General features: G+C 31.6%; 77 protein-coding genes (1 of these 77 cut by a window edge). 2 read left to right on the plus strand and 75 right to left on the minus strand.

Going from position 1 to position 56,647, the window contains the following annotated elements:
- Positions 1-293: 293 nt before the first annotated feature.
- From GOQ27_RS02340 to GOQ27_RS02430, 20 genes are all read right to left on the minus strand, one after another.
- Positions 294-1,058 carry a dienelactone hydrolase family protein gene (locus GOQ27_RS02340; RefSeq protein WP_203365212.1) on the minus strand — a complete coding sequence of 255 codons (765 nt, stop codon included), beginning with the start codon at positions 1,056-1,058 and terminating at the stop codon, positions 294-296.
- Positions 1,059-1,159: 101 nt separating this feature from the next.
- Positions 1,160-1,714, minus strand: coding sequence for a GNAT family N-acetyltransferase (locus GOQ27_RS02345; RefSeq protein ID WP_203365213.1), 555 nt, complete (start codon positions 1,712-1,714; stop codon positions 1,160-1,162).
- Positions 1,715-1,977: 263 nt separating this feature from the next.
- Positions 1,978-2,808: a multinuclear nonheme iron-dependent oxidase gene (locus GOQ27_RS02350; RefSeq protein WP_203365214.1), complete on the minus strand. Its 831-nt coding sequence runs from the start codon at positions 2,806-2,808 to the stop codon at positions 1,978-1,980.
- Positions 2,809-2,945: 137 nt separating this feature from the next.
- The gene (locus tag GOQ27_RS02355; RefSeq protein WP_203365215.1) at positions 2,946-3,767 is read right to left on the minus strand and encodes a HEAT repeat domain-containing protein; all 822 of its coding nucleotides are present in this window, start codon (positions 3,765-3,767) and stop codon (positions 2,946-2,948) included.
- A 200-nt stretch (positions 3,768-3,967) separates the two neighbouring features.
- Positions 3,968-4,750, minus strand: coding sequence for an APH(3') family aminoglycoside O-phosphotransferase (locus GOQ27_RS02360; RefSeq protein ID WP_203365216.1), 783 nt, complete (start codon positions 4,748-4,750; stop codon positions 3,968-3,970).
- A gap of 61 nt (positions 4,751-4,811) precedes the next feature.
- Positions 4,812-4,940 (minus strand): hypothetical protein, encoded by a 129-nt coding sequence (locus tag GOQ27_RS17255; RefSeq protein WP_286673006.1) that lies wholly within the window; start codon positions 4,938-4,940, stop codon positions 4,812-4,814.
- 57 nt (positions 4,941-4,997) lie between these two features.
- The gene (locus GOQ27_RS02365; protein ID WP_203365217.1) at positions 4,998-5,819 is read right to left on the minus strand and encodes an EFR1 family ferrodoxin; all 822 of its coding nucleotides are present in this window, start codon (positions 5,817-5,819) and stop codon (positions 4,998-5,000) included.
- Complete coding sequence (locus GOQ27_RS02370) at positions 5,820-6,377, minus strand: HXXEE domain-containing protein (protein WP_203365218.1); 558 nt, start codon at positions 6,375-6,377, stop codon at positions 5,820-5,822.
- A gap of 271 nt (positions 6,378-6,648) precedes the next feature.
- A complete protein-coding gene (locus tag GOQ27_RS02375; protein WP_203365219.1) occupies positions 6,649-7,953 on the minus strand; it encodes an effector binding domain-containing protein in 1,305 nt (434 codons plus the stop codon).
- 252 nt (positions 7,954-8,205) lie between these two features.
- Entirely contained in the window at positions 8,206-9,405 is a 1,200-nt protein-coding gene (locus GOQ27_RS02380) for a TrmH family RNA methyltransferase (protein ID WP_203365220.1), read from the minus strand.
- Between the two features lie 209 nt (positions 9,406-9,614).
- A complete protein-coding gene (locus GOQ27_RS02385) occupies positions 9,615-10,352 on the minus strand; it encodes a peptidase E (protein ID WP_203365221.1) in 738 nt (245 codons plus the stop codon).
- Positions 10,353-10,803: 451 nt separating this feature from the next.
- Positions 10,804-11,157 carry a hypothetical protein gene (locus GOQ27_RS02390; RefSeq protein ID WP_203365222.1) on the minus strand — a complete coding sequence of 118 codons (354 nt, stop codon included), beginning with the start codon at positions 11,155-11,157 and terminating at the stop codon, positions 10,804-10,806.
- A gap of 173 nt (positions 11,158-11,330) precedes the next feature.
- A complete protein-coding gene (locus GOQ27_RS02395; RefSeq protein ID WP_203365223.1) occupies positions 11,331-11,801 on the minus strand; it encodes a pyridoxamine 5'-phosphate oxidase family protein in 471 nt (156 codons plus the stop codon).
- Positions 11,802-12,088: 287 nt separating this feature from the next.
- Positions 12,089-12,859 carry a nucleotidyltransferase domain-containing protein gene (locus GOQ27_RS02400; protein WP_203365224.1) on the minus strand — a complete coding sequence of 257 codons (771 nt, stop codon included), beginning with the start codon at positions 12,857-12,859 and terminating at the stop codon, positions 12,089-12,091.
- Between the two features lie 501 nt (positions 12,860-13,360).
- Positions 13,361-13,915 carry a GNAT family N-acetyltransferase gene (locus GOQ27_RS02405; RefSeq protein ID WP_203365225.1) on the minus strand — a complete coding sequence of 185 codons (555 nt, stop codon included), beginning with the start codon at positions 13,913-13,915 and terminating at the stop codon, positions 13,361-13,363.
- Between the two features lie 128 nt (positions 13,916-14,043).
- The gene (locus tag GOQ27_RS02410; protein WP_203365226.1) at positions 14,044-14,532 is read right to left on the minus strand and encodes an NUDIX hydrolase; all 489 of its coding nucleotides are present in this window, start codon (positions 14,530-14,532) and stop codon (positions 14,044-14,046) included.
- A 612-nt stretch (positions 14,533-15,144) separates the two neighbouring features.
- A complete protein-coding gene (locus tag GOQ27_RS02415) occupies positions 15,145-15,600 on the minus strand; it encodes a hypothetical protein (protein WP_203365227.1) in 456 nt (151 codons plus the stop codon).
- 18 nt (positions 15,601-15,618) lie between these two features.
- A complete protein-coding gene (locus GOQ27_RS02420; RefSeq protein ID WP_350445869.1) occupies positions 15,619-16,509 on the minus strand; it encodes an SPL family radical SAM protein in 891 nt (296 codons plus the stop codon).
- Between the two features lie 304 nt (positions 16,510-16,813).
- Complete coding sequence (locus tag GOQ27_RS02425) at positions 16,814-17,338, minus strand: GyrI-like domain-containing protein (RefSeq protein ID WP_203365228.1); 525 nt, start codon at positions 17,336-17,338, stop codon at positions 16,814-16,816.
- A gap of 26 nt (positions 17,339-17,364) precedes the next feature.
- Positions 17,365-17,910: a hypothetical protein gene (locus GOQ27_RS02430; RefSeq protein WP_203365229.1), complete on the minus strand. Its 546-nt coding sequence runs from the start codon at positions 17,908-17,910 to the stop codon at positions 17,365-17,367.
- Between the two features lie 399 nt (positions 17,911-18,309).
- On the opposite strand from GOQ27_RS02430, the gene GOQ27_RS02435 reads away from it, so the two are divergent.
- Entirely contained in the window at positions 18,310-19,023 is a 714-nt protein-coding gene (locus GOQ27_RS02435; RefSeq protein ID WP_203365230.1) for a MerR family transcriptional regulator, read from the plus strand.
- A 71-nt stretch (positions 19,024-19,094) separates the two neighbouring features.
- Here GOQ27_RS02435 and GOQ27_RS02440 read toward each other — a convergent pair whose 3' ends face one another.
- The 17 genes from GOQ27_RS02440 to cwlD all read right to left on the minus strand — a co-directional run bounded on the left by GOQ27_RS02440 (position 19,095) and on the right by cwlD (position 34,795).
- Positions 19,095-19,694, minus strand: coding sequence for a YdcF family protein (locus tag GOQ27_RS02440; protein WP_203365231.1), 600 nt, complete (start codon positions 19,692-19,694; stop codon positions 19,095-19,097).
- Positions 19,695-19,822: 128 nt separating this feature from the next.
- Positions 19,823-20,365 carry a non-canonical purine NTP pyrophosphatase gene (locus GOQ27_RS02445; RefSeq protein WP_203365232.1) on the minus strand — a complete coding sequence of 181 codons (543 nt, stop codon included), beginning with the start codon at positions 20,363-20,365 and terminating at the stop codon, positions 19,823-19,825.
- Positions 20,349-20,633 carry a hypothetical protein gene (locus GOQ27_RS02450; protein WP_203365233.1) on the minus strand — a complete coding sequence of 95 codons (285 nt, stop codon included), beginning with the start codon at positions 20,631-20,633 and terminating at the stop codon, positions 20,349-20,351. Before GOQ27_RS02450 ends, GOQ27_RS02445 begins: the two co-directional genes overlap by 17 nt.
- 253 nt (positions 20,634-20,886) lie before the next feature.
- Positions 20,887-21,387: an ATP-binding protein gene (locus GOQ27_RS02455; protein WP_203365234.1), complete on the minus strand. Its 501-nt coding sequence runs from the start codon at positions 21,385-21,387 to the stop codon at positions 20,887-20,889.
- A gap of 279 nt (positions 21,388-21,666) precedes the next feature.
- Complete coding sequence (locus GOQ27_RS02460) at positions 21,667-22,119, minus strand: IolE/MocC family protein (RefSeq protein ID WP_203365235.1); 453 nt, start codon at positions 22,117-22,119, stop codon at positions 21,667-21,669.
- 33 nt (positions 22,120-22,152) lie between these two features.
- Positions 22,153-23,013, minus strand: coding sequence for an AraC family transcriptional regulator (locus GOQ27_RS02465; protein ID WP_203365236.1), 861 nt, complete (start codon positions 23,011-23,013; stop codon positions 22,153-22,155).
- A gap of 299 nt (positions 23,014-23,312) precedes the next feature.
- Positions 23,313-23,747 carry a Fe-S cluster assembly sulfur transfer protein SufU gene (gene sufU / locus GOQ27_RS02470; RefSeq protein ID WP_203365237.1) on the minus strand — a complete coding sequence of 145 codons (435 nt, stop codon included), beginning with the start codon at positions 23,745-23,747 and terminating at the stop codon, positions 23,313-23,315.
- A complete protein-coding gene (locus GOQ27_RS02475) occupies positions 23,737-24,975 on the minus strand; it encodes a cysteine desulfurase (RefSeq protein WP_203365238.1) in 1,239 nt (412 codons plus the stop codon). Before GOQ27_RS02475 ends, sufU begins: the two co-directional genes overlap by 11 nt.
- The gene (sufD, locus tag GOQ27_RS02480) at positions 24,962-26,104 is read right to left on the minus strand and encodes a Fe-S cluster assembly protein SufD (protein ID WP_203365239.1); all 1,143 of its coding nucleotides are present in this window, start codon (positions 26,102-26,104) and stop codon (positions 24,962-24,964) included. The genes GOQ27_RS02475 and sufD overlap by 14 nt, the downstream gene beginning before the upstream one ends.
- Positions 26,105-26,115: 11 nt before the next feature.
- On the minus strand, positions 26,116-27,525 hold the full coding sequence (gene sufB, locus GOQ27_RS02485) for a Fe-S cluster assembly protein SufB (RefSeq protein ID WP_203365240.1): 1,410 nt from the start codon (positions 27,523-27,525) through the stop codon (positions 26,116-26,118).
- A gap of 16 nt (positions 27,526-27,541) precedes the next feature.
- Positions 27,542-28,300, minus strand: a complete 759-nt coding sequence (sufC, locus tag GOQ27_RS02490; protein ID WP_484477098.1) for a Fe-S cluster assembly ATPase SufC — start codon at positions 28,298-28,300, stop codon at positions 27,542-27,544.
- A 231-nt stretch (positions 28,301-28,531) separates the two neighbouring features.
- Positions 28,532-29,311, minus strand: coding sequence for an ABC transporter permease (locus GOQ27_RS02495; protein ID WP_203365242.1), 780 nt, complete (start codon positions 29,309-29,311; stop codon positions 28,532-28,534).
- A complete protein-coding gene (locus GOQ27_RS02500) occupies positions 29,304-29,942 on the minus strand; it encodes an ABC transporter ATP-binding protein (RefSeq protein ID WP_207751251.1) in 639 nt (212 codons plus the stop codon). Before GOQ27_RS02500 ends, GOQ27_RS02495 begins: the two co-directional genes overlap by 8 nt.
- 11 nt (positions 29,943-29,953) lie before the next feature.
- Entirely contained in the window at positions 29,954-31,564 is a 1,611-nt protein-coding gene (cls, locus tag GOQ27_RS02505; RefSeq protein ID WP_252187720.1) for a cardiolipin synthase, read from the minus strand.
- Between the two features lie 152 nt (positions 31,565-31,716).
- A complete protein-coding gene (locus tag GOQ27_RS02510; protein ID WP_203365243.1) occupies positions 31,717-32,814 on the minus strand; it encodes an amidase domain-containing protein in 1,098 nt (365 codons plus the stop codon).
- A 78-nt stretch (positions 32,815-32,892) separates the two neighbouring features.
- Positions 32,893-33,843, minus strand: coding sequence for a DMT family transporter (locus GOQ27_RS02515; protein WP_203365244.1), 951 nt, complete (start codon positions 33,841-33,843; stop codon positions 32,893-32,895).
- A 232-nt stretch (positions 33,844-34,075) separates the two neighbouring features.
- Positions 34,076-34,795: an N-acetylmuramoyl-L-alanine amidase CwlD gene (gene cwlD / locus GOQ27_RS02520; protein WP_203365245.1), complete on the minus strand. Its 720-nt coding sequence runs from the start codon at positions 34,793-34,795 to the stop codon at positions 34,076-34,078.
- 192 nt (positions 34,796-34,987) lie between these two features.
- On the opposite strand from cwlD, the gene GOQ27_RS02525 reads away from it, so the two are divergent.
- On the plus strand, positions 34,988-36,097 hold the full coding sequence (locus GOQ27_RS02525) for an aminopeptidase (protein ID WP_207751252.1): 1,110 nt from the start codon (positions 34,988-34,990) through the stop codon (positions 36,095-36,097).
- 199 nt (positions 36,098-36,296) lie between these two features.
- On the opposite strand, the gene GOQ27_RS17020 is transcribed toward GOQ27_RS02525, so the two are convergent.
- The 38 genes from GOQ27_RS17020 to rplC all read right to left on the minus strand — a co-directional run.
- Complete coding sequence (locus tag GOQ27_RS17020) at positions 36,297-36,986, minus strand: peroxiredoxin (RefSeq protein WP_252187721.1); 690 nt, start codon at positions 36,984-36,986, stop codon at positions 36,297-36,299.
- A 113-nt stretch (positions 36,987-37,099) separates the two neighbouring features.
- Positions 37,100-37,492, minus strand: a complete 393-nt coding sequence (gene rpsI, locus GOQ27_RS02540; RefSeq protein WP_203365247.1) for a 30S ribosomal protein S9 — start codon at positions 37,490-37,492, stop codon at positions 37,100-37,102.
- A gap of 22 nt (positions 37,493-37,514) precedes the next feature.
- Positions 37,515-37,943 carry a 50S ribosomal protein L13 gene (rplM, locus tag GOQ27_RS02545; protein WP_203365248.1) on the minus strand — a complete coding sequence of 143 codons (429 nt, stop codon included), beginning with the start codon at positions 37,941-37,943 and terminating at the stop codon, positions 37,515-37,517.
- A gap of 143 nt (positions 37,944-38,086) precedes the next feature.
- Entirely contained in the window at positions 38,087-38,839 is a 753-nt protein-coding gene (gene truA, locus GOQ27_RS02550) for a tRNA pseudouridine(38-40) synthase TruA (RefSeq protein WP_203365249.1), read from the minus strand.
- 55 nt (positions 38,840-38,894) lie between these two features.
- Positions 38,895-39,695: an energy-coupling factor transporter transmembrane component T family protein gene (locus GOQ27_RS02555; protein WP_203365250.1), complete on the minus strand. Its 801-nt coding sequence runs from the start codon at positions 39,693-39,695 to the stop codon at positions 38,895-38,897.
- Positions 39,688-40,551: an energy-coupling factor transporter ATPase gene (locus tag GOQ27_RS02560; RefSeq protein WP_203365251.1), complete on the minus strand. Its 864-nt coding sequence runs from the start codon at positions 40,549-40,551 to the stop codon at positions 39,688-39,690. Before GOQ27_RS02560 ends, GOQ27_RS02555 begins: the two co-directional genes overlap by 8 nt.
- Positions 40,548-41,378: an energy-coupling factor transporter ATPase gene (locus GOQ27_RS02565; protein WP_203365252.1), complete on the minus strand. Its 831-nt coding sequence runs from the start codon at positions 41,376-41,378 to the stop codon at positions 40,548-40,550. Before GOQ27_RS02565 ends, GOQ27_RS02560 begins: the two co-directional genes overlap by 4 nt.
- Before the next feature lie 187 nt (positions 41,379-41,565).
- Positions 41,566-41,907 (minus strand): 50S ribosomal protein L17, encoded by a 342-nt coding sequence (rplQ, locus tag GOQ27_RS02570; RefSeq protein WP_203365253.1) that lies wholly within the window; start codon positions 41,905-41,907, stop codon positions 41,566-41,568.
- Positions 41,908-41,937: 30 nt separating this feature from the next.
- Positions 41,938-42,885 (minus strand): DNA-directed RNA polymerase subunit alpha, encoded by a 948-nt coding sequence (locus GOQ27_RS02575; RefSeq protein ID WP_203365254.1) that lies wholly within the window; start codon positions 42,883-42,885, stop codon positions 41,938-41,940.
- Between the two features lie 60 nt (positions 42,886-42,945).
- Positions 42,946-43,569, minus strand: a complete 624-nt coding sequence (rpsD, locus tag GOQ27_RS02580; protein ID WP_203365255.1) for a 30S ribosomal protein S4 — start codon at positions 43,567-43,569, stop codon at positions 42,946-42,948.
- Between the two features lie 32 nt (positions 43,570-43,601).
- A complete protein-coding gene (gene rpsK, locus GOQ27_RS02585) occupies positions 43,602-44,000 on the minus strand; it encodes a 30S ribosomal protein S11 (protein ID WP_203365256.1) in 399 nt (132 codons plus the stop codon).
- A 15-nt stretch (positions 44,001-44,015) separates the two neighbouring features.
- Positions 44,016-44,384 carry a 30S ribosomal protein S13 gene (gene rpsM / locus GOQ27_RS02590; protein WP_203365257.1) on the minus strand — a complete coding sequence of 123 codons (369 nt, stop codon included), beginning with the start codon at positions 44,382-44,384 and terminating at the stop codon, positions 44,016-44,018.
- Positions 44,385-44,504: 120 nt separating this feature from the next.
- On the minus strand, positions 44,505-44,618 hold the full coding sequence (gene rpmJ, locus GOQ27_RS02595) for a 50S ribosomal protein L36 (RefSeq protein ID WP_130807950.1): 114 nt from the start codon (positions 44,616-44,618) through the stop codon (positions 44,505-44,507).
- Between the two features lie 15 nt (positions 44,619-44,633).
- Positions 44,634-44,852: a translation initiation factor IF-1 gene (infA, locus tag GOQ27_RS02600; RefSeq protein ID WP_203365258.1), complete on the minus strand. Its 219-nt coding sequence runs from the start codon at positions 44,850-44,852 to the stop codon at positions 44,634-44,636.
- A gap of 28 nt (positions 44,853-44,880) precedes the next feature.
- Entirely contained in the window at positions 44,881-45,162 is a 282-nt protein-coding gene (locus GOQ27_RS02605) for a KOW domain-containing RNA-binding protein (RefSeq protein ID WP_203365259.1), read from the minus strand.
- An 11-nt stretch (positions 45,163-45,173) separates the two neighbouring features.
- Positions 45,174-45,920: a type I methionyl aminopeptidase gene (map, locus tag GOQ27_RS02610; RefSeq protein WP_203365260.1), complete on the minus strand. Its 747-nt coding sequence runs from the start codon at positions 45,918-45,920 to the stop codon at positions 45,174-45,176.
- Positions 45,920-46,570: an adenylate kinase gene (locus GOQ27_RS02615; protein WP_203365261.1), complete on the minus strand. Its 651-nt coding sequence runs from the start codon at positions 46,568-46,570 to the stop codon at positions 45,920-45,922. Before GOQ27_RS02615 ends, map begins: the two co-directional genes overlap by 1 nt.
- Positions 46,571-46,595: 25 nt before the next feature.
- Positions 46,596-47,870 carry a preprotein translocase subunit SecY gene (gene secY / locus GOQ27_RS02620; protein ID WP_203365262.1) on the minus strand — a complete coding sequence of 425 codons (1,275 nt, stop codon included), beginning with the start codon at positions 47,868-47,870 and terminating at the stop codon, positions 46,596-46,598.
- Between the two features lies 1 nt (position 47,871).
- Entirely contained in the window at positions 47,872-48,315 is a 444-nt protein-coding gene (gene rplO / locus GOQ27_RS02625) for a 50S ribosomal protein L15 (protein WP_203365263.1), read from the minus strand.
- A gap of 22 nt (positions 48,316-48,337) precedes the next feature.
- Complete coding sequence (rpmD, locus tag GOQ27_RS02630; RefSeq protein WP_203365264.1) at positions 48,338-48,514, minus strand: 50S ribosomal protein L30; 177 nt, start codon at positions 48,512-48,514, stop codon at positions 48,338-48,340.
- 12 nt (positions 48,515-48,526) lie between these two features.
- A complete protein-coding gene (rpsE, locus tag GOQ27_RS02635) occupies positions 48,527-49,033 on the minus strand; it encodes a 30S ribosomal protein S5 (protein WP_203365265.1) in 507 nt (168 codons plus the stop codon).
- 18 nt (positions 49,034-49,051) lie between these two features.
- The gene (gene rplR, locus GOQ27_RS02640; protein WP_203365266.1) at positions 49,052-49,420 is read right to left on the minus strand and encodes a 50S ribosomal protein L18; all 369 of its coding nucleotides are present in this window, start codon (positions 49,418-49,420) and stop codon (positions 49,052-49,054) included.
- Positions 49,421-49,440: 20 nt separating this feature from the next.
- Positions 49,441-49,980 carry a 50S ribosomal protein L6 gene (gene rplF / locus GOQ27_RS02645; protein WP_203365267.1) on the minus strand — a complete coding sequence of 180 codons (540 nt, stop codon included), beginning with the start codon at positions 49,978-49,980 and terminating at the stop codon, positions 49,441-49,443.
- A 34-nt stretch (positions 49,981-50,014) separates the two neighbouring features.
- Entirely contained in the window at positions 50,015-50,413 is a 399-nt protein-coding gene (gene rpsH, locus GOQ27_RS02650) for a 30S ribosomal protein S8 (protein ID WP_203365268.1), read from the minus strand.
- Between the two features lie 31 nt (positions 50,414-50,444).
- On the minus strand, positions 50,445-50,630 hold the full coding sequence (locus GOQ27_RS02655; protein ID WP_203365269.1) for a type Z 30S ribosomal protein S14: 186 nt from the start codon (positions 50,628-50,630) through the stop codon (positions 50,445-50,447).
- A gap of 15 nt (positions 50,631-50,645) precedes the next feature.
- Positions 50,646-51,188 carry a 50S ribosomal protein L5 gene (rplE, locus tag GOQ27_RS02660; RefSeq protein ID WP_203365270.1) on the minus strand — a complete coding sequence of 181 codons (543 nt, stop codon included), beginning with the start codon at positions 51,186-51,188 and terminating at the stop codon, positions 50,646-50,648.
- Between the two features lie 25 nt (positions 51,189-51,213).
- Positions 51,214-51,525 (minus strand): 50S ribosomal protein L24, encoded by a 312-nt coding sequence (rplX, locus tag GOQ27_RS02665; RefSeq protein WP_203365271.1) that lies wholly within the window; start codon positions 51,523-51,525, stop codon positions 51,214-51,216.
- A gap of 15 nt (positions 51,526-51,540) precedes the next feature.
- Positions 51,541-51,909, minus strand: coding sequence for a 50S ribosomal protein L14 (gene rplN / locus GOQ27_RS02670; RefSeq protein WP_203365272.1), 369 nt, complete (start codon positions 51,907-51,909; stop codon positions 51,541-51,543).
- 29 nt (positions 51,910-51,938) lie between these two features.
- The gene (gene rpsQ, locus GOQ27_RS02675; RefSeq protein WP_203365273.1) at positions 51,939-52,193 is read right to left on the minus strand and encodes a 30S ribosomal protein S17; all 255 of its coding nucleotides are present in this window, start codon (positions 52,191-52,193) and stop codon (positions 51,939-51,941) included.
- A gap of 26 nt (positions 52,194-52,219) precedes the next feature.
- A complete protein-coding gene (rpmC, locus tag GOQ27_RS02680) occupies positions 52,220-52,423 on the minus strand; it encodes a 50S ribosomal protein L29 (protein ID WP_203365274.1) in 204 nt (67 codons plus the stop codon).
- The gene (gene rplP, locus GOQ27_RS02685) at positions 52,413-52,844 is read right to left on the minus strand and encodes a 50S ribosomal protein L16 (RefSeq protein WP_203365275.1); all 432 of its coding nucleotides are present in this window, start codon (positions 52,842-52,844) and stop codon (positions 52,413-52,415) included. The genes rpmC and rplP overlap by 11 nt, the downstream gene beginning before the upstream one ends.
- A 29-nt stretch (positions 52,845-52,873) precedes the next feature.
- The gene (gene rpsC, locus GOQ27_RS02690) at positions 52,874-53,539 is read right to left on the minus strand and encodes a 30S ribosomal protein S3 (RefSeq protein ID WP_203365276.1); all 666 of its coding nucleotides are present in this window, start codon (positions 53,537-53,539) and stop codon (positions 52,874-52,876) included.
- Positions 53,540-53,556: 17 nt separating this feature from the next.
- Positions 53,557-53,892, minus strand: coding sequence for a 50S ribosomal protein L22 (gene rplV / locus GOQ27_RS02695; protein ID WP_203365277.1), 336 nt, complete (start codon positions 53,890-53,892; stop codon positions 53,557-53,559).
- A 35-nt stretch (positions 53,893-53,927) separates the two neighbouring features.
- Positions 53,928-54,209, minus strand: coding sequence for a 30S ribosomal protein S19 (gene rpsS / locus GOQ27_RS02700; RefSeq protein WP_203365278.1), 282 nt, complete (start codon positions 54,207-54,209; stop codon positions 53,928-53,930).
- Positions 54,210-54,249: 40 nt separating this feature from the next.
- The gene (gene rplB / locus GOQ27_RS02705; RefSeq protein WP_203365279.1) at positions 54,250-55,080 is read right to left on the minus strand and encodes a 50S ribosomal protein L2; all 831 of its coding nucleotides are present in this window, start codon (positions 55,078-55,080) and stop codon (positions 54,250-54,252) included.
- Between the two features lie 30 nt (positions 55,081-55,110).
- The gene (gene rplW, locus GOQ27_RS02710; protein WP_203365280.1) at positions 55,111-55,401 is read right to left on the minus strand and encodes a 50S ribosomal protein L23; all 291 of its coding nucleotides are present in this window, start codon (positions 55,399-55,401) and stop codon (positions 55,111-55,113) included.
- Positions 55,401-56,024, minus strand: a complete 624-nt coding sequence (gene rplD / locus GOQ27_RS02715; protein ID WP_203365281.1) for a 50S ribosomal protein L4 — start codon at positions 56,022-56,024, stop codon at positions 55,401-55,403. Before rplD ends, rplW begins: the two co-directional genes overlap by 1 nt.
- Positions 56,025-56,048: 24 nt before the next feature.
- Positions 56,049-56,647 carry the 3' portion of a 50S ribosomal protein L3 gene (gene rplC / locus GOQ27_RS02720; protein ID WP_213018399.1) on the minus strand. It continues 34 nt past the right edge of the window, so 599 of the gene's 633 nt are visible here — the last part of the coding sequence; its start codon lies off the right edge, out of view — the gene reads right to left on this strand; its stop codon occupies positions 56,049-56,051.

The following is a 56,647-nucleotide window of genomic DNA, read 5'->3' on the forward strand; positions in this document are numbered from 1 at the left end:
CAAAATGGAATAATTCTATTCTTCTAACCAACAATTTCACCCCTCTTAAAATAAAACTCTTTAGGACTTTACCTCTTATACTATTCTCAGTTGCCATTTCATCTAACATTTGGCACCTGGTATGCCATCTAACTTGACCCTAAAGGACTAACTTCGCCTCTAGTAAGAAGGTGTAGTGATGAACCTGCTGGAAAAAACATTCTTCCATCACCTTTATAGGAATGTGTTGTTATACGATTTAAATTGTGCTTTAGAATAATTACTTAGTTTTATCAAGTGAACTCTCCTTCACACTAAAGGTTTGCTTTTAACCATGTAATTAAATTTTCTAACATACTTGTCGTAACCCTATGGTTAATGTTACTAAACTCTATTAGTTGTAATTTCTCTTGATTATTTATATAAAGAGGTTTCATTCGATCAACAAACTTTTTCTGTATTTCAATAGGTATAGTTGTATCTTCTACTCCATGGAAGATTGAAATAGCTCTTCCTTTTATTTTTTCTTCATTTGTTATTGGATCATATAACTCAATTTCATCTATATAAGGTTCACTAGATGGTAAGATATTATTTTTTATGCATTCTTTCCAAGCAAAGGCGCCATTAAATCCAGCTAGACATTTTAAGTGGTCATGCTTAACAAAAACTCCTCCAGCTGTTATTGCCCCCATCGAATCTCCCAATACACATATACGGGTTAGATCAGCGTCATGTTTTTCTATTAATTTTTTAATAAGTACGTGGGATTCTTGAATACTCTTAAGAATTATTTCCCATACATATTTCTCTAAAAAGTCAGTATTGTTGTATTCAGTTGACCCTCTTTCACCATGGTATAATGCATCAGGTACAATAACTTGATAACCAAAGCTGGCAATTGACATTGCTTGAAATCTTATAAAATCTTTATTTGAATGGGATCCATGATAATAAATAACAGTTGGTAGTACTCCAGTATAATCTTTTGGATTAAATCTTAGGTATGGAATATCTCCTACTTTTTCTTTTGTAATCATCACGAATGTATTCTCATGTTTAAATATTGACCATTCCATCTGTAGCATCTCCCTTTATCTTTATTCTTGAAAGTATAGTTTAACCTGCTCCCATAGCCTTTTTTAATAATCATCAAACTACTAAGTAACAATTTGAGTTATCAAATTCTATTGTTTTCTTTCCACTCGTTTGCTAAAACTCCATAGACAATATGATTAACAGAATGATCATATAACCATTCTGCATCTCTAATCATCCCTTCTTCTATAAAACCTAACCTCTCTGGGATAGCTCTACTTTTTTGGTTATATTCTGCACATCTAATTTCTACTCTATTTAAGTTTAAATCTATAAGTGCATAGTCAATAAAAGCTCTACATGCTTTTGTCATAATGCCTTTCCCAACATACTTTTCACCAAGCCAATAACCTATACTTGTAGATTTATTCGACCAATCAACCTTATGGTATCCTATAACTCCAGCAATTTCCCCTTTATACCATATACCTGCTTGGAATCCTTCATTTGATGCAAATTGCTTCATAGTAATTTCTATAAACTTCTTTGTATCCTCATAGCTGGTTGAACTATCTACCCATGGAAGCCAATCTCTCAAATATTCTCTACAAGAATCAATCAATTCGAATAATTCTTCTGAATTTCTATTTTCCAACAATCTAAGTTCTATATCACTATCTATCACATATTTAAACATCTTTTTCACCCCTTAAATTTTCATTAACTCTTAAAAAGGCCGCGTAGTCTATACCCTGATATTGTACTTTCTTCTAACATGACCGTGTTTGCGACGCCTTCGAACCGGACCCCAAAGGAATACTTTCTTGGTGGAGCTTCACTCCCAGTGAGAAGGTGTGGGCCTTCTCTTGCCATAGTAGCTCCTTGTGTAAACATATTGTTAGGTGTAGTAGTCGATTGACCCAATACTACCACCATTATAAACACTTTAATTTTAAAAAATCATTTATTTATTATCTGTCTTAATCTATGTATTTGCTCTTCAACCTCTTTCTTTGCATGTGGATTGATTTTATCTATGCTTACTATAGGACAACCACTACCAATTCTGTCATAGCTCCTTCCATATTCTAAGGTTACTATCTTCACTGAAAAGTTAGAGATTATATTTTCTATGTGTTCATATAACTCATCCTGTATTTTCATATGTGACTGAATGTTACCATCTTTTTCTTCCCAACCGTTGATGTGTACCTCATAGACTCTATTAAGAGGAAGTTTTGAAACATATTCTTCAAATGATTCACCTGTTTTTACTGAACTCCAATAAGCGTGACTAACATCATATAAAAAGTCAGTGTCTGTTTTATTGATTATCTTTGATATCACCATTGGGTCAAGCTCATATTGATTAGATTTGCCCATAGCGTTTTCAAATGCAATAAACTCCATTTCCGAAAAATATTTTTTGATAAAATTAATGTTTTCAATTGAGTTTCTTATGACTTCATTTTTTGAAGCACTTAAATCAGCTCCATTTAAGTGAAATGATATGCCTGGTGTCTCAGAAACTCTACACAATTCTTTGAAAGTCTCAATATTAAAATTATCTTTAAATCTTTTATTGCAAATATTAAAATCATTTGGGTAAAATCCATGCAATAATAGGGGTTTTATATCTTTAATATATTTTAATCGGTCAATAAAAGCACTTAGAGATTGGAAACTATTATCGTTTCCAAGACTAGGATACTTAAAATAATCAAATTCTACTATCCCTTCATTTAGCAACTCTTCTGCTTCTCTTAAATAATTACAAGCCAGCTTAATCATTCTGCTCCTCCGTTCCCTAAAAAAAGTAAAAACCCTTAATTAGCACTCTGTTATCGACTATTTCATCTAACGTGTTGAAGCTTAGCGACGTCAGACTTTCCCTAAATATCTTCTGTCCAATGTCTGCTAAGCCTCTGTTAGGCGAAGTTGCCAGTCAGTACAACTAATACTTCGTGCACCTGTTTATCAAACTTTTTAGCCAATCTCGACTTGCCTAGATTAGATTTTATTATCTTCTTTATATCATGATCATTTTTCTGAGCCCACTTCTTCATAAGTTCAAAACCTTCATTAGGTGCTTTAGCAACAAATACACTTATAGCATACTCAAGCCCTTTTTTTAAAACACGAAATCCCTCAGTCTTACGAACTTCTCTATTTAGGTTAGTTAGGTCTGCCAAAATTCCTTCTGTAATTTTAAGACAGAATAGTACATTATCCTTATTATTCAAAACAGGAGGATGTGCTAGAGCCGCTATAATTGCCCTTCTTTCTAAAAGAGAACCATCATCAATCCACTTATTAAAAATTGATTCTGCTGCCCTAAAATCTTCCTCTTCAATCCATTGAAGTCCTATAGCTACGGCTTCTCTAACTCGCCATCTTGAATCATTTGCTGCAGCCTGCAATAGTTCACTGACTTTTTCTTTCTTTTTAGAGTCGACACAACTAAATATACCTCCTAAGGCTTGTACAGCACAAAAAGGGATAAATTCTTTTAGACTATCCCGCGAAGTATCTTCTGCTGTTATTTTTGCCCATCCATTTAAAGTTTTCCATAAAATATCATCAATGTACTGTGTGTCTCTTAAACAGTCAGCAAATGCATATGCTAGTTCCAAGTTAGCCCTCGGTCCTGGTAAGTTAGAATTGAGAATTAAGAAGTCTTCTAGTTCTCCAAAATCACTCTTAATTATTAACGGTTTCAATTGTATTGCATATTCATTACGTTTGCTCATTTTTACCTCCCACTACCTTGAAATTTTTATCTAGGCAATTTTGCCTAACGTTCTTGATATATTAAGACGGCCCAGATGCTCTTTGTGACTGTCCTTAAATATCATGTTATCAGAAGGACAAGTAGCCACAATACAAGTTAATTAAATAGATCTTTGCTATTGATTAAAAAACTAAAACTTACTGATATAACACACTAGCATTAGTAAAATTCATCCATAATAATATAAAATTCTATTTTATTCCAATCCGGATTAGTAATACCATATATATTAAAGAATAAGTCGAGCCATTGTTCTCCAATATCCCCTTGGATGTTTCGAACTGCCAAAGCTATATCTTTGTATTTATCTCCAATCCCTGCTCTTCCCACATCGATTATTCCGTTTAGCATGTTATTATTAATAATTATGTTATCGAAACAATAATCTCCATGAATGAATACATTGTCATTTTTTTCAGGTTTTAATGAAAGTAATTTATCATACAGCTCCAATGGAGTTAGATTTTTATATTTATCTTCCATATTATCTAAATTAATTCCAAGTTCTAAATACTCTCTAGCTTTTAAGAGCATAAATTCATCCTCTTCTTTGTTTGGACATCCACTAATTTTAATACCATGTATTAGTTTTAAGCTTTCAGCATAGATTTTTACTATCTCTTCACTGCTTTTAGATTGATGATATAATTTCTCTAAAGTATTACCTTTGATAGCTGTCATTAGTAAAAAGTGCTTATTTGATGTCTTTTTAAAAGTAATAACCTGAGGCACTTGAAATTTACCTTCTAGCCATTTTAATACCTCATATTCAACTTCAAGTTCATCTATAAACCTATTATTAACATCTACTACCTTAAGAAAATACATCTTATTTTCTTTTTCAAATCTATATATATTAGTCCCTGATAAACCACTCGGTCCATTTTTTATTGAAAAACCTTGTAATGCTTGTTTGATGTCCTCTGGTAATTCAAGATGCAATCTTCTCTACCTCCCATTGATGTTTATTAAATATTAGCTAATAAATTATCTTAACCACTATCTATCCGAATAGAATTGATAATTCTTTATCTGTCTTTCTGATAACGTCCCGCAGCTTCGCGACGTCCCCATAAAAACTCCAACTTCTAATTAAAGTTCCCATCCTAACATAAGTCATCCCCGCTTTCATTTATCCTCTCAAGTTGGGATGTCGCTAACCTGCTGTTATACGAAGGTCGAACTCTACTTAAAAATAAATCTTTGGTTCTTTTCTTACCTTTCCTTTTTTTCTTAAAATAAATTTTACTAACCATGATTTCTTAAAATTAATTTTTCGAGCTTCTTTAGGACACTTTTTTACACAAGCAAAACAACGCAAACATATATTATCGTCTATTTCAAGCTCCTTTTTATCAATTGCTCCTACTGGACATACGTTAATACATATACCACATCTATTACATTTTTTGTTATCAATTTTCGGTTTCTCAGCAAACATTTTAGCACTATTCCTCGGCAAAATTTTAGCTATTAATGGTAATTTACCTTGAATATTTAATTCAGCAAAGTTTTCAATATTATTGGATGTTTTTAACTTCTCAATTATTTTCTTTCCTAAATACTTTGCCTTTTTTAAATCATCTTTATCTGGTCTGTTTTTTGCTATTTTTAATTCATTATTTGAAAAAGAATGTTCTCCAATAAATGACCCTGCTCCAATGACATTAAATCCATTCTCTTCAACTAATTCTTTTAATTGTTTAAGTGCTATTCCCTCACCAATATTTCCATAAAGAGCTATTAAAATTATTGGCTGTCCTTGTCCACTAAGATTAGCTAATGATTTCTCAATTACTTCTGGAATTCTCTCTTCATAAACTGGAACCCCAATAATTAAAAGTTCATTATTTAAATTTATATCTAATTTGAAATTTTGGCGAACTTCTGGTTTAGTTAAATCTATTGTTTTAGTATTTTCAATTTTTAAACCTGTTGATATTGCTTCAATTATGTATTGAGTTGTGTTAGTTGGAGAAAAATATATTTTGGTTAATTTATCTATTTTCATTTAATCACCCTTAATTAATTTGATAAAATTCTTATATAAGACTTCTGAAATTTTATGAAGTAAAAGTATAATTGGAATTATTAGAACTACCCCAACTAAACTACTGATTAAAATTGTTTTAAAAGTAATTAAATCACTTGCTAATAATCTAAAAAATAAATATGGACAATAAGGAAAAATTAATAAAATTGTTGTTATTATAAAAGGAGCATACCTTTTCAATATCACTACTGTTATAATGTGCATGATACCATGAATTAATAAAAATGAATTTAAAACTATCAGAAAAATAAATTTCCCATATTCTACAGCCATAAATGTAGCAATTATAAACAATATAAACTCAAGAAAAACAGCTAAAGCAAACTGAGAAGTCGATATATTTGCAAACTTATCAATTCTTCTTTCTAAAAAATTCGGAGCTTTTTTTCGGATGTAATCAAAGTTGTTTTCTAACCAAGGAACTATTAAAATAATTTCTTCAAAATCATGTAACATAAACACTATTGGTAATAACCATATTAAAGTATTAATACTAATCTCTTTAAAAATAAACATAATCAGTTTCCCTTCATTATAAAATAAACCCTAGTTCGACTTTCGTATAACGTCTCATGTTCACGACGTTCCTCAACCTTAGAAGGAGGCGCTCATGCCCTGTCAAGAGCTAATGTGCCGACTGTCCCGACGGGCTTAGGTTGAGGAATGTGTGGAGGGCTTTTACCCTAAAATAATACCTTGCCCGTAACGGACGTGAACACATTGTTATATATAGTTTTCCCCATGCCCCTAGAGGAATACCTTACTTTTATTTTCTCCTTATACAACTCTATTTTATTGGACAATAAATAGTTATTTCAGGGTTGCTATTTGATTTAAGTTCATTATCTTTAATATGCCATTCTTCACGCCATTTAAGCTTTGGATTTACTTTCATATCACTTGTGTTAATATAATTTATTAGTTTATCCCATGCTTTTGGCAAAGTATTAAAATTGCATTTAGTACGTATGTATTTACCTCCTTCTAAAGTCTGTAAAACTAACCCTTTTTCAAGTTCAATTGGCTTAACCTTACAAGATACCATTGCAATATAATATCTACGTATATTTTTTCTTCTAATATTATAATTATTAAAAGCATAATACCTAGATTCTGTTATTGAAACATTATTTCTTGACCAATTTAAAATGTTTCTCCATGCCTCATACGGAACATTCTCTTCATCGCCATATACCTGTGACAAAATAACCGTCATAGGAGGTGAAGTTACAATCTCATAATCTGATTTTTCTACAATGGGCATCATTAGTCGAACATCATAATCAAAGGATAAATCTACCCCTTCAATGTGCTCTTCTAAGTGTTGATGTGTACCAATATCATACCTACTAAGCTTTACCCAATGTTTAAAACGTTTCCACGCAGATTCTATCTCCTTTACATTAACCGTAGTTACTGCATATAGTCCACCTTCTAAATACTTAGTCTTAATCATATCATCTTCTATTTGTAAGTTATCATCTATTGTTATACATGCTGAGTAACCATGCTTATTTGAGTAATTATTAAAAATATCATAACCAAATAGTCTATATTGCCGATTAGTCAACAAATTAGCTCTTTTTGCCCATTCTAAGAGGTATTTAAATGAATGATATTCGGGGTTTTCATTATAAGATTCAAAATAGGCAATTCTCATAGATTCTATTTTTCTCAACACTTTAATTTCAGGGTATTCTTTAATAATATTTTCATTAGCTAAATCATAATATTCATCCATAATATCAATCCTTTCAAAAACATATTTATGATGGATATGCCTATATTGCGAAGGCAAATAACCAACAATATTATAAAACGTACGAGAGAAAGTATCACTACCTGTATAATCATACTTTATAGCAAGTTCCATTACTGTAGCTTTTGTTAATTTAAGGTCTTTGCCTGCCATATCTATACGACGATATCTAATATACTCTTTAACTTTGTAGCCCGTTAGAGCAAAAAATAATCTATAGAAATTAGATAAAGACATATAGGCAGTAGTTGCTACATCATTTAAGTCTATATGATTAAATAGGTTGTTTTCAATATATTGAATTGCTCTATCGATACGTTCATAATAATCCATAATTTACCTCCGGAGTGATTTATGGTACCTTTATTATACTAAAAATAAATATATATATAGCGACTTTTTTTCCAATAGTATACGTTACAAATATATATGGCCCACAGAGCATATCCCAAATGCATGGGGAAAATTGTATATAACGTTTCCGTATTGCCGAAGTCCATCAGACTTAGATAGCTCCTATCTTAGTCTGATGGATTTGGGTGCAGCGTAGCGGAACCGGCAATATATTGTTATGCGATGTGAGATTTACGCTTTATACTTCATAATTTTTATACAATTTTGTTGTATTTTATCTAAATAAGATTTCAATTCTTTTTTCTCTTTTTCAGTAAATCCTTCTAATATCAGATTTTCTGTTTTTTCATGAACGGGCCACAACTTTGCTAATAATTCTTCTCCATCTTTAGTGATTTCTATCTCTTCATATTCTTTTTTTATTAAATTGTTTTCATATAAAGGTTTAATAAATGCTTTTAAATCATCTCCATAATATCCAAACTGTTTTTTGATCTGTTCTTCATTCATTTGTGATTCTCTTTTAAGTACCATTAAAAAAATAATATGATCTCCTGTATAATCACATATATCATTTAATTTAATGTTAAATGCTTTTCTTATAAGCTGTGATGTTACATTTACTTCTCTTCCTAAACTAGATATAATTTTTTCTGCTAACATTGTTAAGGCCTCCTTAAGTCTCAATTCATAAATACTAATTCCTGTAGCTACTCCTACATTAAGTGACTCTACTCCCGTATACATTGGTATCTGTACAATATGATCAGCTTCTTCTAAAACTTCGTCAGAGACACCTGTTGTTTCATTACCAACAACTAATGCAACAGGTTTTTTATCTAATTTTATCGTTGACTGTAATGATTTACCATGAGGACTAGTAGCAACTATTTGATATCCATTTTCTTTAAGATAAGAAATAGCTTTCTCAGGACTTGTATATCTATGAAAATTAACTTTAAAATTAGTGCCTCTTGATGCGTCAGTAGTCTTAGGCATATATGGGTCAAAATCTTCATTTGTAGCTATATAATCATTAATTCCATATGCTCGACCAGACCTAATAATAGTACCTATATTTCCATGATCCTTAACATCATCTAGTAATAACACGAAAGTATCTGATACATCTTCATAAGTAATACCTTCAGCTACTCCAACAGATGAAATCAAATAATTAGTACCGGTAATCTTCTTTAAAATACCATCAGAAGTCTGATAGATAGGTGATGAAAAGCCTTTGTAGTTTTCTGGACTTTCACTACTACTTATAATAATACTAATAATCTTCAACCCAGCTTCTTTAGCCCATTTTATCTGTTCTAAACCCCTTAATTGTATTTTGTTTTTATCGATTCTATTCTTACTTCTAGCTAATTCTCTTGCTTCTTGCACTATAGGATTTTTTAGTTTATTAATTATTTCTACCAAAGTTATTTACCTCCATTGATTAATTTAACTTTCATTAAATCTCATTTCGCATAACGTGACCGTGTTTGCGACGCCTTCGAACTGGACCTTAAAGGAATACTCCTTGGAGGAGCTTTGCTCCCAGTGAGAAGGTATGGCGCTCATCACCCTAAGATTTTATCTCCCTAGAGCGCCCTCTGCGCAAAAACAATGTTAGGTGATCGTATGATCTACTTACGAAGCAATTCTCTAACTGACCTATATTCTGTTGTATTAGTCAACTCTTCTCTAGTAATTTCTCCATTATACTGATACACTTTGTAAGCTTTCGATTTTACATCTGTTTTATGTACTATATAACTATCATCTTTAAATTCAATTGCACAATTATTTTCAATAGCTATACCTATATCACCATATTCCGATATCTTTACATCAAAATCTACCTTTCTTGTATCTTCATTGTAGTGTGGACAGTGCATAGCATTTATTAAATTTATTCCTTCTACTCTAATATACTTCCATTTTCCAGCTGTTTCAAAGCTTTCAGAATTACTATGACCACTTTTAAACCAACAGATTGAACCTGCACTTAATCCACATAGTGTTTTACCTTTCTCATATGCCTCTCTCAAAAACTTATCTACATCATAGCTTTTCCATACTTCCATCATTTTTCTGGTATCTCCACCACCTACATAGACAATATCCGAATTCATAATTTTTTCTCTAGCTTTCTGAGAACTTGTTTTTCCTTCCAATAATAAAAGGACATCTGTTTTGCATCTAAGTTTTTCACCATATATATAGTTGAATGTATCTATATATCCCTGTGGTTCACCACTAGCTGTAGGTATAAACAAAACAATTGGATTTTCTTTTCTACTAGACTCAACTATTTTTTCATCTATTCCAAATGTCTCTAAATCTCTTATTTCTCCTCCGCCAATAGCAAAAATGTTTCTCATTTTATGACCTCCTATGTTTATTCTATAAACCCATATGTCACCTAACAATATCTTCACGACCCTATAGTTCGTATTTCATTACTACATATAGGTATTCCCGAACTCTGTTTCGGTAATATTTACTTATCTTTGATATTAAGTTACTCTTTAATATTTTTATTCTATATATTTCACCATAATCCTTTTTTACAAAAAACTGATATCTAGTTAAAGAGACCAGTTTGATATATTATTTTGTTGAGTTTTTTATTATGAAAACATTATTTATTTGAATACCTTAATGGATAAATTTTTGCCTAACATCCCTATTATTAAAGCAATTCTGTATGTTTTTTGTAAAATGCTTACAAACTCGAATTTCATATTGAACTTTATTCCAAAAAACTTTATCTTAGTAAGAATCAATCCCATGGGAGTTGTATAATTAATTTGTATTTTCTCTTTCTTAGTCCTATTCAAAAATTTCAATATGGTTCAATGGAGCCCATGCTTTAATATTGGGTTCGTCCTCCTTATAGCACCAAATCCAACCATTTAATTCTTTCTCCATTACAAGAATTTCATCCACTTCAAGATCAAATTCAATTGCACAATAATCTTCTAATATAATTCCTATATCTCCTTGTCTTTCAATTATTTGATAGGGTATCCATCCTTGATTATTCTTAGTTTTACACATAATCCATCCTGCCCAATCTCCATCTTCATTAGATTCCTCTATACATTGAATTTCTTGATTTTTATAGACTGTAATAGGGTTTAAAAATTCATTTTTTCTACTATTAATAACTTTGTATCTATTCATAATTTAAAGCCTCCTCCTATTAATTAATCCCCTTTGTGATATACCTAGGATATTTAAGTTAAGTGTAGTAGTAATAGTTACTTATAAATTAAATCAATTAGCTACTTATAAAGATTGTGATTTTACTGTCTTCGGTTTATGATATAAAGTTTGCATAAAATTAAAACTAAAGTTTACTCTGAAACAACAATATCGAATTCAAATGGAAATTCATCCGCTTTCTGTGCTTTAAAATCTACTTGATAGCCTGTACCATCTTTATAGAAAAAACCTTGCATCAATTCTACTTTTACATAGCACATGTTTTCATCATTTTCATTGTTATGTTTAAAGTACCACGGTTCAAAGGCAATTATTAATTTTTCTCTGATTTCACTATTTTGAGATTTCAATGGATGTCCTATATTATAAGCAAGTCCGCTAAAGCTGTATAGATTATTACATAGAGATACATTTTCGTTAATTTCCAATTCTTTAACTTTTTTTGAATTTGCATATGTTACAATATAAAAACAACCTTTATCATAATATGTATCTATAAATCGAACAGAAGGTATATTATTATTTGTAGTTGCTAAGGCAAATTGATAATCCTTTGAAAATAATTGGTTCATAACTTTTAAACTTTTTTCGAAAACTTCCATTTTAATCTCCTCCATATAAAATAATTGTTCCAAGTTATTTATGAATAGTATTAAATTCACTGTTGTAATCTTAAAGACTTAAGAATACAAAAATCGAGATGAAAGCTTCAAAGCTCTACCCCGAAATTGCCATTGTATTTAACGTCCCGCAGGTTCGCTACGTTCCTGAATCAGACCTCTGAGATAGACCACCTGGTGGAGTTTCGCTCCCGGTGAAGGGATGTGGTGTACAATTCCCTAAGATTGCACACTAGCGCACCTTTAGGCAAATATTCTGTTATCTGAAGTTACTCCCAAGCCCCTTTCAAGGTCTCTCTGAATAATTCATTTAAAACTGATATGCTTGAACTACTTTTATTATCTAAACCTTTCACATACTTTCTATAATAATCCATTTGCTCTTCTAAGAAATCATTAATTACATCAATCCTTGGTTCTGAGTCTAATTCTTCTCCAGACTTTTTTCTTTCAAGTAAATTTTGTACTTCTGAATATAGCTTAGGATCATTAACTTGACTTTCAAGCAATTTATCAAATTCTACAGGTGGTAATGTCCCTCGTGACTCTAGCCATCTACATGCAAGTATAGGTCTTAAAACATAGAAATATTTTTTAATTTTAACTTCGCTACCTTGTAGATATTCTCTATAATTTCCAGTTGCCATATGTAGATAATGATAAATACTCGCTTTTGGAAAAAAGTATTCCTTTCTTAATTTCTTGAGTCTTTCTAAAAAGCTATATTGCTCCATATACATTATTGGAGACCTCAACCATTCCATCAAAGGCGGATTTGATTTTTTAAATAGATATAGTGCCTTTTTAATATCCCATCCACTTATATCTAGTAAGTCGTTAATAGGATATTCTAATACATCCCTTTTATTTTCAATAGATAGATACCATTCTACTGGTCGTATATATACAAATCTAACATCATAATCACTATCTTTTGAAGGAAAACCCCATGCTCTACTACCAGATTCAACTGCAAATAAAATTTTCACATTTTCCTCTTTTTCTATTTCCTTTAATTTTTCTAAAATCACTTCACGCATCTATTATTCTTCCTCTCATACTTATAATCTTGGATAACAGTATATTCCCGAACTCTACTTCGGTAATCTCTACTTATGTCTGATAATAATTTATACTTTAATGTTTTTTATTCTATATATTTCACTAAAATCCTTTTTTACAAGAAAACCTGATATCTAATCAAAAATATCAGGTTGATCTATTGTTTTATTGAGTTTTTATTCTGAATTTTTGTAAAGAATCTGTTCAATACTTCTGAAGTTGAACCTATGTATATTATGGTAATCATTAAAGCAGTATTTTTATCTACTAATACTCTACTTAAAAGAAAGTATATAGATAAAACAGCTATAAGATTATTAATGAAATATAGATAATAATATTATTGCTATGATCCTAATCATTATAATTCTAGTGATTCTTTTATTTGTTGATTTCATATATAATATTAACTCAAATGATGTAATTGATATATTAAAAGGTAACAACTACTTTTTTGTGAGATTCCATCTTACTGGTTTTTAAACCTTATCAATTGTTTTTGCCATTATATAAGAATCGAGATATTTATCATTGCCAATAAAATGATCTTTGTTCAGGGTACCTTCTATTTCAAACCCAAACCTTCTATATAATCTTAAGGCACTATCGTTTTCTGATACTACCTTTAACTCTATTCTTTTTATATTTTTCTCTTCTGCCCATTTCAACATAGTGGTAAGTAAAATACTACCTACTCCTTTTCTCCAATACTCTTTTAATACTCCAATACCAAAATTACATATATGTTTGGTTCTGAACATATCATTTACTCTTGCCCCTAATGTGCCTACTATTTTCCCTTCAACTTCTGCCACAATAAATAATTCTTTTTCACTTGTAAGTTTTCTTTTTATAAAATTAATTTCATCTTCCAGGGATAAATTAAACTCACCTTCTATTCTCATCATAAAATCTGTTTCAGTATCTAACTGTGGAACTACAGAGAGTAACTCACCAGCATCACTTATTTCTGCACTTCTTACAATAATTTTAGTATCCCTTTTCATGTATGTTTTAGGTTTAATTTTAGCCATTTCAGCCTCCTATATTTATTGTAATGTTGCATATAAAATTACTAGCATTATCTGTCGCCCTGAAACCCTTTCTTTAGCTTGGAGAAAATACTATGTTTAATCAAGTATAATTCCTAGTATTTTCAACTTTATATTTTAATTTTTAACTTCAGGTCATAACTCGGTTTTGTAATATACTCTATATATTGTATATTCCCATCAAATTTTAAATAAGCTTTAAACCTTTCAATTAAATTAGGATTAGTGATATAATCTAATACCCTTTCTTTAGAAACCCAGCGTGAATCTGAGGTCTCGTCAGAAACACTTAATTCTCCACCTATAAACGAGCATGTAAACCCCAACATTACCTTAGTAGGAACAATCCCATACCCATTATAGCCCTCATATGTACCAGTATTGGAAGAGATACAGACTAATTTATTAACAGTAACATCAATTCCACTTTCTTCTTTGATTTCACGAATCAAAGCATCCGTAAGATTTTCACCTATTTCAACCTGACCTCCAGGTATAGTCCATATTTCCTTATCTCGATGTTTTACTAATAGAATTTCATTTTTTTCATTTTCAACAATACCATCTACAGCTACTATATGTGTTGGAAATTGCTTCATAATATCCCTCCTACACTTTACCTAATTAACATTTCTTAGCATTATATAATAACTACAGTAATCTAACTAATAATTGACTCAGTATACTCAATACCTTATATAAAAACTCATAGTTTTACTCGGATATTGCCATGGAACACTTAACAATATCTTCACAATCTTATAGTTCGTATTTTATTACTATATATAGGTATTTCTAATTTTTATTTCGATAATATCTACTTATGTTTGATATAAAGTCATTCTTTATTTTCTTTTATCTCCATGACTCACTAAAATACTTTCTTACAAAAACCCGATATATTGTTAAAGATATGAAATTGCTTTATTGTTTTATAGAGTCTCTCTTTTGAGTTTTTCTAAAAAAATTATTTAAGAAAAGATCCTTCTTCGAAACTCACCTATCCAATTTAGCAGATATTCTATTTCTTGATATGCTCAAGCCCCTTCTTCCTCATCTAAACATAATGCTATTTTACGACGTTTCACAAATTTGTAATGGAATGTTTGTAAATAGCATATTATAAGAAGTAATGATACCTTTTACTCTATCATCCTTCCCAATATAAGGAGAATATCACACATAAATCCTTAAAGATTCTGTTCATAATCTCATTTGAGTTTAATATTGTTATAATTATATGGAATACTTGTGCCAACAACCACATCTTCTATTTTTTCGATTATTAGCCAATCGTCCATATTGCTTTGATGATCAAATTCTAAGGGAGAAATTACCTCTACATTATCAAACTCAACAAGGCACAAGCACTTTTTATTCCATCTTGCAATTTGCTTTTCTGATAAATTGAGTTTGTCCTGATTATCCTGAATGGTTTGAAGTGATTCCTCTGGTGAGAGCTTAGTATGATTTTGTACAGATATAATAGAAGCCTTTGCTGAAATCAGCCCTGTTCCTTTTTTCATAAAATACAGCGTTTCGCCCTCAAAAACTCTACTGTGTGGAATTTTTCTTCCTGCAGCACCTCTGATTATCATTGTTTTTGATCCATCAAAAATTTTCTCTAAAACTTTTTCTTTATCAGCACAATAAACTACATGTACCATAACATTTCCTCCTTTTTATTAAAAAAGTGTCAGTTGTTTATTTTCTAATTGATTTAATTTCTCTTTCATGGGCTTTGAATAACTGCTCGAAAGGTTGTATTTTCTTTTTAATTCATTCACCATCAAATATAGCTCGTCTTTATATTCCTTACCGACTCCACCTGTCTTGTATAGGGTTTGTAACGCCTCATATAAATGTGGAAACTCTTGGTTAATAAAATCAAAAAATACTCCTCGTGTTTTTCCTCTTAAATAAAGTGTTCCAGGAAGAACATAATCTACCCCACAATCCTTTGCATTAGCATATAGTTTATCAACATTATCTCTACTATCTGTGATATAAGGGATAATAGGCATAAAATGCAACCCTGTAGAAACATTAGTTTTTGAAAATTCTTTTAACATTACAAATCTTTTAATAGATTTCACACCATTTGGTTCTATCTTTCTTCGGATATTTTCATCCATACTGGTAATGGTTGCAGCCACATTAACATAAGTAATGTTCGCAAGCTGTGAGATTAAGTCATAATCTCTTAAAATCAAGTCCGATTTTGTAGAAATAATGCAAGGTGTTTTATATTTAATCATCAGCCGTAAAATATCAGGCATCAACTTATATTGTGCTTCTATTGGTTGATAGCTGTCGGTAACACCTCCTATATTGACGACTTCTCTTTTCCAAGAGCGACTGCTGAGTTGTTGTTCCAACTTCTCAACAATATTTGTTTTCACATATATGTCCTCAAAATACAGTTCAGAATTTAAATAATAGTGTGAATACATAGCATAACAGTATTTGCAACCATGCTCGCACCCACGATATATATTCAAGTCCCACGCAAATGGAATTTTTCTTTTTAACTTGTTGCAGGCTATAGAGCAAGTCATTTCTTTGTAATTAACCACTAGTTCACCTCCTAAATTGTAGATTATATAAATAACCTTTACTTCACAAAATTCTACTATGATGTAACGTTTGGCTATTTATCAAGTAAAACTCCAAAAAACACCTCAGATATCATAATTTCTTATTACAACATATTCTCGATTCTATAGTTCGTATTATATTCCTTAACGTCCCGCAGGTTTACGGAGTTCAAGGGCCTTACATAGCTCTTATGTTAGATCCTTGAACTTGGGCGCAACAATAGTGGGGCCATAAACCTTGCTGTTATATGAAGTTTCTGGACTCATGGAACATTTAAACGTTCTATTTTTCTTTAATTGAAACATATAAATCAATTCCTGGTTTTTTAGATATACTCCTATGATCATGATACTCGAAATCATCTATTTCAGTACCACTTTTATATTGAGAACGTGGAAGCCATTCTTTATAGATATAACTTTTCATTTTACCTAAAGTATAACCCCATAAAAATGAATATTTTGGTTTTATAGTAAAAACAGCATACTTTCCTTGTGGCACATTATGTACATCTATATTTTCGGGAAAACTATCAGGAATTTCTTTAACTACATCTCCCATAATATATTCCATATATCCAGTTTTAGGATTATAATTTCTTGTTAAAGCTATAAAAATTCTTGGTTCTTTTGCATTTGGAATACTATATATTTTTTTAATATTTTTAAATTCATTACCAAGTTTATTTACATCTTTCCCAATTCGCTTATCATCAGTTTCAGTTTTTAAACCAAGAAAATATATTGTCTTATCCAATTCTTTAATTTTGGGTTCTATTTTTTCTATCTTAAACAAATCAAATATCACTTTTTCATCGCCCCTTATATTTAAAACTATTTTATAATTTTGAGATATTTCTTTTTAAATTTTTCAGATTCCTCTATTTCAATTAATTTCAATATATCTTCTTTTAATTTTTTATCTATATTATTTTTATAAATATTATTAAAAGTTTCAATAATATCCTCACGAATAAGATTATAATGTTTTGCTTCTTTACAATTTAGATACTGTTTTTTTAAATGTTTTACGATTTGGTTTTTATAACTTTCATCTATGATAGCAATTTTCCATATATTTTGAATACATTGTCTTGAAGTAATAAATTTTTTGTCAGATGTATGTGTGAGTATTTCAGCAATTAAATCAGTAATCTTATTGTTCTTATCACTCTTAGCTAAATTACATAAAAGAAGAATACTTATAGACCTTTGGTAAGAATTATTACTTTTTAACTTCTCAACTAATTCATGATAGATATCATCAAACCAATCTACAGGACTATCTGTAATTTTAAGTAATTGATTTAAAGCATTTAACCTTATATTATTATCCTTTTTATTAATTTCTTTAAACATTTTTACAATATTTTCATTCATATTGATCTCCTCATAATTATTAAAAATGATATGCTATCTTATCCAGAAATTTCATATAACATAGATATTCCCGAACTCTGTTTCGGTAATATCTACTTAGGACTAATATTAATTTGTTCTTTAATATTTTTATTCTATATATTTCAGTAAAATCCTTTTTTTACAAAAAATTCGATATCTAGGATTGATATCAGGCTAATCTTTTATTCTATGGAACTTTTATTATAAATTTTAAGGAAAAATCTACCCTATATTTAAAACTGCTTTTAAGCTAGATAGCGTGAAGTATGTATTATTCATATTAATCTATTCTAAGATTAATATTTGACAGTTACGTTACGTAATCATTTATGATAAAGTTAAGAAATGCTTCATAAAAAAATGAAATGAGGAATACCCATGAAAATAAATGAATTAGCTCAAAAATATAAAATTTCTATACGGACAATTAGATATTACGAAGAAATTGGATTAGTATCTCCAGATAGAGACAACTCCAATATCAGAGTATTCAATGAGTTTCAGGTAGAAAGACTTGAGTTTATACTTTTCTTCAAGAAACTTGGTATAAAACTAGCTGAAATAAAAAACATACTAAAAACTATGGATAGCGATACTATTAGGTCCTTATTTCAAAAGAGAATATCTGATATAAGTAGTGATATTAACAGATTACATAATGAAAAACAAATATTAATAACTGTTCTAGATTTACTCAGCTTAAAGGATGATAGCAAACTAAATGTTAAAGAGTTTGTCAGAGAACAAATATATTTTCAAAAAAATAATGAAAGGATGTTTAACATAGAAAATTATAAGGACCATATTATTATTGAAATAGGGGAAAATTTAATACCTTTGGCAAATAAACAAGTTAATGGAATATTGATTGATTCAATCAAAGCAATGCGTATAGAACTAGAAAATCAATATAACACAAAAGTAGATTTAATAAGAGTGACAGACAATCTAGATTTACTTACTCCAAATGAATACAGAATAATAAAAGAAGGAGTACAAATAATCCGAAATTCCATTTCAGGAAATAATAGCATTAAGGATAATGATCAAATAGTAAAAGATTTAAAAGATGTTATTTTAAAGCAATTATAGTATTAATTAAATTCACACGCAATTGTAGCTAGTTCAACCTTTATTGAACTAGCTACAATTGCTGAGTTATATTAATTAATAATTCTATATATTTTATATCCTATATAATAATAAACTTCTCTTAATAAAAACTTTCCTTTGCTTTTCCAAGTTTTATATCTTGAGGTAGGCGTAGGAGATGAATAAGCTTCTAATCCATAATCTTCTGCCATCAACATTGCTCTTTTCATATGCAAAGGGTCACTAACTATTATAGAACTATCTAATCCATTATCTTGTACAATTTGTTTAGCATAGGATATATTCTGTTCAGTAATTTTGGATTTTGTTTCAATTAATATATCTTTACTTGGTATCATATTCTTCTCAGCATATTTTTTTGCTACTATTGATTCTGCAGTTTCTTGTTCTTTGCCTTGTCCTCCTGTGAAAATAATCTTGCTAACATATCCATTTTTGTATAACCATATTCCATGATCTATTCTCGCTTTGAAAACAGGGGAAGGTTCTTCACCCCAAACAGCTGCTCCTAGTACGATTACTACATCTGCCTTAGTCAAATTATCATATTCACTATAGGAATATATACTTATAGCTGTAACGATAAAATAACTTAACATAATCAAACATATTACAATTATGAATCTTTTATTTATTCTCTTTTTCTTCATTTGAACTCCTATCCATATTTATTTAATATCTACTCATATTTAATATTAAATTATCCCTTCATCCTTCTTTTCTATAATATCCAAAAAATTCCTTTTAATTATAGAAAAGATGAATTCCAAATTGGAATTCACACTAGATTTTTCTTCATAAATTCATATATATGATTTGATAAATTGTGTTGAGCATGCTTCTTTTCTTCAGCTGTTTGTTGAGCTAAATATTTATTTGTTTTCTTATCAATTTGAATAGAATTTAATGGTTCACTACAGGATATCTCTTTACACTTTTTCGATGTGAAATAAGTTTCTCTTTCAAATATTGTAGATTGTATTTCTTTTTCATTTAATACTAGTGTTAGACTTATCTTCCAACATCCTTTACTCTCTCCACCACATTTTTCAAGCTCTTTAATATAGTAATCTAACATCTCTTCATCGGAAACTTCTTCTCTATCATCATAAATCCTTCTAACATATACTCCAGGTTGTTTATCTTCACTGAATTTATCAATATATAACCCAGCGTCAATAGAAAAGGTGGGTATTTTAGCTTCTTCATAATACTGTTTTGCTTTTTTTATGGAGATTTCCAAAGGATTCTTACCATCTTCTTTAACCTTTGATTCAATTCCTAATTCTTTTAGACTAACTACATCAACAGGTATTTCCACTAGACAGGTGTATGATATCTGAATTAAATAACCACCCTTCATTTTCCTTTTGATATTCTTCTTCGATATCAAAGTAGTTGATAGAATTAATGCCTATGCTTTCATAAAAATCCTTAGCTTTTTTAAAAAACTTTCGGCACGGATCAGATTGAGATGCTATATATCCAACCTTGGGATTTGTATTTTCTAGCATACCTAATAAAGCTTCGTTCATACCTTTCATACACTCTAGGTAGAATGAATTATGTGATGTCTTATAACGTCTCATGTTTGGGACGCCTTTGATCTGAGCCCCTAAAGGAATACTTCTTGGTGGAGCTTGCTCCCAGTGAAAAGGCGCTCGCTGTCCCTAACTCCTTCTCTCCGAGCGCACTTTCACAAACATTTTGTTATAGGACGTGATGATGAATTTTACCCGCCATAACCCTTTATATAATATAAATAATATGAGATAATTGGAATTAAAATCATGTTACTCCAACTCTGTGAATTGAAATTTATTATTAGAAACTTCTTGTCTCTTATAATATTGCCTCTTTAATTATAGTTTTTGCAGCTTCTGAAACTGATAAACTAGTTATATCTAATTTAGGATAAATGACATCATCAAATGATTTTCGAGATTCATTTAAAGCCCTTTGAATACGGTCATTGCTTCTGTTATCTACATTCATCCTACTGATATTTTCTTCTTCGCTACACCAAAGTAAAAAGGGTATAAGGTTATGTTCTATTTTGGAAACCTCTGATAAGACCCTTTGAAACACCTCTCTCCTTCGTCCATGAAAACCATATGAGAAAACGACAGTATTAACAATAGGACACTTTAAATAATTGATAAGCAAGTCGCTAATATTCTTTGCAATTGTAGGTATGGTGTCATCATTTAAAACAAATGGATTCATGATCCTACATGGGTCGGAATCAACATAGGCTGAATTTGGTAGTTGATTAATAATTTCTTTGCAAATGGTAGTTTTTCCTATTCCATTTGGACCACATAAAAATAAAATATTTTTCATCAAGACACCTCTTTATTACTTATTATCCACAAATTTGCTACAAACAGCTTCTTGAATATATTCTTTTTTCTTCTCATGTATTTTTCCAAAAAAAGACTCCCAAAGAACTGCCTCGATATCATCATGACCTATAACGTCTGGTGTTGCCGATGTTCATCAGCTCTCACAAAGCTTGACCCCAAATGCTGATGAATGTTGGCAACACTCTGTTAGGCGATGTTGCGTACGGAAACTATATGTATCTATCCTTAAATTACATAAGATAAAAAATAGGTTAAACTAAAACCTAGATTTTACATAATTATATGGAATACTTGTCCCAACTACTACGTCCTCTATTTTTTCGATGATTAACCAATCATCCATATTTCTTTGATGGTCAAATACTAATGGAGTTATTTCCTCAACATTACCAAATTCAACTAAACACATACATTTCTTATGCCATCGTATCTTATGTTTTTCTGATAAATTAAGTTTGTCTTGATTTTCTTCCAATACTCTATTAATATCTTCTTCCGGTAGTTTTACATAGTTTTGTACACTTCTAACTGTAGCAGTTGCAGATATTTGTCCAGTACCTTTTTTCATAAAATATAACGTCTCACCTTCAAATACTCTGCTGTGTGGTATTTTTCTACCAGCTGCTGCTCTGATAACCATAGTTTTAGTTCCTTCAATAATTTTTTCTAATTCCTTCTCTTTATTATCACAATATACTACGTGAACCATTTCAATTCCTCCATTATTTTGAATTTCATTTTCTTAGGCTTTCTTCACAATAGGAAGCCACACTTCACACCTATAGTCTTGTGATTGTTGATTTCCATCTGAATATACTTCTATATCAGGTGCCTTTGCATACTCATATCCTGATGTTGGAAGCCATTCAGTCACAATACGTCTCTGCAAATTCTGCAGTGCTTCTGGTAAGGGTCCTACCGATTCAAAAATAGCCCAGGTACATTCGGGAACTTCATACTCATACATTCCATCAGGAGTTTCTTTGTCTGTAGCTACAGCAATATAATAATCAAAATCTTTACCACTCATACAAGAACTGACACCTAAAACACCAAACGGATCTTTACACATCAAAGAACATATTTGTGTAAGCATACCACTTTCAACTGTCTTTTTCCAAAAGCCAGGAACTACCTCAAAATTTTCCTCAATGCTTATCTTGAATTGTTCTTTCACGCCAACTACTCTAAAAGCTTGTTTCTTTTCAATTCTATAATTCACTTCCACATCTCCTTTTATAGATATTTTAACGGTGATAGGTGGAAATGCCTTTAACTTCTGACCACTAAACTTTGCTTCTGACGGTGAAATACCATGAACATTTTTAAATGCTCTAGTAAAAGCAGTTGGTGAATTATACCCATATTTCATAGCAATATCAATAATTTTAATATCTTTAGTCTGTAATTCAAAAGCCGCTCGTGTCATTTTTCTTCGCCTAATATACTCCGATAAAGGTATGTTTGCAATATACGAAAACATTCTTTGAAAATGAAATGTTGAACAGCATGCTATTTCAGCCATTTTTTCAAGTTCTATCTCTTTGTCTAAATGTTCTTCCATATAATTAATTGCTTTGTTTAATTGCTCTATCCACTCCACCTAATCGCCTCCTTACTATAAAAGTATACCTATTTAGAACATCAAAATCCTATCATATCCTGCACAAAAAAGAGAGAATAGTCTCAGAACATAAAACTAGTACGCAATGTCGCCTAATAATATCTTCCCGAACCTATAATTCGTATTTTATTACTATATATAGGTATTACCGAACTTTGTTTCGGTAACATCTACTTGTACCTAATCTCAAATCACCTTAATCACCAATATTCTCCACCATTCTGACAAATTCCTCCTTTTTACAAAAAATAAAAGGCAAATCCCTTTCGGAATTCACCTTATCTCACATCTTCTTTTATTGACTCCTGTAATGCATGCCAGGCTAGTACTGCGCATTTTACTCTTGCTGGCATGTTTGATATGTTTTGTAGGATAAATGCATCTTCTAATATTTCTAATTCTTTTTCATCTGTTACTTCTTTTTTTATCATTCCTATAAAGGTATCTACTAGATTATAGGCTTCTCTTTTAGATTTACCTTTGATTAAATCTATCATCATTGAGGTAGATGCTTGGGATATTGCACATCCATGGCCGGTGAAGGCTGCATCTTTGATGATATCTCCGTCGAATTCTAATTCTAGGGTTAAATCGTCTCCACAGCTGGGATTGTGTCCTCTTTCCTTATGATCGGGGTCATCTAGATGTCTCTTATTATGACCACTTTGATTATGCTCCATTATTAGTTCTGTATATATTGAGTTAAGATCCATAGCCTAACCACTTCCTTACATTTTTTAAACTCTCAATAAATTGGTCTACTTCTTCTATAGTGTTATATAGATAGAAACTTGCTCTACAGGTAGCGTTTATCCCTAAATGTTTCATCAAAGGTTGTGCACAATGATGTCCTGCTCTCACTGCTACACCATAGCTATCTAAAATTGTCGCCACATCATGGGGATGAACATCATCTATATTGAAGGATATGACACTACTTCTATTTTTAATATTCTCCGGACCATATATAGTCACATAGGGTATTTCCTTCATTCTCTCTAGGGCATATTGAGTAAGCTTCATTTCATGCTTCTTTATATTTTCCAGGCCTATATCTTCTAAATATTCTATAGCTGACTTTAAACCTACAGCTGCTTCTACATTTTGAGTTCCTGCCTCAAATTTATATGGCAATTCTCCATAGGTAGAGGATTGTTCTTCTACATACTCAATCATATCTCCTCCAGATAAAAATGGAGACATACTCTCTAATATTTCTTTTCTACCATATAGTATTCCTATTCCCATAGGTCCTAACATTTTGTGTCCAGAGAATACATAAAAATCAGGGTCTAGTTCTTGGATATCTACCTTCATATGGGGTACAGCTTGAGCTCCATCTATTAATACAATAGCACCTTTTTCATGTCCGTACTCTATGATTTCTTTTACTGGATTTATTGTACCTAGAGCATTAGATATATGCCCTGTAGCTATCAGCTTAGTTTTGTCGGTTACTTTTTCTTTATAGTCATTCATATCTACTAAGCCTTCTTCATTTAGATATACAAACTTAAGTATAGCTTTGTTTCTCTGGACTAACATCTGCCAAGGTAAAATATTACTATGATGCTCTGTAATCAATACTACTATCTCATCTCCCTCACCTATATTATCTAATCCATAGGAGAAGGCTACTAAATTGATAGCTTCTGTGGTGTTTTTAGTAAATATAATACTAGAGGTAGAGGGACTGTTTATAAAGTCCCTTACTTTTTCTCTAGCTTTATCATATTCTTCAGTAGCCTTTATACTTAATGTATAGGCCCCTCTATGAATATTAGCATTACTACTTCTATTGTATTTTTCCATTGCTCTAATTACACTTAAAGGCTTTTGAGTGGTAGCAGCACTATCTAGATAAGCTAAGGGGTTATTGTTTACCTCTTGATTTAGTATAGGGAAATCTTCTCTGATTTTCTCTACATTAAGCTTCTCCATCTATAAGCCTCCCGTGAATGTTTTCTTGAACTTTTTCTCTTAAGTCTTCATAGGGTATTTCATCTATTATAGGTCTAAATGAGGCTTCTACTATCATTTTCTTAGCTTCCTTTTCACTCATTCCACGACTCATAAGATAGAATAATTTTAGAGAATTTATTTGTCCTGCACTGGCTGCATGCTCTCCTTCTACATCATCTTCACCACATATTAAAGCTGGTATTGCATCAGATTTCACTGTTTTATCTAGTAGAAGTACATATTCTTCTTCTTCGCCTTTCGATCTGGTGGAGCCTTTTTTAAAATCTAAATTACCTCTAAATACTTTTTTTGATTTATCCTTTAATGCTCCCTTTGTTTCAATATTACTTAGACTTCTTCTTCCATAGTGATTCATTGTATATTGAAGATCTATACCCATTTCCTTATCACCGAAGTATATACTCTTAAGATCCGCTTCACTATTATCTTCTTTTAAGTTTGTGATAAAGCTTGATGAAGTTATTTTACTTCCTAGTTCAATAGATATCCAGTTTACTTTTGCATCTCTTCCTACAAAGGCTATATTGGAATCAAAATCATTTGATTCACTTTCCATTCTTTGAAGTTTCACAATTGTTACATTTGAATTATCTTTTGCATATACTTTTGTAACTCCACTATGAAAGGCTTTTATATCTGAAGTATAATCCATCACTATTGTTAATTCACTATTTTCTTCAGCTATGATTAGGTTATGGTCCAACACTATTGGATTCTTTTCATCCATATGAAAGTCTAGTCTTATTGGATCCTTTACTATTTTATTTCTATCTGCCTTTACTATTACGCCAGTATTATAAAAAGTCTCTGTCAATGTGACAAACTTTTTATCTACACCGAATTCTTCATCCACTCTTAAGTATTTAGTGAATTCGTTTATATCTTCCCTTATTTCCTTGATATCTCTAATATCTAATTTTTCTTCTATAGGTATTTGTAAATTGTTATATTCTTTATATTCTGGTATCTGAAAATCTTTTAGTCTTATTCTTTTCCATTCAGGTAATTGAAGTTTATTATATTCTTTTAATCTATCTAATCTGTAGTTTTTAAAACTTGAATTATTAATTAAATTTTCATTATACATCTTCTCACCCCTTAACCTATTGTTCCTTCGAGCTCTAACTTGATAAGATTGTTAAGCTCTACTGCATATTCAAGAGGTAGCTCTTTGGCTATAGGCTCAACAAATCCTCTTACTATCATAGCCTTTGCTTCTTCTTCATCTATTCCTCGACTCATTAAATAGAATATAGCTTCATCACTTATTCTACCGATCTTTGCTTCATGTCCTATATCGATATCATCATTTTTTAATTCAATAATTGGTATTGTATCTGAGTTTGACTCATTATCTAACATTAATGATTCACAAGATACCGTGGATTTACTTCCATGGGCATTTGGTGCTACTCTTAAAAGCCCTCTATAAAAAGCATATCCTCCATCTTTAGATATAGACTTGGAATTAATATTAGATGTGGTATAAGGAGCTGCATGAACTACCTTTGAACCAGTATCTAGATATTGACCACCAGCTGCAAAGGTAATACCTGTAAACTCTGCTCTGGCTCCTTCACCTCTTAATATACTCATAGGATATAGCATAGATACTTTTGATCCAAATGAGCCTGAGACCCACTCTATTGTTCCATTTTTGTCTACTGCTGCTCTTTTAGTGTTTAAATTATACATGTTTCTTGACCAGTTCTCTATTGTACTATATCTTAATCTAGCATCTTCTTTAACAAATAATTCTACACATCCTGCATGGAGATTATTTACGGAGTACTTAGGTGCAGAACATCCTTCTATAAAGTGTACCTCTGCACCCTTCTCTACTACTATCAAAGTGTGCTCAAACTGTCCTGCTCCCGGTGCATTCAGTCTAAAGTATGATTGGAGGGGTATATCTACCTTTACCCCTTCTGGAACGTATACAAAGGATCCTCCTGACCATACAGCTCCATGAAGGGCTGCGAATTTATGATCATTTGGTGGTACTAATTTCATGAAGTATTCCTTTACTATATCTTCATACTCAATAATGGCTGTGTCCATATCTGTATATACTACTCCTTGGTCCACTAGCTCCTGTTTTATATTATGGTATACTACTTCGGAGTCATATTGAGCTCCCACTCCGGCTAGAGATTTTTTCTCTGCTTCAGGAATTCCTAATGAATCAAATGTTTTTTTGATATCCTCCGGAACATCTTCCCAATTTGCACTCATATCTGCATCAGGGCGAATATAATTAACTATATTTTCTACATCTAAACCTGATAAATCTGCTCCCCAAGTAGGGATAGGTTTAGATTTATATATCTCTAATGCCTTCAATCTAAATTCTAGCATCCATTCTGGCTCATTTTTTTCTCTAGATATTTCCTTTACTATTTCAGGTGTTAAACCTTTATCAGTTTTATATTTGTATTTAAACTCATTTTTTTGATCATATATACCGCGGTCAATGTCTGCAATATATGTTTTATTTCTTTTTTCCATTAATATTCACCCCTAATTATGAAAGCTCTCTTTTAAATTCTTCGTAGCCTTTTTCTTCTATTTCATGGGCTAATTCTACTCCACCAGTTTTAACAATTTTTCCATCTACTAATATATGAACGAAATCTGGCTCTAAGTAGTCTAATATCTTATTATAGTGAGTTATAACTAATATGGCATTATCATCACTAGAATAGGTCTTAACTCCCTTAGAGACGATTCTAATAGCATCAATGTCTAGTCCTGAGTCTGTTTCATCTAGTATAGCTAATTTAGGCTCTAATACTGCCATTTGTAGAATCTCATTCTTTTTCTTTTCTCCACCTGAGAATCCTTGATTAAGATATCTTGTTGCATAGGATTCATCCATCTCAAGTAACTCCATCTTTTCTTTTAGAATCTTTCTAAAAGCGAATATCCCTTGTTTTTCTTCTGTGATAGATGACTTAGCAGTTCTTAAAAAGTTTTCCACTGTAACCCCTGGGATCTCTTCTGGATATTGGAAGGATAGAAATAGCCCTTCTTTGGCTCTTTTATTTACTTCCAAATCATTTATATTTTCATCATTAAATATGATTTCTCCATCTGTAATTTCATGTTTTGGATGACCCATTAACACATTCGCTAAGGTTGATTTTCCAGCTCCATTAGGACCCATGATAATGTGAATTTCACCTTTATTTATTTGTAAGTTTAAACCTTTTAGTATTTCAGCTTCTTCTACTCTAGAGTGTAAATTTTTAATATCTAATAATTTTTTACTCAAATCATTCATCTCCTTTAATCCGATAATTAATTCCTAGTAAATTACTCTGAATTAAATCTATAAATATATCCTACTATAATAGTAGGAATTCGTCAATGTTTATTAATAACTACCTGTCTAGTATAGTTAAAATACTTTACGCTATTAATTTACCCATAATCCTGAGTGTAAAACTATGTAATAAATTAATATTTTGTAAAAGAAAAAGTGAGACACCAAAACCGTACGGTGTCCCACTTACTATACATCTAATTGTTCTCTATCGTTAAAGAATGTTTTATATCCTAGTTGCAAAAATATTATTACTGTTAGTGATACACTTCCCATTATTCCTAGCATTATTGCTATTTGATATTTAATTGAAGTTAATGGAGATGTGCCTGATAGAATTTGTCCTGTCATCATTCCTGGCAAAAATACTATTCCCATTCCCATCATAGAATTTATCGTGGGCATTATTGCTGAATCAAAAGCATTATTTACTATTCTCTTTGCTGCTTTCTTTGAACTTGCTCCTAACATTAGAGCTGTTTCTACTTCCTCTTTCCTTGAGTGAAATCCATCTATTAATCTATCTACTCCCAAAGATATACCGGTCATTGAGTTTCCTATCAGCATTCCAGCTAAGGGTATAAAGTACTGAGGTTTGTACCAAGGTTGTATCCTTACTACTACGAATAAAAAGTATAATATGGAGGTGAATGTGCCTACTACCATTGCTATAGCTATCATACCTTTTAGTTTGGTAGATATATTTCTTCTGACCCTTTTAAATATATTGAATATAGCAAAAGTCTCCATTATACCTATAATTATAAGAGTAAGTAAAGGACTGGGATTTTCAAATATATATACTAAAACATATCCTATTAATACTAATTGTAATGTCATCCTTATACTGGCTATAACTATTTCTTTTTCTCTATTTATCCCTTTTAATCGAACTATAAATAAAAGTATAATAACAAATATATAGGCAGTAATAAGCTGTAATATCCCAATATCTACTATATCACTCATCAATAGTTCCCCCTTTGTTCATCCTTATGATTTCATCCCCATATTCCTTTGCTATTAATGATGAATGAGTTACCATTATCACAGATTTATTATTGTCTTTTGCATATTTTACTACACTCTCTATTACAAACTTTTCAGTATCTTCATCTAATGCAGATGATGGTTCATCTAATAATAATACTTCTCCATCTAATAGAAGTACTCTGGCTAAAGCTAATCTTTGTCTTTCTCCTCCAGACATTTCTTTGGCATTATGATCTAAGGATTTATTTAAATTAGATATATCTAGATATTTTTGAAGAATATCATCCTCTGCTTTTTCCTTTTCTGAAAACTCCAATGCCATGTTAAAATTTTCTCTTATAGTACCTTCAAAGGTAATAGGGGTTTGCCCTAGCATTAATACTTTTCTTCTCAACTCTACTGGATTCATATCTACTATATTTTTATTTTTATATAATATACTTCCCTCTGTGGGACTAATCAAATCATTTAATAATCTTAGTAATGTAGTCTTGCCGCTACCACTTTCACCTAGTAGGCAGGTTATTATACCTTCCTTTATATGAAGGTTGTCTATATTTAGTATATTTTTATATTTTACTTTATCTAGTTTAAAAATGTAGCTCATTAATTTCCTCCTTATAATATCGGTGATAAGAGTTTACCGATAGATTCTTTTATTCTTTGTATTACTCCCCTATTTTTGTATTCTTCGTAATTCATTTCTTCACAATATTCAAAGTCTGTTTCAAAATCCCTTTCTAGTCTCTTAGCTATATCTTCATCATAAACAAATGCATTTACTTCAAAATTTATATGAAAACTTCTATTGTCTAAGTTTGCAGTACCTACCGAAGTTGCAATATCATCTACTAATAATGTTTTTGCATGTACAAATCCATTTTGATAACAATAAACCTTAACACCAGCTTTTAATAGATCTTCCACATAGGATCTTGAACCCCAAAAAGCCACAATATGATCAGCTATATCTGGGATTATTATTCTAACATCTATACCACTTAATGCAGCTGTTCTTAGGGCTACATTCATGCTTTCATCGGGAATTAAATAGGGCGTAGTAATCCATACTCTTTCTGTAGCATAAGTTATCAAGGAAAAATATGATTGCATGATTGATTCCCATTCAGAGTCCGGACCACTAGAAGCAATTTGAATTAATTGCTCGCCATAGTATTCTAACTTAGGAAAGTATTTTAAATCATCTAGACTTTCTTTTGTACAGAAATACCAATCATTAATAAATATGTTTTGAAGTTCATATACTGCTTCTCCTTCTATCTTCATGTGAGTATCTCTCCAAAAGCCCATCTTTTTATCTTTGCCTAGATACTCATCGCCAATATTTATTCCACCAGTAAATCCTATCTTACCATCTATAACTATTATTTTCCTATGATTTCTATAATTTAACTCTCTGCTCAATCCCGGTAAAAAAACAGGAAGATATCCTACTACTTCTACTCCTACATTTTTAAGAGCATTTATATACGCTTTTCCCAATCTCCAGCTTCCAACACTATCATATATAAATTTAACTTCTAATCCTTCTTTAGCTTTTTGGATAAGTATATCCTTTATTTCATTACCTATATTATCATTTTTGATTATAAAATACTCTATATGTATGTGATGCTTAGCATTTCTCAAGTCTTTTTTTACTTCATTAAATTTGGCATAGCCATTAGTTAATATCTTACTCCTATTATTTATAGTAACTGGAGATTTTGAATTATTTAATATAAGACTAATCATTTTTTTCTTTAATGAATGTTCTACTTCCGAGAATATTCTTGCTTCCTTCACAGCACTTAATTGAAGTTCTGCTATATCTTTAAGACTCTTTGATCTAATATTATCTTCTTTTTTGAACATTTTTCTCTTTCTAATATTTTGACCAAGAAATAAATAAAGAATAAATCCAATTACAGGAGAGATAAACAATACTAAAAGCCAAGTTATAGTTTTTTGAGGATTTTTATTTTCAATAAAAATTATTACTCCAATTGATATAGTGTATAAAGTAAATAAAACCGATAATATGCTTCTAAATTTAAACATAAATTCCCTTATTTCACCTATAAATCCTTGATTGCTTAAACTACTACTGAACATAGAAATTAATTGTAAATCTAATATAAAATTTGGTATCACATATACTATCAATAAAAATATCGATAATAATAAAAAATACTTTTTAATGTTTTTCATTCCATCAGTCACTTTCATTTAAATTTATCTCAAGAATCATAGTTTAAATATTAATAATTTATTGTAGTATATCTAGAACTAAATAGTTTTTAGACAGGAAGTCTATGATTTTAGTTTAATTATTTCTTTCAATTCTTACTATAATTATACCAATTTTTATAATTCTTAATCTAATAATTAACTCTAACAAACCAATATTTAATCTTTGATGCACTAAACCCTAAATCCCATGGAACTCTATATCTATCTGTATTATGACAATTTACTAATCTATATCCTTTTGAATCTATTCCTGTAACCATAGATATATGAACCACTTTTCCTTTTTTCTCATAGGCAATAAAATCTCCTGGTAATAATTGATAAGAGGATTGTAATACTTTATTATAGTCTCCATGAGCTATTAGTGATCCTCTCCCACTATATATCATATAATCTTTAAATCCTTGAGCATTTACCCAAGCTCTTGTTCCGTCTTTAATATAGTTCCAAGAATAATTTTTTTCAAACTTTCCACCTTCATGGAGAGCTTGAGAAGCAAAATTAGCACAGTCTCCTCCTAGGGAATTATAATTCTTATAGTCTTTATTATATTTATAATCATTAGATCCATCATCAGCTGCCCCTATATATTTATCGGCATATTCTATTGCCTTCTTTCTTCTTTCACTTAATTCTATATTATCTTTTTTTCCTTCTAATATAATCTTCTTTATATTATCCATATATTCCTCTTTTAATGATAATATATCTGCAAAGGGATCATCATACCAGTCTTTAATTATAATCCATTCATCATTTTGATTTTGAATGTCTATTAAATGATAGGTTCCTATTCTAAATGTACTTATGCTTTCTACATCATCTTTATATACATACTTGTATTCTGTAGATACAGTTAAGTTTAGAGTTGTCTTCTCTTCATATTCTTTTACCCAATTTATTATTGGATTAGATTTTATTGATATGAATTTTATCCCTTGTTTTTCTGACCATTTATGCAAATACTTCATTTTATTTATTTCATGTTCATATGCCCATACTCCATACTTCTTATCTAAATCATATAATTTTTTAATATCCTCTTGATTTTTAGATAATATTGAATTATTTCTAAGCATAATATTATCAGATATAATAGTGTTATAGTCTTCACTATTAAATACAGATTTAATATCCCTAGTTCCTATAAAAAATATAATACTTAAAACTACTATTGCAAATAATAATATAGCCACCAATATTTTCTTCCTAATTACTATAATCATATAAAACTCTCCTTTCATTAATAATAATTTATGATATGTTTTTCGATTATAGAATTAAGATTTAAAAAACCTCAACATTTAATGTTGAGATTTTTTATAGTTACCTATTGGCTTTCTTTTATAATTAACAAATATAATACCAGATGCTACTAATACTAATGCACTAATCATATATACTGTGAATTTCTCATTAGGTATTAATAGAACCGATAAAAACGAACCAGAAACAGGGATCATAAATTTATAAAGAGTAATCTCTCCCGCTCTATTATATTTAAGTAAGGCATACCATAAGGAAAATGCTGTAGCAGAAAGGAATGACGCATATATCAGTAGCCCAGAAGTTAATGGAGTGAATTCAAGCATCTTCTCTGCACCACTAATTCCAACTACTAGCAATACTATAGAACCTAAAAGCATTTGCCATGCTGTTACTATAAAGGGATGTATTTCCTTTGAAAGTTTTTTTGCTATTATTGTACCAAAGGCACTTACTAAACCTGCTATTATAAGGAAACCTTCCCCTCTAAAGCTAAAGTGGAGATTAAATCCTCCTTTTCCCCAATTTACTAAAAATATACCTAAAAATCCTGAAATCAATCCCACAGTCTTTTTTAAATTCATTTTATCATCATGATATATAAAATGAGCTAGTATTACCACAAAAAAGGTTCCACTAGATGCTAATATAGATCCTTTTATTCCAGTAGTATATGCTAATCCATTATAAAAGAAAAAATACTGTAGGCTAGTTTGCAATAAACCTAAAATTAATAGAGATTTTAGGGTTTGTTTATTAATTTTTATAGATATCTTCAAAAAGACAACTACTAGAATAAAGATTAATATTGATGCAATAAAGAATCTCATTCCAGCAAATAGTATTTTAGAATAAATATCCTCTGGTAAAATTCTTAGTTTATCATAGCTTATTTTTAATACTGGAAAAGCACTTCCCCATAGTATTGAACATATTAATGCTATAATTACTACATATAGTTTATTAGTTAATAATTCTTTTTTATCCATAAAATCCTCCTGTTTTCCACATTATCCACAACCTCAGTGGATAAGTATGTTTATATCTTTAGTTTTTTTCAACCTCTATACATCAATAAGTCTCTTATTTTATATTTTCTATACACATTTTGTGGATAACATATTGAAATTATATTCAAGTTATCAACATTAATTCTTTAATGCATAACATCAAGTATATAATGTTATTGTACATTATACAAGATAGTTTTATAATATATTATTAAGACTTAGGTATATCCTTTTCAAAGGATTTTATTAATCCTATATATATTGACCATGCAATTTTCTGTTGATACTCAGGGTCATTTAATAATTGTTCTTCTCTATTGTTTGATAAAAAACCACATTCTACTAGTACTGATGGACACTGGGCTTCTCTTATTAAATATATACTATCTCTAGATTGAGGCTGTCTATCATTATTTTTATCTAATACCCTTCTTAATTCTTCTTGTATACTCTTTGCTATCATTTTACTTTCTTCAGATCCTTTTTTATAAAAGGTTTGTGCCCCATAATACTGGGACTGAGGAAAACTATTCAGATGAATACTAATTAATACATCTGGCTCTGAACCGTTTATTAATATTCTTCTATTTCTTAAATCTTCATTCTTTCTTTGACGATAGGTTTTAGACTCTTCTGAATCTAACCCTTCATCTATTTCTCTAGTAAGTACTACTATACCTCCTCCTTGTTCAATAAGTCTCCTTAGCTTTAGAGTTATCTCTAGATTTATATCATCTTCTTTATTCTCTTGACTTCCTATGGCCCCTGGATCAAAGCCTCCATGACCAGCATCCAATATAACTATTTTATTCATTATCGGATTTGAGAAGGTCTCTAAAGTCTCTTCTTCTTGATAAAAATATAAAAATACAGATAATATTACTATAGGTATCAACAAAATAGTCCTTTTCTTTATATTTATTTCTCTCATCTTATACCCCCAATTATACTTATTAGATACATATTTATTTACTTCATACTACTATAAATATTTTGACTTTATAGATGATATTACTTATATAATGTTTTTAAAGAAAATTCTGATATTTAAAGGATTTCTCTATTAGTTATAGAATATATTCTCTATACATAAGAATTTAATATTATAAAAGGAGGAAGTACAATGAGTATAGTTGATCCACGAATTAAAAAAATGGCCAGTGTATTAGTTAATTATTCTTTGGAATTAAAGAAAGAAGATTTTCTTGTAATACAAGGAATGCCTATGACACTGCCTTTAATTAAAGAGGTTTACCGAGAAGCATTAAAAGTAGGAGCTAATCCTTATGTTATTATTCATCATAACGATATAAGTGAAATTAAATTAAGAGAAGCCTCAGATGAACAATTGAATTTTGTTACACCTTTTGCTCATACTATGGTTAAAGAAGCCGATGCAGTATTAAATATTTTAGGTGAATACAATACTAAACAAATGACAAGTGTAGATGCTAAAAAGATGGGTGTAGTATCAAAAGCAAATAGAGAGATTAATGAAATATTTATGGAAAGGGCTGGACGAGGTGAATTGAAATGGAGTTTATGTCAATATCCAACCCATGCAGATGCTCAAGAAAGCAATATGTCCTTAGATGAATATGCTGAATTTGTATTTGATGCTTGTCTTCTTGATAAAGAGGATCCTGTAGCAGAATGGAATAAGATTCATGATCATCAACAAGAGATAATCAATTTTTTAAAGGATAAAGATCACATAGAAGTAAAATCCAAAGATACTCATATTACCTTAAGAGTTGGAGGTAGAACTTGGATTAACTCCGATGGCCACAATAATTTCCCTAGTGGAGAAGTATTTACAGCTCCAATAAAAGATACTATTGAAGGTCATATTAGATTTAGCTTCCCTGGTATCTACATGGGTAAAGAAATAGAAGATATAAGACTAACCTTTGAAAAAGGTAAAGTAGTAAAGGCAGAGGCTGCTAAAGGCGAAGATCTTCTTCATGCTCTTTTAGAAACAGATGAAGGTGCTAAGTATATAGGTGAATTCGCAATAGGTACTAATTATGGTATCAAGAAGTTTACTAAGAATATGCTCTTTGATGAAAAACTAGGGGGTACCATTCATATGGCCCTAGGAGAAGCTTATCCTGAGTCTGGGGGTAAGAATAAGTCCAGTATACATTGGGATATGCTGTGTGATATGAAAGATGGTGGAGAGATATACGCCGACGGAGAACTATTCTATAAAGATGGAAAGTTTATAAAGTAAGACTCAATCAGGTGCGTTTCTGATGCGTCCCTCTGCGTAAGTGACTAGCACAAAATCAGAGATTTTAGCTATCTACTTGAGTCGTCTTATCCAGGAGCTATGCAATTCTAATTATCCATCTAGAAGATGATGGATAATTAGAATTGTAAGCTATCGGGTCAAGTAAATTTAAATGAGCAGGTATAATACCTGCTCATTTTTAATATTTACCTACATATTCCCATCCTGTAGGTATTCCTGGATCTCCTGGTTTCCATCCTGCTTGAGCTCCTCTTCCTGTTTCTCTATTAAATTGTAATGCTGCTATAATCCTTATTAACTCATCTATATTCCTTCCTATTGGTTGAGGATTAGTTATCCATCCTTGAATTTTACCCTCAGGGTCTACTATGAATGCTCCTCTCCAAGCAAATCCCTCATCTTCATTCAACACTCCATAGGTTTTTGATACCTTTTGTGTTCTATCAGATAACAATGGGTAATTAATTTTTCTCCCGGAAGGTGATGTCTGGGTGAAGATTTTATGAGAATATATACTATCTGTACTTATTCCTAAAACTGTTGTATTAAGTCTTTTAAATATAGGATATCTGTCAGCAACTGCTGCAAGTTCTGTAGGTCAAACAAAAGTAAAGTCTGATCCATAAAAGAAAAGAACTGCCCAACTACCTAAATAATCCGATAAAGATACCTCTTTCGGTTCACAATTTACAATACCTTCTAGTGTAAAATTTGGAGCTTTATCGCCTATATCAAAATAATCACAATATTTTTCCTTTATAACACAGTTAGGGTACTCATAATTTTTTTCATTATATCTATCAATAGGTTTGCTTTTTGAGTTTTGATAGGGTATACAATAGGGGTTGTAATACCAATAATTATTCATTCTATTACCTCCTAGCTTTTTATAGTATTATATTCTCATATAATATTATTGCTATAAAAAATAGGATAAAAAAAGACACTGGATTCCAGTGTCTTTTGTATATAGATATATAATTATCTCTTTGAGAATTGTGGAGCTCTTCTTGCTTTTTTAAGACCATATTTCTTTCTTTCTTTCATTCTTGGATCTCTTGTAAGCATTCCTGCTTTTTTAAGTGTTGGTCTTAATTCATTATCAGCTTTTAATAAAGCTCTTGATATACCATGTCTTATTGCTCCTGCTTGACCTGTATATCCGCCACCTTCTACTTTTACGATAACATCATAGTTACCTAATGTATCAGTTATTACTAATGGCTCTTTAGCTTTAACCTTTAAAGTATCGTAGTTAAAGTAATCGTCCATGCTTCTATCATTAATAGTTATATTTCCTGAACCAGGAACTAATCTTACTCTTGCTATAGATTTTTTTCTTCTTCCAGTTCCATAAAATTGTACTTTAGCCATTTAACAGTCCTCCCTTCCTGAACTATATTTCGTAAACTTCAGGTTTTTGAGCTTCGTGGTTATGATCTGTTCCACTATAAACCTTTAGTTTTTTAATCATTTGTCTTCCAAGACTATTCTTTGGTAACATTCCTTTAACAGCTAATTGAATTGCTAATTCTGGTTTTTCTTGCATTAGTCTCTTATAAGGGATTTCCTTTAATCCACCTGGATGATTCGTATGATATCTATACATTTTTTGATCAAGTTTTTTACCTGTTAATACAATTTTCTCTGCATTAATTATTATAACGTGATCACCTGTATCAACGTGGGGAGTAAAAGTTGGTTTGTTCTTTCCTCTTAATATTTTTGCTACTTCACTAGCAAGTCTACCTAGTTTTTTACCTTCAGCATCTATTATATACCATTTTCTTTCAACTTCATGGGGTTTAGCTATAAAGCTTTTCATTAATTTCCCTCCTTATTGCAACAATCATTCTTTTGTTTTTAACGTCAATAAAAATCCGGGGCTAGTGGATTTTTATCTTTGCACTTCTTTTATTGTAATACAATGACCCTCGTGTGTCAAGTAAATAAATAAAATATTGTCAATTATATATTTTTCCAATTATCCTTATAATATACTTTTTCTAAGTATAGTCCTTGGGCAGCAGCTGTAATTCCTGCTCTATCTCTATCCTTTGCTTTAATAATATCTAAAATATCCTCTTTTATTTTACCTCTTGCTATATCTACAAGAGTACCAGTCATTATTCTTACCATATTATATAAAAATCCATTTCCTGTATATCTGATTTCTATTAATTTCCCCTTTATTACTATATCAATATCATGAATTGTTCTTACTTTGTTTTTTTTAGAGTTTTTCTTAGATGTAAATGATGTGAAGTCATAAGTACCTATAAGTCTATTGGCACTGATTGTTAATTTATCTATATCCAGTTCATAAGGAACATGATATGAGAAGTCTCTATGTATGGCACTTCTTGTATTATTGTTATATATTATATATTTATAGGTTTTAGCCTTTGCATGGTATCGAGCATGAAAACTAATGTCTATTTCTTCAGATTCTTTTATAACTATATCACTTGGTAGTATACTATTTAATGCATTCTTAAATTTATATCCTTCTATATTGGCATCTGTATAAAATGTAGCAACCTGGCCTAATGCATGTACTCCACTATCAGTTCTTCCTGAACCATTTAACTTTACTTCTTTCTGAGTTATTTTCTTTATTCCTTCTTCTATTACTTCTTGTACAGAATTTTCTGTAGGCTGTTTTTGCCATCCTCTATAGTTTTTACCATTATATTCTATTATTAATTTAATATTTTTCATTATAACACTTCCTTAGAATTATAAGTAAACCGGAGGTTTTGATATCCCCCGGCTTTTATATAAAGTATCTAAATAAAATTATTATACCTAATAATACAAATGAAATACCCAGAGCTAAATAATCCCTTATTTCTAAAGATAATTCTTTCATTCTAGTTCTATTGTCCCCACCTCTATAACATCTAGCTTCCATAGCCATAGCTAATTCATCTGCTCTTCTAAAAGCACTAATAAATAATGGAACTAAAAGGGGAACTAAACTCTTTGCTCTATTCATAATATTTCCGCTTTCAAAGTCTGCACCTCTTGCCATTTGAGCTTTCATTATCTTATCCGTTTCTTCTAAAAGTGTAGGAATAAATCTTAATGCGATTGTCATCATCATAGCCAATTCATGAGCAGGTAACCCAATTCTCTTAAAAGGATTAAGTAGTTTTTCTATACCATCTGTTAACGATATTGGTGATGTAGTCAATGTTAGTAATGAAGTACCAACTATAAGAAATATAAGTCTCAATGCCATAAATGTTGCTTGTCTAAGCCCTTCTATTGTAATCTTCACTGGTCCTAATCTATAAAGAACTTCTCCTGGTGTAAGTATTGCATTTATTAAGAATGTTATCATTATAATTATGAGTAATGGTTTAAGTCCTTTTAATATAAATTTTAAAGGTACTTTAGATAAACCTACTGATGTTAATATGAATGCAACAACAAATAGATATGGAGTAAAACTATCTATAAAAAATAGAGAGAATATAAATAGTAATGTTATTAATATTTTAATTCTAGGATCTAATTTATGAATAATGGTTTTACCTGGAAAGTATTGTCCTATTGTTATATTTTTAAGCATTATCATTACTCCTTAAATATTTTAATAATTCTATCTTTGCTTCATCTACTGTTAATACATCATCTTTTACATCTTTACCTCTATTTCTTAATTCTCTCATAAGGTATGTTATTTGGGGAATCCCTAAGCCTATCCTTTCTAGCTCATCTACCCGTTTAAATATATCTCTAGGATTTCCCTCCATATTGACTTTACCCTTATGCATAACAATAAGTCGGTTAACCAGTTTCGCTATATCCTCCATACTGTGAGATACTAAGATTATTGTAATATTATATTTATCATATAAGTGCTTTATTTGACCTAATATTTCATCTCTTCCTTTAGGGTCTAATCCTGCAGTGGGTTCATCTAAAATTAATATATCTGGTTTCATTGCTAATACACCAGCTATTGCTACTCTCCTTCTCTGTCCTCCACTTAATTCAAAAGGAGATCTATCTTTTACTTCTGTAAAATTCAATCCTACTAATTCCATGGACTCTTTTATTCTTTTATCTACTTCTTCTTCACTTAAGCCTAGATTCTTAGGTCCAAATGCTATATCTTTATATACAGTTTCTTCGAATAATTGATGTTCTGGATATTGGAATACAAGTCCTACTTTCTGTCTCACTGATTTTAATTTTACATCTTTTTTCGTTATTTCTGTATCTCCAATAAAAATTTTTCCTGAAGTAGCTTTTAATAGCCCATTTAAGTGTTGTATTAAAGTAGATTTTCCTGATCCAGTATGTCCTATCAATCCTACAAATTCACCTTTATCAATCTCTAAGTTCACATCATCCAGTGCTTTTATTTCAAAGGGGTTTCCAGGGTTATATATATGATTTAGTCCTTCAATTTTTATTTTCATATTAATTTCACCATTTCCTCTACAGTTAATACATCTAAAGGTAGTTCTATCCCTTCACTTCTAAGCTTGTATGAAAGCTCTGTAACTTGAGGAATATCCAGTCCATATTCCTTCATTTTATCTACTTGACTAAACACCTCTTTAGGAGTTCCTTCAAGCACTACCTTTCCCTCTTCCATTACTATAATTCTATCTGCTTCTACAGCTTCATCCATATAGTGAGTTATGTGAACTATAGTTTTACCTTCTTCTTTGTTCAATTTTTTTATTGTATTCATTACTTCAATTCTTCCAGAAGGGTCTAACATTGCAGTTGGTTCATCAAATACTATACATTCTGGATTCATAGCTAATACTCCTGCTATAGCAATTCTCTGTTTTTGACCTCCAGAAAGTAAATGGGGAGCATGCTCTTTATATTTAGTCATTTCTACTATTTCTAAAGCTCTATCTACTCTTCTTCTTATTTCTTTTGGTTCTATTCCTTGATTTTCTGGTCCAAAGGCTACATCTTCTTCTACGATTGTTGCTACTAATTGGTTGTCTGGATTTTGAAATACCATTCCTGCTGTTTGTCGTATATCCCATAATTTTTCTTCATCCTGAGTATTCATACCATTAACATAAATATTACCTTTAGTTGGTAATAATAATGCATTTATGTGCTTTGCAAATGTAGATTTTCCGGAGCCATTATGTCCTAGAACCACTACAAATTCACCTTTTTCTATTTCAAGACTTACATTGTCCAATGCAATGTTTGTCTTATCTTCATTATTAGTATATTCATAAGTTAAATTATCAACTTTTATCATTGTATTATTCATATTCTTCTATCCCTCTCTAAACAACAAACTTGCATTTTCTTGTTATTACGCCATTTTTCTTACCTATTTATTTTAGCATAGTAGGATACCCAATTCAAATATTAATATTTTATCTTTTTATAATTTACCCTAAATATCATTGTATAATTAAAGGGATTAAGTATCTCTACTTAATCCCTTTAATTATCTATACTAATTCTATTATAACCATTTCAGAACCATCGCCTCTACGAGGTCCAAGCTTCATGATTCTTGTGTATCCACCATTTCTATCTTCATACTTTGGTGCAATTTCTTCAAATAGATTTTTTACTACTGTTTCATCATATATAAATGACAATGCTTGACGTCTAGCATGTAGGTCACCTTTTTTAGCAAGAGTGATCATTTTCTCTGCCAGTCTTCTTGTTTCTTTGGCCCTTGTTACTGTAGTTTCGATTCTACCTTCTCTTAAAAGACTCGTTACTAAGTTTCTTAACATAGCCTTTCTATGGTCAGTAGGGCGTCCAAGCTTTCTTAATTTAGCCATCTCGTATCCCTCCTTTTTGTTAAGGTCATTCTATTCTTCTGACTTTCTAAGACCTAAACCTAAATCTTCTAATTTATGTTCAACTTCCTCAAGTGATTTTTTACCTAAGTTTCTCACTTTCATCATATCTTCTTCTGACTTATCCGTTAATTCCTCAACAGTGTTGATTCCTGCTCTTTTAAGACAGTTATATGATCTAACTGAAAGATCTAGTTCTTCAATAGTCATTTCTAGAACTTTTTCTTTCTTATCTTCTTCTTTTTCTACCATAATCTCTACATCATTTACATTATCAGTAAGAGTTATAAATAGATTAAGATGTTCGCTAAATATTTTAGCACCTAGTGAAACTGCTTCATCAGGTTTTATAGTTCCATCAGTCCATACTTCTAGGGTAAGCTTACCATAATCAGTTACTTGACCAACTCTAGTGTTTTCTGTACTGAAGTTCACTTTTTTTACTGGAGTGTAAATAGAATCTATAGGTAAGGAACCTATTGAATCATCGTCCCTTTTATTTCTTTCAGCAGGAACATATCCTCTACCTTTTTCCATAACAAGCTCCATATAAAGATTAGATCCTTTATCTAAGGTTGCAATATGCAAATCCTTATTTAATATTTCTATATCTCCACCGGTCTGAATATCTCCAGCAGTTACTGGACCTTCACCTTCCACATCGATAATTAATGTAACTGGCTCCTCTGTATGCATAATAGCTGCTATGCCTTTGACATTTAATATTATCTCTGTTACATCTTCCATAACTCCAGGAATTGTTGAAAACTCATGTAATACTCCTTGGATTTTTATAGATGATACTGCTGCACCAGGTAGTGAAGAAAGTAAAATTCTTCTAAGTGAATTACCTAAAGTTGTAGTATACCCTCTTTCTAATGGCTCAACAACAAACTTGCCATAGGTATTATCTTCACTCACTTCAACCACTTCAATTTTTGGCTTTTCAATCTCTATCATTAACTTAACCCTCCCTATCAGTTTTTTATCTATTCTGAGGGCAACCGATTCTAATTTTTATTACTTAGAATACCACTCTACGATTAAGTGCTCTTCAATTGGAATGTCTATATCTTCTCTTGAAGGTTCAGCAACGATTTTACCCTTTAAGTTTTCAGTGTCAATTTCTACCCATTGTGGTACGTTACCTTGATGTCCTTCAACTAATTCTTTGAATTTTGATGATTTAGTACTCTTTTCTTTAACTTCGATTACGTCTCCAACACTTATTAAGTAAGATGGAATATCAACTTTGCTTCCGTTTACCATAAAGTGTCCATGATTAACTAATTGTCTTGATTCAGCTCTTGACGCAGCTAAACCTAATCTAAATACTACATTATCTAATCTAGATTCTAATACTTTTAAGAAGTTTTCTCCAGCAATACCTTCCATTTTATCAGCCATGCTAAAGTACTTAGCAAATTGCTTTTCAGAAACTCCATAGTATCTACGTACTTTTTGCTTCTCTCTTAATTGAACTCCATAGTTTGATAATTTCTTTCTACCTTGTCCGTGCTCTCCAGGAGCATAATTTCTCCTAGTGATCGGGCATTTGTCTGTAAAACATTTGTCACCTTTTAAGTAAAGCTTTAAGCCTTCTCTACGACATTGTCTACAAACTGGTCCTGTATATCTTGCCATCCTTTTGCACCTCCTGTATCTATCACTTTATACTATACTCTTCTACGTTTAGGTGGTCTACAACCATTGTGTGGTACTGGAGTAACATCTTTAATTAATGTTACTTCTAAACCAGTAGCTTGTAATGATCTGATTGCAGCTTCTCTACCTGAACCAGGTCCTTTAACATATACTTCAACAGTCTTTAATCCATGTTCCATAGCACTTTTAGCTGCTTCTTCTGCTGCCATCTGAGCTGCAAATGGAGTTGACTTTCTTGACCCTCTAAAGCCAAGCTGACCAGCACTTGCCCATGATATGGAATTCCCTTGCATGTCAGTTAATGTAACTATAGTATTGTTAAAAGTTGACTGAATGTGGGCTTGGCCCCTCTCAATATTTTTACGTTGTCTTCTTTTTACACGACCTTTTTTTACAGTCTTCTTAGCCACTTATAAGTCCCTCCTTTATTTCTTTTTCTTCTTGCTTGCTAGTTTCTTAGGACCTTTTCTTGTTCTTGCATTATTCTTAGTATGCTGTCCTCTTACTGGTAAACCTCTTCTATGTCTCATTCCTCTATAACTACCAATTTCTTTAAGTCTCTTGATATTCATAGCGATTTCTCTTCTAAGGTCACCTTCAACTATAATCTTATCTATTTCGTTTCTTAATTTACTTACTTCTTCTTCAGTTAAATCTTTGACTCTAGTATCTGCATTAATTCCAGTTACTCCTAGTATGTCATTAGATTTAGCTCTACCTATACCATATATATAAGTTAAACCTACTTCAACTCTTTTATCTCTTGGTAAATCTATACCCGCAATTCTGGCCATTTAGTTTACACCTCCTAAACCTGTGTTTCCAATAATATATTAACATCAAGCAGCCGCGCTCTAATTTATTAATCAAATAAATATTATACTACAAATTCCTAAATAAAACTAGGGTAATTATTAACCTTGTTTTTGTTTATGCTTAGGATTTTCGCATATAACCATTACTTTACCTTTTCTTCTTATAAGTTTACATTTTTCGCACATCTTTTTAACTGATGGTCTTACTTTCACTGTAATCCCTCCTTGTTACTTCTTTCGCCACGTAATTCTTCCTCTTGATAAGTCATAAGGTGACAATTCAATAGTAACTTTATCTCCTGGAAGTATTCTTATGAAATTCATTCTTAATTTACCTGAAATATGTGCTAATATTTCATGACCGTTCTCTAGCTCTACCTTAAACATTGCGTTTGGCAAAGTTTCAATTACAGTACCTTCTACTTCGATAACATCCTTTTTGGACATAAGGTTGTATAACCTCCATTTCCTGGCATTAATTCTCTTTTCTAAAAGAAGCCAATAATTTTCTAACATATGCATTGTTGAATTTTTCTTTAGCTTCAATCTTATTCTTTATTTCATCTAAAACTCTATTAGTAGGTCTTAGGTGTTTAACTTTTTTCTTCTTAGGATTATCTAGTTTTCTCAAATCTCCGTCTACTAATAATACATAATTTTCATCAAGTATCTCTATTATCACAAAGATTTTGCTGCTATCTCTACCAGCACTAGATTTTACAATCTGACCTATTTGAAGTTTTTCAGTAGTTTCCATGTACTTCACCTCTAGATAATTGTTAAAATCTCTGGTTCACCATCAGTGATAACTATAGTATTTTCATAATGAGCAGATAGTTTGTTATCTAATGTAACCACTGTCCATTCATCTTCTAGTACCTTTACTTTAAAAGTACCTTCATTTACCATAGGTTCAATCGCAAGAACCATTCCTTTTCTAAGTCGAGGACCTTTTCCCGGAGGACCATAATGTGGAATCTGTGGATCTTCATGCATTTCTTGACCTATGCCATGGCCAACATAATCTCTTACAACTGAAAAACCATTGGATTCAACATGCTTTTGTATGGCATGGGAGATATCTGAGAGTCTATATCCTTCTTTAGCAAATTTTATACCTTCGAAAAAACTTTCTCGAGTTACTTCAATTAGCTTTCTAGCCTCTTCACTAATATTCCCTACTCCATGGGTTCTGGCAGCATCTCCATAGTAACCATCAACTATAGTACCGATATCTATACTTATAATATCGCCATCATTTAATTTTTTTAATCCAGGTATTCCATGAACTACTTCATTGTTAATGGAAGCACAAATACTTCCTGGAAATCCATGATATCCTTTGAAGGCTGGTTTACTATCATGATTTGTTATAAATTCATAAGCCGCATCATCAAGTTCCTTTGTAGTAACTCCAGGCTTTATCAAGCCCTTTAGATACTCGTGAGTTTCTGCTACAAGCTTTCCTGCTCTTCTCATCTTTTCGATTTCTCTACTACTTTTTAAGATAATCATTAATTTCCGCTCCCAAGAACTTTTACTATATCATCAAAAACTTTATCGATATCCTGCTGTCCATCAATGTTAGCTAATATATCCTTCTCCTCATAATAGTTTATAAGTGGAGATGTTTGTTTCTGATATACCTCTATTCTCTTAGACACAGTCTCTTCAGTGTCATCATCTCGCTGATATAATTCTCCACCACATACATCACATTTTCCTGGTATTGTAGGTGGGTTGAATTTAATATGGTAAGTAGCTCCACAATCTTTACAGATTCTTCTGCCTACTGCCCTCTCAACTAATGAATCCTTTGATACTTGTATATTAATAACCCTATCTAATTCCCATCCAAGGTTATTTAATTCAGTATCTAAAGCTTCTGCTTGTGCTACTGTTCTTGGAAATCCATCTAGTAAAAAGCCTTCTTTACAATCATCTTGAGTTAGTCTGTCCTTTACTAAGTCTACCACTAGTTCATCAGGTACTAGTAGTCCTTGATCCATGTATTCTTTTGCTTTTTTACCAAGTTGGGTACCCTCTTTTATATTTTTTCTGAAGATATCTCCAGTTGAAATATGGGGTATGTTGTATTTATTTATTATACCTGAAGCTTGGGTTCCTTTCCCAGCTCCAGGTGGTCCTAATAATATAAGTCTCAAAAATATCATCTCCTTGTGGAGTTATCTATTTCAAGAATCCTTTATAATGTCTCATCATCATTTGTGATTCAATTTGTTTAACAGTTTCTAAAGCAACCCCTACTACGATAAGTAAAGCTGTTCCTCCAAAACCAATGTTCAAGTTTCCAAATGAAGATAAAATCGTTGGTAATGTTGCTATTAAAGCTAATACCATAGCTCCAACTAATGTAATTCTTGATATTACCCTGTTTAAATACTCTGAGGTAGGTCTTCCAGGTCTGATACCAGGAATAAAACCACCGTTTTGTTTTAAGTTGTTTGCATACTCAACTGGATTGAATTGAATTGCTGTATAGAAATATGTGAAGAAAACAATTAACAATACATTTAATGTTGAGTAAATCCATACTCCAGGGTTACCTTGTGGTGAGAACCATTTAGATATACCAGCTGCCCAACCTTCAAAGAAAAATGCTAATGTTTGTGGAAAAGCTAATAATGATGATGCAAATATAACCGGAATAACTCCAGCCATTAATACCTTTAATGGTATATGAGTACTTTGACCACCATACATCTTTCTTCCTACTACTCTCTTAGCATATTGAACAGGAATTCTTCTCTGTCCTTCTTGTATTGCTACAACACCTGCTATAACTATTACTGCTACAATTGCAAATAGAATTAATTCTATTATGCTAACTGTTTTTGCTTTTAACCAAAGGTTAAATGCATTGTAAATTCCTCCAGGTATTCTAGATATAATACCTGTAAATATTATTAATGATATACCATTTCCTATTCCATTTTCTGTGATTTGCTCTCCTAACCACATTAAGAATGCTGTACCTGCTGTTATTGTTATAACTACTACTGAGATAGGTAAAATTCCATCTCCTATTACAGCTCCTTGGAATAATCCAACACTGATACCTATAGCTTGAATTAAAGCGAATATCACTGTTAAATATCTAGTATATTGAGCAATTTTCTTTCTTCCTGCTTCCCCTTCTTTTGCTAATGCTTCTAGTTGAGGTATTACGATTGTTAACAACTGTATCACAATCGATGCAGTAATGTATGGATAAATATTAAGAGCAAAAATTGTCATACGTCCAAAAGCTCCCCCGGACATCAGATTAAACAATTCTAATACTCCACCGCCACTACCTTCAAAGAGTTGCTTTATGAACTCTTTATCCATAAATGGCACTGGTATATTTGAACCTAATCTAAATATAGCTAGCATTAATAACGTAAATAATATTTTTCTTCTTAAATCTGGAATCTTCCATGCATTTCTGAGAGTTGATAACACTTTAGATCACCTCTACCTTTCCCCCTATAGCCTCTATTTTCTCAGCAGCAGATTTGCTGAATTTATGGGCTTTAATAGTTAGTTTTTTATTTAACTCCCCATTTCCTAAAACTTTAACACCATCTTCAAGTTTCTTAATTACTCCTAATTCTTTTAATAATTGTGGAGTAACTTCTGTTCCATCTTCAAATCTATTTAAATCTTCTAAGTTTACTATAGCATATTTTGTAGCAAATATGTTAGTGAAACCTCTTTTAGGTAATCTTCTGTAGATTGGTAATTGGCCACCTTCAAATCCTGGTCTTACTCCTCCACCAGAACGAGAATTTTGACCATTTTCTCCTCTACCTGAAGTTTTACCTTGTCCTGTAGCTGTACCTCTACCAAGTCTCTTACGGTTCTTAGTGCTTCCGCCTTTATTCGGTCTTAACTCATGTAGCTTCATAGTCGCACCTCCTTACTTTAAATTACTCAACGATTTCAACCATGTGGTTTACTCTGTTTATCATACCTCTTATTTGTGCATTATCTTCTTGCTCTACAACTTGACCTATCTTTCTTAGTCCTAAAGCTTCTACTGTACTTCTTTGTTTATGTGTTTTACCAATTTTACTTTTAATTAACTTTATTTTAATTTTAGCCAAGGTTCTCGCCCCCTAACCTATGATTTCTTCTACGGATTTGCCTCTTAACTTTGCAACTTCCTCTGAAGTTTTAAGTTCGCTTAATCCTTGGATAACTGCATTTACCATATTTCTTGGATTGTTTGATCCTAGAGATTTAGTTCTGATATCTCTAACTCCTGCTAGTTCTAATACGTCACGCACAGGACCACCTGCTATAACTCCTGTACCTTCTGGAGCTGGTTTAAGTAAAACATTACCTGCACCAAATCTACCTATTATTTCATGTGGTATACTAGTACCAATGATTGGTACTCTTATAAGGTGTTTCTTAGCATCATCTATAGCTTTTCTTATAGCATCTGGGATCTCAATAGCCTTTGACATTCCTACACCAACATGACCATTTCCATCTCCAACTACTACAAGTGCACTAAATCTAAAGTTTCTACCACCTTTAACTACTTTAGTTATACGATTTATATTAACAACTTTTTCTTGTAAATCTAATTCATTAGCATCAATACGTCCGCGTTGCATTCATTCCCCTCCTTCTTGTTAAAAGTTAAGTCCAGCTTCTCTTGCGCCTTCAGCAAGTTCTTTTACTCTACCATGATAAATATATCCGCCTCTATCAAAAACTACAGATTCTATATTCTTGTCTTTAGCTTTCTCCGCTACAAGCTTTCCTACTTCTCTTGCAGCTTCTTTATTAGATGTAGAATCTAATTTTTCTTTTAAATCTTTATCTAGAGTGGATGCTTGAACTAAAGTAACACCATTTACATCGTCAATAACTTGAGCATATATATGGTTTAAACTTCTATAGACATTTAGTCTTGGTCTCTCAGGAGTACCATGTACTTTATTTCTCATTCTACCATGTCTTTTTAATCTTTTTTCATTTTTTCTTACTTTATTAAGCACTCTTACTCACTCCTTTCCCTCTATTTAGCAGTTTTACCTTCTTTACGTCTTACTCTTTCGCCTTGGTATCTTATACCTTTACCTTTGTATGGTTCAGGTTTTCTTAAAGCTCTGATAACAGCTGCGTAATTTCCAACTTGTTGTTTGTCGATACCTTTAACTACTATTTTAGTGTTTGATGGAACTTCAGTCTCGATTCCTTCTGGATCGTCCATTTCAACTGGGTGTGAGAATCCTAAGTTAAGAGCTAGTTTCTTACCTTGCTTTTGTGCACGGTAACCAACACCAACTATTTCTAAAGTTTTTTCGTACCCTTTAGTAACACCTACAACCATATTATCGATTAATGTTCTTGTAAGTCCGTGAATGGATTTATGTTTTTTATTTTCAGTAGGACGAGAAACAGTAATTTCGTTGTCCTTTATTTCAATTGTCATATCTCTATCTAATTGTTGTTCTAATGTTCCTTTTGGTCCCTTAACTACCATGTAGTTTTTCTCGTCTAATTTAATCTCAACACCTGATGGTATTTCAATTGGTTTAAGACCTATTCTTGACATGATTGCACCTCCTCATAGATCTAGTGATAATCTATTACCATACGTAGCAGATTACCTCTCCGCCTACGTCATTCTTTTTAGCTTGCTTATCAGTTAATATACCTTTAGATGTAGATAGAATTGCTATTCCTAATCCACCTAACACTCTTGGTATCTCATCTTTTTTAGCATACACTCTTAGTCCTGGTTTTGATATTCTTTTAATTCCAGTAATAACTTTATCATTATCTCTACTGTATTTAAGTTGTACTCTTACTATTCCTTGTTTACCATCTTCGATTACATCATAGCCCTTTATGAAACCTTCGTTTAATAAGATTTCAGCTAGTGCTTTCTTGATGTTAGAAGCAGGAATATCTACAGTTTCATGTTTTGCATTATTAGCATTTCTTATTCTCGTTAGCATATCTGCAATTGGATCTGTCATTGCCATTAGAGGTACCTCCTTCCACTCTCACTTATTTCTACCAGCTTGCTTTTTTAACTCCTGGTATTTGTCCTTTATATGCCAATTCTCTAAAGCATATACGGCATACACCGAATTTTCTTAAATAACCATGAGGTCTTCCACATATTCTACATCTATTATAAGCCTGTGTGCTATGTTTAGCTTTTTTTTGTTGCTTTAATATCATAGCTTTCTTTGCCAATTGGATCCCTCCTTACTATTTTTTAAATGGCATTCCCATAAGAGTTAAGAACTCTCTAGCTTGCTCATCATTGTTTGCTGTTGTTACTACGATTATATCCATCCCATTAATTCTTTCCACTTTATCATAATCAATTTCTGGGAAAATCAATTGCTCTTTAATTCCTAAAGCATAGTTACCTCTTCCATCGAAAGATGTTTTAGAAACTCCTCTAAAGTCTCTAACTCTTGGTAGAGCTACATTCATTAATTTATCTAAGAAGTCATACATTCTTTCTCCTCTTAAAGTAACTTTAGCTCCTACTGGCATACCTTCACGTAGCTTAAAGTTAGAAACAGATTTCTTAGCTTTTGTTGTTACAGGGTTTTGACCTGTTATTAATCTAAGTTCTTCTACAGCAGTTTCTAAAGTTTTAGGATTATCTTTAGCAACGCCCATACCCATATTAATTACTATTTTATCTAATTTCGGTACTTCCATAATGTTCTCATAGTTAAACTTTTCCACAAGGGCTGGTACTACATCCTTTGTGTATTTCTCTTTCAAACGTGATGTCATATGATTGACCTCCTTTCAAGAAACTTTAGTCGATTGCTTCCCCGCTTTTTTTACTTACTCTTATTTTTTCACCGTTGTCTAATATTTTGTATCCTACTCTTACAGCTTTCTTGTCTGCTTTACTCCAAACCATAACGTTTGATGCATGAATAGGTCCTTCTTGATGGATTATTCCACCTTGTTGCATTTGAGGACTTGGTTTTTGATGTTTAGTAATCATGTTAACGCCCTCTACTAATACTCTATCTTTCTTAGGCATTACTTCTAATACCTTACCTTTTTTCCCTTTATCTTTACCTGCTATTACTACAACAGTGTCTCCTTTTTTTACATGCATTCGTTACACCTCCCTTTATAATACTTCAGGTGCTAGTGAGATTATTTTCATGAAGTTTCCGTCTCTTAACTCTCTTGTTACAGGACCAAAGATACGAGTTCCTACTGGTTGCTTATCATCTTTGATTACAACAGCAGCGTTCTCATCAAATCTGATGTAACTTCCATCATCTCTTCTTAGCTCTTTTGTAGTTCTAACTACTACCGCTTTAATTACTTCTCCTTTTTTAACAACACCTCCGGGTGTTGCTGTTTTAACAGAAGCAACTATTATATCTCCAACACTTGCATATCTTCTTCTTGTACCACCTAAAACTTTTATACATAATAACTCCTTTGCTCCAGAGTTATCTGCTACTTTTAAGCGTGATTCAACTTGAATCATATGTGACCCTCCCTTCAGTTCTGTAAGGATTATTTAGCTTTTTCTATAATTTCAACTAATCTCCATCTTTTTTGCTTACTTAATGGTCTAGTTTCCATGATCTTTACTTTGTCACCAATTCTGCATTCATTATTCTCATCATGGGCTTTGAATTTTGTTGTTCTTTTAACTGATTTACCGTAAAGTGGGTGAGAAATGAATGTCTCAACTCCAACAACTACTGTTTTATCCATTTTATCACTCAATACTTTACCTATTCTTACTTTTCTATTAGCTCTCTCCATTAATTAGCCCTCCTTTCATGGAACTACTAAGCGTTTGATTCTTTTAGTTCGCGTTCCCTAGTTATAGTCTTAACTCTTGCGATATCCTTTCTTACTACCTTAATTCTCATAGGATTATCAAGTTGCCCAGTAGCTAACTGGAACCTTAAGTTAAATAACTCTGACTTTAACTCAGCTAGTTTATTATCTAATTCTTTTGTTGTCATATCACGTAGTTCACTAGCTTTCATTAGCTTCACCACCCTCATCACGAGTTACAAATTTACATTTAATAGGCAGTTTATGAATTGCTAGTCTCATAGCCTCTCTAGCTAATTCTTCTGGTACACCGGCCATTTCGAACATTATTCTACCTGGTTTAACTACTGCTACCCAGTATTCTGGTGAACCCTTACCTTTACCCATACGAGTTTCAGCAGGTTTCTTTGTTACTGGCTTATCGGGGAAGATTTTAATCCAAATCTTTCCTCCTCTTTTAACGTGTCTCGTCATAGCCCTTCTTGCTGCCTCTATTTGATTTGATGTAATCCAACCTGGCTCTAAAGCCTGAATTCCATACTCTCCGTATGATATGGTATTGCCTCGAGTGGCCTTACCTTTCATTCTTCCTCTATGTGTTTTACGATGCTTTACTCTTTTAGGCATTAACATGACCTATTCCTCCTTCCTCAGGATATTTATTACTTTTTATTTCCATTATTTGATTGTTCTCTTTTTGTAGGAAGTACTTCTCCTTTATATATCCAAACCTTAACTCCGATTTTTCCGTATGTTGTATCTGCTTCTGCAAATCCATAGTCAATATCAGCTCTTAATGTTTGTAGAGGTATAGTTCCTTCACTATATCCTTCAGTTCTAGCCATATCAGCTCCGTTTAATCTTCCAGCAACAGCAGTTTTTATACCCTGTGCACCAGATCTCATAGTTCTTTGAATACTTTGCTTCATAGCTCTTCTAAAGGATACCCTTCTTTCAATTTGGGAAGCAATGTTTTCAGCTACTAATTGAGCGTCCATTTCTGGAACTTTTACTTCTTCAACATTAACTACAACTTTTTTCTCAGTCATTTTTTCTAGTTCTTTTCTTAAAGCTTCTACACCTGATCCACCTTTTCCTATAACCATACCAGGTTTTGCAGTGTATACATTAAGTTTAACTCTATTTGCAGCTCTCTCGATCTCTATTTTAGAAATCCCAGCAATAAACATTTTTTTCTTTACATATTTACGTATATTGTTATCTTCTACTAAATAATCAGCGAAGTTCTTAGAGTCTGCATACCACTTTGAGTCCCAATCTTTTATAACTCCGACCCTTAAACCGTGTGGATTAACTTTTTGACCCATTCGTATCCCTCCTTTTCTTATTCTCTTTCTTTAACTACTACACCAATGTGACTAGTTCTTTTTCTTATTTGGAATGCTCTTCCTTGCGCTCTAGGTCTCCATCTTTTTAGAGTTGGTCCTTGATTCGCATATACTTCTGATATATATAAATTATCTCTATCCATATCAAAGTTATTCTCAGCATTAGCAACTGCTGATTTTAATACTTTTTCTAATGTTTCTGCACCTTTTTTAGGAGTAAATTTCAATATAGCCAATGCTTCGTCTACATTTTGTCCCCTCACTAGATCAGCAACTATCTGAACTTTTCTAGGTGAAATTCGCACATGTTTAGCTATCGCTTTCGCTTCCACTTTTAGTTACCTCCTCACATCAATATACTTCTAAATTATCTAAGTGATGTTTTCTTCTCCGTGTCTCCATGTCCTCTAAATGTTCTAGTAGGAGCAAACTCACCTAGTTTATGACCAACCATATCTTCAGTAACATATACCGGCACATGCTTTCTTCCGTCATAAACCGCTATTGTGTGTCCTATCATTTGAGGAAATATAGTTGAACGACGTGACCATGTCTTTATTACCTTTTTCTCATTTTTCTCATTTAAATCTTCGATCTTTTTCATTAAATGATCATCTACAAAAGGTCCTTTCTTTAATGATCTACCCATTAAAGTGCCTCCTTTCAACTGGTATTATCTATCTACGCTATTATTTCTTTCTCTTTCTTACTATAAACTTATCAGACTTTTTATTCTTCTTACGAGTCTTGTATCCAAGTGTAGGTTTACCCCAAGGTGTTACTGGAGATGGTCTACCTATAGGAGATCTACCTTCACCACCACCGTGTGGGTGATCGTTAGGATTCATAACACTACCTCTTACAGTAGGTCTAATTCCCATATGTCTCTTCTTACCAGCTTTACCAACTGTGATATTTTCATGATCTAAATTACCTACTTGACCAATTGTAGCTCTACACTCTATTCTCACCATTCTAACTTCTCCTGATGGAAGTTTAATCTGTGCATAGTTACCTTCTTTAGCCATTAATTGAGCTTCATTTCCTGCTGATCTTACTAATTGACCACCTTTACCTGCTTTAAGCTCTATATTGTGAATTGTTGTACCTACTGGTATAAATTTAAGTGGTAAAGCATTACCAACCTTAATATCTACATTTTCTCCAGATTCGATTATATTTCCTACCTTTATTTTGTTAGGAGCTATAATATATCTCTTATCTCCATCTGCATAATGGATTAGTGCAATATTTGCTGATCTATTTGGATCATATTCAATAGCGGCTACTTTACCAGGAACCCCATCTTTATTTCTTTTGAAGTCTATTATTCTATACTTTCTCTTAGCTCCGCCACCTCTATGACGTATAGTAATCTTTCCATGAGCATTTCTTCCAGCATTCTTTTGTAATGGAGCTAAAAGTGACTTTTCAGGCTCTTTTTTTGTGATTTCTTCAAAAGTAGAAACGGTCATTTGTCTTAAGGCTGGTGAAGTAGGTCTAAATTTTTTGATACCCATTACGATTCCCTCCTTCTTACTAACTATTTATTACATTCCCTCGAAGAATTCAATTCCTTTACTATCTTCAGTTAATGTTACCACAGCTTTTTTCCAACTTGGTCTTCTTCCGATATTCGCACCCATTCTCTTTAGTTTTCCAGTCATATTTAATGTGTTAACCTTACTCACTTTAACGTCAAATATCTTTTCTATTGCATTTTTTATTTCAGTTTTGTTGGCTTTCTTATCCACTACAAAAGTGTATTTACCTTCAGCCATATCATTCATACTTTCTTCTGTTACTATAGGTTTTCTTATAATATCGTGTGGATTACGCATTACGCATACACCTCCTCCACTTTTTTAACAGCATCTTTAGTTATAATGAAATTATCATATTTTAATATGTCATAAACATTTAAAGTATTAACTAATACAGTCTGTACTCCAGGAATGTTTTTCGCTGATTTTATAACATTTTCATCTTTCTCACTCATAACTATTAATGCTTTCTTACTTGAATTTAAGTTCTTTAAGATATTTACCATATCTTTTGTTTTTGGTTGCTCCATTTTTAGTTCATCCACTACAAATATTTCATTATCGATAACTTTTGAACTTAAAGCTGATTTCATAGCTAATCTTCTAACTTTCTTTGGTACACTATAACTGTAATCTCTTGGTTTTGGTGCGAATGATACTCCTCCACCAACCCAGTGTGGCGCTCTTATACTTCCTTGACGAGCTCTACCAGTACCTTTTTGTCTCCAAGGTTTTCTTCCTCCACCTCTAACTTCAGATCTAGTTTTAACGGATTGAGTTCCTTGTCTCTTATTCGCTAATTGATTCTTAACAACTTCATATAATACGTGTTGATTAACTTCAACTCCGAATACACTATCTTTTAATTCTATATCATCAATTTGTTCACCTGATAGGTTGTATAAAGCTACTTTAGGCATTTCGTATCCTCCCTTCTATGAAACTTATTTAGAAGCTTTTACGCTTTCTTTTATTGTCAACAATCCACCTTTTGGTCCAGGTATTGCCCCTTTAACCAATAATAGATTCTTGTCTGCATCAATGCTAACTATCTCTAAGTTTTGTACTGTGATTTTCTTATGTCCCATATGTCCAGGAAGTTTTTTTCCTTTAAATACTTTTGATGGGTGAGATGAAGCTCCCATTGATCCTGGTCTTCTATGATACTTAGAACCATGTGTTTCAGGTCCTCTTGATTGTCCGTGTCTTTTAATAACACCTTGGAATCCTTTACCTTTAGAAACGCCACTCACATCAACTCTGTCTCCTGTTTCAAATAAATCAGCTTTTAACTCTTGACCTATTTCATAAACATTAACATCGTCAACTCTAAATTCTGTCAAGTATTTTTTGAATCCTACTTGTGCTTTGTTGAAATGACCTTGCTTAGGCTTGTTTACTTTCTTTTCCTTGATATCATTATATCCTAACTGAACAGCATTATATCCGTCAATATCTGTAGTTTTAATTTGAACTACATTCATCGGTCCGGCTTCTATTACAGTTACAGGAACTACATCTCCGTTTTCAGTGAAAACTTGTG

This window comes from Anaeromonas frigoriresistens (assembly GCF_016820655.1).
GTDB classification, from domain to species: Bacteria; Bacillota; Clostridia; order Tissierellales; family SIT17; genus Anaeromonas; species Anaeromonas frigoriresistens.

Coding starts and splice junctions, on each gene's coding strand:
- GOQ27_RS02340 (WP_203365212.1), bottom strand. CDS start 1,058: ATGGAATGGTCAATATTTAAACATGAGAATACATTCGTGATGATTACA.
- GOQ27_RS02345 (WP_203365213.1), bottom strand. CDS start 1,714: ATGTTTAAATATGTGATAGATAGTGATATAGAACTTAGATTGTTGGAA.
- GOQ27_RS02350 (WP_203365214.1), bottom strand. CDS start 2,808: ATGATTAAGCTGGCTTGTAATTATTTAAGAGAAGCAGAAGAGTTGCTA.
- GOQ27_RS02355 (WP_203365215.1), bottom strand. CDS start 3,767: ATGAGCAAACGTAATGAATATGCAATACAATTGAAACCGTTAATAATT.
- GOQ27_RS17255 (WP_286673006.1), bottom strand. CDS start 4,940: ATGAAAGCGGGGATGACTTATGTTAGGATGGGAACTTTAATTAGAAGT.
- GOQ27_RS02365 (WP_203365217.1), bottom strand. CDS start 5,819: ATGAAAATAGATAAATTAACCAAAATATATTTTTCTCCAACTAACACA.
- GOQ27_RS02370 (WP_203365218.1), bottom strand. CDS start 6,377: ATGTTTATTTTTAAAGAGATTAGTATTAATACTTTAATATGGTTATTA.
- GOQ27_RS02375 (WP_203365219.1), bottom strand. CDS start 7,953: ATGGATTATTATGAACGTATCGATAGAGCAATTCAATATATTGAAAAC.
- GOQ27_RS02385 (WP_203365221.1), bottom strand. CDS start 10,352: ATGAGAAACATTTTTGCTATTGGCGGAGGAGAAATAAGAGATTTAGAG.
- GOQ27_RS02390 (WP_203365222.1), bottom strand. CDS start 11,157: ATGAATAGATACAAAGTTATTAATAGTAGAAAAAATGAATTTTTAAAC.
- GOQ27_RS02395 (WP_203365223.1), bottom strand. CDS start 11,801: ATGGAAGTTTTCGAAAAAAGTTTAAAAGTTATGAACCAATTATTTTCA.
- GOQ27_RS02400 (WP_203365224.1), bottom strand. CDS start 12,859: ATGCGTGAAGTGATTTTAGAAAAATTAAAGGAAATAGAAAAAGAGGAA.
- GOQ27_RS02405 (WP_203365225.1), bottom strand. CDS start 13,915: ATGGCTAAAATTAAACCTAAAACATACATGAAAAGGGATACTAAAATT.
- GOQ27_RS02410 (WP_203365226.1), bottom strand. CDS start 14,532: ATGAAGCAATTTCCAACACATATAGTAGCTGTAGATGGTATTGTTGAA.
- GOQ27_RS02415 (WP_203365227.1), bottom strand. CDS start 15,600: ATGGTACATGTAGTTTATTGTGCTGATAAAGAAAAAGTTTTAGAGAAA.
- GOQ27_RS02430 (WP_203365229.1), bottom strand. CDS start 17,910: ATGAATGAAAATATTGTAAAAATGTTTAAAGAAATTAATAAAAAGGAT.
- GOQ27_RS02435 (WP_203365230.1), top strand. CDS start 18,310: ATGAAAATAAATGAATTAGCTCAAAAATATAAAATTTCTATACGGACA.
- GOQ27_RS02440 (WP_203365231.1), bottom strand. CDS start 19,694: ATGAAGAAAAAGAGAATAAATAAAAGATTCATAATTGTAATATGTTTG.
- GOQ27_RS02450 (WP_203365233.1), bottom strand. CDS start 20,633: ATGAGACGTTATAAGACATCACATAATTCATTCTACCTAGAGTGTATG.
- GOQ27_RS02455 (WP_203365234.1), bottom strand. CDS start 21,387: ATGAAAAATATTTTATTTTTATGTGGTCCAAATGGAATAGGAAAAACT.
- GOQ27_RS02460 (WP_203365235.1), bottom strand. CDS start 22,119: ATGGTTCACGTAGTATATTGTGATAATAAAGAGAAGGAATTAGAAAAA.
- sufU (WP_203365237.1), bottom strand. CDS start 23,747: ATGGATCTTAACTCAATATATACAGAACTAATAATGGAGCATAATCAA.
- GOQ27_RS02475 (WP_203365238.1), bottom strand. CDS start 24,975: ATGGAGAAGCTTAATGTAGAGAAAATCAGAGAAGATTTCCCTATACTA.
- sufD (WP_203365239.1), bottom strand. CDS start 26,104: ATGTATAATGAAAATTTAATTAATAATTCAAGTTTTAAAAACTACAGA.
- sufB (WP_203365240.1), bottom strand. CDS start 27,525: ATGGAAAAAAGAAATAAAACATATATTGCAGACATTGACCGCGGTATA.
- sufC (WP_484477098.1), bottom strand. CDS start 28,300: ATGAATGATTTGAGTAAAAAATTATTAGATATTAAAAATTTACACTCT.
- GOQ27_RS02495 (WP_203365242.1), bottom strand. CDS start 29,311: ATGAGTGATATAGTAGATATTGGGATATTACAGCTTATTACTGCCTAT.
- GOQ27_RS02500 (WP_207751251.1), bottom strand. CDS start 29,942: ATGAGCTACATTTTTAAACTAGATAAAGTAAAATATAAAAATATACTA.
- cls (WP_252187720.1), bottom strand. CDS start 31,564: ATGAAAGTGACTGATGGAATGAAAAACATTAAAAAGTATTTTTTATTA.
- GOQ27_RS02510 (WP_203365243.1), bottom strand. CDS start 32,814: ATGATTATAGTAATTAGGAAGAAAATATTGGTGGCTATATTATTATTT.
- GOQ27_RS02515 (WP_203365244.1), bottom strand. CDS start 33,843: ATGGATAAAAAAGAATTATTAACTAATAAACTATATGTAGTAATTATA.
- cwlD (WP_203365245.1), bottom strand. CDS start 34,795: ATGAGAGAAATAAATATAAAGAAAAGGACTATTTTGTTGATACCTATA.
- GOQ27_RS02525 (WP_207751252.1), top strand. CDS start 34,988: ATGAGTATAGTTGATCCACGAATTAAAAAAATGGCCAGTGTATTAGTT.
- rpsI (WP_203365247.1), bottom strand. CDS start 37,492: ATGGCTAAAGTACAATTTTATGGAACTGGAAGAAGAAAAAAATCTATA.
- rplM (WP_203365248.1), bottom strand. CDS start 37,943: ATGAAAAGCTTTATAGCTAAACCCCATGAAGTTGAAAGAAAATGGTAT.
- truA (WP_203365249.1), bottom strand. CDS start 38,839: ATGAAAAATATTAAATTAATAATAGAATATAATGGTAAAAACTATAGA.
- GOQ27_RS02555 (WP_203365250.1), bottom strand. CDS start 39,695: ATGCTTAAAAATATAACAATAGGACAATACTTTCCAGGTAAAACCATT.
- GOQ27_RS02560 (WP_203365251.1), bottom strand. CDS start 40,551: ATGAAAATAAAAATTGAAGGACTAAATCATATATATAACCCTGGAAAC.
- GOQ27_RS02565 (WP_203365252.1), bottom strand. CDS start 41,378: ATGAATAATACAATGATAAAAGTTGATAATTTAACTTATGAATATACT.
- rplQ (WP_203365253.1), bottom strand. CDS start 41,907: ATGGCTAAATTAAGAAAGCTTGGACGCCCTACTGACCATAGAAAGGCT.
- GOQ27_RS02575 (WP_203365254.1), bottom strand. CDS start 42,885: ATGATAGAGATTGAAAAGCCAAAAATTGAAGTGGTTGAAGTGAGTGAA.
- rpsD (WP_203365255.1), bottom strand. CDS start 43,569: ATGGCAAGATATACAGGACCAGTTTGTAGACAATGTCGTAGAGAAGGC.
- rpsM (WP_203365257.1), bottom strand. CDS start 44,384: ATGGCCAGAATTGCGGGTATAGATTTACCAAGAGATAAAAGAGTTGAA.
- infA (WP_203365258.1), bottom strand. CDS start 44,852: ATGTCCAAAAAGGATGTTATCGAAGTAGAAGGTACTGTAATTGAAACT.
- GOQ27_RS02605 (WP_203365259.1), bottom strand. CDS start 45,162: ATGGAAACTACTGAAAAACTTCAAATAGGTCAGATTGTAAAATCTAGT.
- map (WP_203365260.1), bottom strand. CDS start 45,920: ATGATTATCTTAAAAAGTAGTAGAGAAATCGAAAAGATGAGAAGAGCA.
- rplO (WP_203365263.1), bottom strand. CDS start 48,315: ATGAAGCTACATGAGTTAAGACCGAATAAAGGCGGAAGCACTAAGAAC.
- rpsE (WP_203365265.1), bottom strand. CDS start 49,033: ATGCAACGCGGACGTATTGATGCTAATGAATTAGATTTACAAGAAAAA.
- rplF (WP_203365267.1), bottom strand. CDS start 49,980: ATGTCAAGAATAGGTCTTAAACCAATTGAAATACCATCAGGTGTTGAG.
- rpsH (WP_203365268.1), bottom strand. CDS start 50,413: ATGGCAATGACAGATCCAATTGCAGATATGCTAACGAGAATAAGAAAT.
- rplE (WP_203365270.1), bottom strand. CDS start 51,188: ATGACATCACGTTTGAAAGAGAAATACACAAAGGATGTAGTACCAGCC.
- rplX (WP_203365271.1), bottom strand. CDS start 51,525: ATGCATGTAAAAAAAGGAGACACTGTTGTAGTAATAGCAGGTAAAGAT.
- rplN (WP_203365272.1), bottom strand. CDS start 51,909: ATGATTCAAGTTGAATCACGCTTAAAAGTAGCAGATAACTCTGGAGCA.
- rpsQ (WP_203365273.1), bottom strand. CDS start 52,193: ATGGAGAGAGCTAATAGAAAAGTAAGAATAGGTAAAGTATTGAGTGAT.
- rpmC (WP_203365274.1), bottom strand. CDS start 52,423: ATGAAAGCTAGTGAACTACGTGATATGACAACAAAAGAATTAGATAAT.
- rplP (WP_203365275.1), bottom strand. CDS start 52,844: ATGTTAATGCCTAAAAGAGTAAAGCATCGTAAAACACATAGAGGAAGA.
- rpsC (WP_203365276.1), bottom strand. CDS start 53,539: ATGGGTCAAAAAGTTAATCCACACGGTTTAAGGGTCGGAGTTATAAAA.
- rpsS (WP_203365278.1), bottom strand. CDS start 54,209: ATGGGTAGATCATTAAAGAAAGGACCTTTTGTAGATGATCATTTAATG.
- rplB (WP_203365279.1), bottom strand. CDS start 55,080: ATGGGTATCAAAAAATTTAGACCTACTTCACCAGCCTTAAGACAAATG.
- rplW (WP_203365280.1), bottom strand. CDS start 55,401: ATGCGTAATCCACACGATATTATAAGAAAACCTATAGTAACAGAAGAA.
- rplD (WP_203365281.1), bottom strand. CDS start 56,024: ATGCCTAAAGTAGCTTTATACAACCTATCAGGTGAACAAATTGATGAT.